The sequence below is a fragment of the Dermacoccus sp. MPR-E5 genome, from assembly GCF_058809565.1.
This window is the reverse complement of the sequence record NZ_JBXASS010000012.1, coordinates 1-57,671: the sequence shown is the minus strand read 5'-3', so window position 1 is coordinate 57,671 and position 57,671 is coordinate 1. Positions and strand designations below refer to the sequence as shown.

48 protein-coding genes and 2 pseudogenes (1 of these 50 running past the window's edge) are annotated in these 57,671 nt (G+C 67.0%); 31 read left to right on the top strand and 19 right to left on the bottom strand.

Annotation, left to right across the window (positions count from 1 at the left end):
• The 7 genes from AC1RS9_RS10565 to AC1RS9_RS10535 all read right to left on the bottom strand — a co-directional run.
• Positions 1-48: the start of a polysaccharide biosynthesis C-terminal domain-containing protein gene (locus AC1RS9_RS10565; RefSeq protein ID WP_492921381.1), read on the bottom strand. It extends 1,065 nt beyond the left edge of the window; the window shows 48 of its 1,113 coding nt (coding positions 1-48); its start codon is at positions 46-48; its stop codon lies beyond the left edge, outside the window.
• Complete coding sequence (locus AC1RS9_RS10560) at positions 45-1,070, bottom strand: polysaccharide biosynthesis protein (RefSeq protein ID WP_492921379.1); 1,026 nt, start codon at positions 1,068-1,070, stop codon at positions 45-47. The genes AC1RS9_RS10565 and AC1RS9_RS10560 overlap by 4 nt, the downstream gene beginning before the upstream one ends.
• Complete coding sequence (locus tag AC1RS9_RS10555; RefSeq protein ID WP_492921377.1) at positions 1,067-1,984, bottom strand: NAD-dependent epimerase/dehydratase family protein; 918 nt, start codon at positions 1,982-1,984, stop codon at positions 1,067-1,069. Before AC1RS9_RS10555 ends, AC1RS9_RS10560 begins: the two co-directional genes overlap by 4 nt.
• Positions 1,981-3,213, bottom strand: a complete 1,233-nt coding sequence (locus tag AC1RS9_RS10550) for a glycosyltransferase family 4 protein (RefSeq protein ID WP_492921455.1) — start codon at positions 3,211-3,213, stop codon at positions 1,981-1,983. The genes AC1RS9_RS10555 and AC1RS9_RS10550 overlap by 4 nt, the downstream gene beginning before the upstream one ends.
• An 8-nt stretch (positions 3,214-3,221) precedes the next feature.
• Complete coding sequence (locus AC1RS9_RS10545; protein ID WP_492921375.1) at positions 3,222-4,025, bottom strand: MraY family glycosyltransferase; 804 nt, start codon at positions 4,023-4,025, stop codon at positions 3,222-3,224.
• Positions 4,026-4,264: 239 nt separating this feature from the next.
• On the bottom strand, positions 4,265-6,181 hold the full coding sequence (locus tag AC1RS9_RS10540) for a polysaccharide biosynthesis protein (RefSeq protein WP_492921373.1): 1,917 nt from the start codon (positions 6,179-6,181) through the stop codon (positions 4,265-4,267).
• Between the two features lie 4 nt (positions 6,182-6,185).
• The gene (locus AC1RS9_RS10535) at positions 6,186-7,601 is read right to left on the bottom strand and encodes a tyrosine-protein kinase domain-containing protein (protein WP_492921371.1); all 1,416 of its coding nucleotides are present in this window, start codon (positions 7,599-7,601) and stop codon (positions 6,186-6,188) included.
• A 423-nt stretch (positions 7,602-8,024) separates the two neighbouring features.
• On the opposite strand from AC1RS9_RS10535, the gene AC1RS9_RS10530 reads away from it, so the two are divergent.
• The 10 genes from AC1RS9_RS10530 to AC1RS9_RS10485 all read left to right on the top strand — a co-directional run bounded on the left by AC1RS9_RS10530 (position 8,025) and on the right by AC1RS9_RS10485 (position 19,828).
• Positions 8,025-9,245 (top strand): NADP-dependent isocitrate dehydrogenase, encoded by a 1,221-nt coding sequence (locus tag AC1RS9_RS10530; RefSeq protein ID WP_492921369.1) that lies wholly within the window; start codon positions 8,025-8,027, stop codon positions 9,243-9,245.
• 130 nt (positions 9,246-9,375) lie between these two features.
• Entirely contained in the window at positions 9,376-10,431 is a 1,056-nt protein-coding gene (locus AC1RS9_RS10525) for an NAD-dependent epimerase/dehydratase family protein (protein ID WP_062257977.1), read from the top strand.
• Between the two features lie 78 nt (positions 10,432-10,509).
• Positions 10,510-11,397, top strand: a complete 888-nt coding sequence (locus tag AC1RS9_RS10520) for a nucleotidyltransferase family protein (protein WP_492921367.1) — start codon at positions 10,510-10,512, stop codon at positions 11,395-11,397.
• Positions 11,394-11,705 carry a PqqD family protein gene (locus AC1RS9_RS10515; protein ID WP_038569058.1) on the top strand — a complete coding sequence of 104 codons (312 nt, stop codon included), beginning with the start codon at positions 11,394-11,396 and terminating at the stop codon, positions 11,703-11,705. Before AC1RS9_RS10520 ends, AC1RS9_RS10515 begins: the two co-directional genes overlap by 4 nt.
• Positions 11,692-13,035, top strand: a complete 1,344-nt coding sequence (locus tag AC1RS9_RS10510) for an O-antigen ligase family protein (protein ID WP_492921365.1) — start codon at positions 11,692-11,694, stop codon at positions 13,033-13,035. The genes AC1RS9_RS10515 and AC1RS9_RS10510 overlap by 14 nt, the downstream gene beginning before the upstream one ends.
• A 2-nt stretch (positions 13,036-13,037) precedes the next feature.
• Positions 13,038-13,580, top strand: coding sequence for an acyltransferase (locus AC1RS9_RS10505; RefSeq protein WP_492921453.1), 543 nt, complete (start codon positions 13,038-13,040; stop codon positions 13,578-13,580).
• Entirely contained in the window at positions 13,577-14,593 is a 1,017-nt protein-coding gene (locus AC1RS9_RS10500; RefSeq protein ID WP_006944450.1) for a CgeB family protein, read from the top strand. Before AC1RS9_RS10505 ends, AC1RS9_RS10500 begins: the two co-directional genes overlap by 4 nt.
• Complete coding sequence (locus AC1RS9_RS10495) at positions 14,590-15,780, top strand: glycosyltransferase (RefSeq protein ID WP_492921363.1); 1,191 nt, start codon at positions 14,590-14,592, stop codon at positions 15,778-15,780. Before AC1RS9_RS10500 ends, AC1RS9_RS10495 begins: the two co-directional genes overlap by 4 nt.
• Positions 15,777-17,636 (top strand): ABC transporter ATP-binding protein, encoded by a 1,860-nt coding sequence (locus AC1RS9_RS10490; protein WP_449759023.1) that lies wholly within the window; start codon positions 15,777-15,779, stop codon positions 17,634-17,636. Before AC1RS9_RS10495 ends, AC1RS9_RS10490 begins: the two co-directional genes overlap by 4 nt.
• A 5-nt stretch (positions 17,637-17,641) precedes the next feature.
• Complete coding sequence (locus AC1RS9_RS10485) at positions 17,642-19,828, top strand: glycosyltransferase (protein WP_051806055.1); 2,187 nt, start codon at positions 17,642-17,644, stop codon at positions 19,826-19,828.
• Between the two features lie 83 nt (positions 19,829-19,911).
• Here the strand turns inward: AC1RS9_RS10485 and AC1RS9_RS10480 are convergent, their stop codons facing one another.
• The 8 genes and pseudogenes from AC1RS9_RS10480 to AC1RS9_RS10445 all read right to left on the bottom strand — a co-directional run bounded on the left by AC1RS9_RS10480 (position 19,912) and on the right by AC1RS9_RS10445 (position 28,323).
• The gene (locus AC1RS9_RS10480; protein WP_492921360.1) at positions 19,912-21,180 is read right to left on the bottom strand and encodes a glycosyltransferase; all 1,269 of its coding nucleotides are present in this window, start codon (positions 21,178-21,180) and stop codon (positions 19,912-19,914) included.
• Positions 21,173-22,102, bottom strand: coding sequence for a glycosyltransferase family 2 protein (locus AC1RS9_RS10475; protein WP_492921358.1), 930 nt, complete (start codon positions 22,100-22,102; stop codon positions 21,173-21,175). The genes AC1RS9_RS10480 and AC1RS9_RS10475 overlap by 8 nt, the downstream gene beginning before the upstream one ends.
• Complete coding sequence (locus tag AC1RS9_RS10470) at positions 22,099-22,797, bottom strand: glycosyltransferase (RefSeq protein ID WP_160126225.1); 699 nt, start codon at positions 22,795-22,797, stop codon at positions 22,099-22,101. Before AC1RS9_RS10470 ends, AC1RS9_RS10475 begins: the two co-directional genes overlap by 4 nt.
• Positions 22,798-22,830: 33 nt before the next feature.
• A pseudogene (locus tag AC1RS9_RS10465) lies at positions 22,831-23,142 on the bottom strand (glycosyltransferase); the annotation flags it as partial.
• Entirely contained in the window at positions 23,130-24,599 is a 1,470-nt protein-coding gene (locus tag AC1RS9_RS10460; protein WP_260853048.1) for a glycosyltransferase, read from the bottom strand. The gene AC1RS9_RS10460 and the pseudogene AC1RS9_RS10465, both read right to left, overlap by 13 nt.
• A 93-nt stretch (positions 24,600-24,692) precedes the next feature.
• A pseudogene (locus AC1RS9_RS10455) lies at positions 24,693-25,100 on the bottom strand (glycosyltransferase family 4 protein); the annotation flags it as partial.
• A gap of 53 nt (positions 25,101-25,153) precedes the next feature.
• Positions 25,154-27,439 (bottom strand): N-acetylneuraminate synthase family protein, encoded by a 2,286-nt coding sequence (locus AC1RS9_RS10450; protein WP_286697658.1) that lies wholly within the window; start codon positions 27,437-27,439, stop codon positions 25,154-25,156.
• 191 nt (positions 27,440-27,630) lie between these two features.
• Positions 27,631-28,323: an acylneuraminate cytidylyltransferase family protein gene (locus tag AC1RS9_RS10445; protein ID WP_492921356.1), complete on the bottom strand. Its 693-nt coding sequence runs from the start codon at positions 28,321-28,323 to the stop codon at positions 27,631-27,633.
• 112 nt (positions 28,324-28,435) lie between these two features.
• On the opposite strand from AC1RS9_RS10445, the gene AC1RS9_RS10440 reads away from it, so the two are divergent.
• Positions 28,436-29,386 carry a glycosyltransferase family 2 protein gene (locus AC1RS9_RS10440; RefSeq protein WP_144694774.1) on the top strand — a complete coding sequence of 317 codons (951 nt, stop codon included), beginning with the start codon at positions 28,436-28,438 and terminating at the stop codon, positions 29,384-29,386.
• Here AC1RS9_RS10440 and AC1RS9_RS10435 read toward each other — a convergent pair.
• The gene (locus tag AC1RS9_RS10435; protein WP_492921354.1) at positions 29,341-30,387 is read right to left on the bottom strand and encodes a hypothetical protein; all 1,047 of its coding nucleotides are present in this window, start codon (positions 30,385-30,387) and stop codon (positions 29,341-29,343) included. The two genes, AC1RS9_RS10440 and AC1RS9_RS10435, sit on opposite strands and share 46 nt — an antisense overlap.
• Before the next feature lie 90 nt (positions 30,388-30,477).
• Between AC1RS9_RS10435 and AC1RS9_RS10430 the strand changes: the two genes are divergently transcribed.
• Both AC1RS9_RS10430 and AC1RS9_RS10425 read left to right on the top strand, forming a co-directional pair.
• Positions 30,478-31,518, top strand: coding sequence for a hypothetical protein (locus tag AC1RS9_RS10430; RefSeq protein WP_492921352.1), 1,041 nt, complete (start codon positions 30,478-30,480; stop codon positions 31,516-31,518).
• Between the two features lie 2 nt (positions 31,519-31,520).
• Positions 31,521-32,708: a glycosyltransferase gene (locus AC1RS9_RS10425; RefSeq protein ID WP_376745340.1), complete on the top strand. Its 1,188-nt coding sequence runs from the start codon at positions 31,521-31,523 to the stop codon at positions 32,706-32,708.
• Positions 32,709-32,714: 6 nt separating this feature from the next.
• Here the strand turns inward: AC1RS9_RS10425 and AC1RS9_RS10420 are convergent, their stop codons facing one another.
• Both AC1RS9_RS10420 and AC1RS9_RS10415 read right to left on the bottom strand, forming a co-directional pair.
• Positions 32,715-34,391 (bottom strand): tyrosine-protein kinase domain-containing protein, encoded by a 1,677-nt coding sequence (locus tag AC1RS9_RS10420; protein WP_492921349.1) that lies wholly within the window; start codon positions 34,389-34,391, stop codon positions 32,715-32,717.
• 145 nt (positions 34,392-34,536) lie between these two features.
• Positions 34,537-35,340 carry a DeoR/GlpR family DNA-binding transcription regulator gene (locus AC1RS9_RS10415; protein WP_492921347.1) on the bottom strand — a complete coding sequence of 268 codons (804 nt, stop codon included), beginning with the start codon at positions 35,338-35,340 and terminating at the stop codon, positions 34,537-34,539.
• 245 nt (positions 35,341-35,585) lie between these two features.
• Between AC1RS9_RS10415 and trpS the strand changes: the two genes are divergently transcribed.
• The 7 genes from trpS (at position 35,586) to AC1RS9_RS10380 (ending at position 43,823) form a co-directional block, all read left to right on the top strand.
• Entirely contained in the window at positions 35,586-36,629 is a 1,044-nt protein-coding gene (gene trpS / locus AC1RS9_RS10410; RefSeq protein WP_286697651.1) for a tryptophan--tRNA ligase, read from the top strand.
• Positions 36,630-36,641: 12 nt separating this feature from the next.
• On the top strand, positions 36,642-37,178 hold the full coding sequence (locus AC1RS9_RS10405; RefSeq protein ID WP_259878002.1) for a 2'-5' RNA ligase family protein: 537 nt from the start codon (positions 36,642-36,644) through the stop codon (positions 37,176-37,178).
• Between the two features lie 124 nt (positions 37,179-37,302).
• Positions 37,303-38,016 carry a succinate dehydrogenase cytochrome b subunit gene (locus tag AC1RS9_RS10400; protein WP_492921344.1) on the top strand — a complete coding sequence of 238 codons (714 nt, stop codon included), beginning with the start codon at positions 37,303-37,305 and terminating at the stop codon, positions 38,014-38,016.
• 169 nt (positions 38,017-38,185) lie between these two features.
• The gene (locus AC1RS9_RS10395; protein WP_492921450.1) at positions 38,186-40,120 is read left to right on the top strand and encodes a fumarate reductase/succinate dehydrogenase flavoprotein subunit; all 1,935 of its coding nucleotides are present in this window, start codon (positions 38,186-38,188) and stop codon (positions 40,118-40,120) included.
• Positions 40,117-40,857 carry a succinate dehydrogenase/fumarate reductase iron-sulfur subunit gene (locus AC1RS9_RS10390; protein ID WP_038569034.1) on the top strand — a complete coding sequence of 247 codons (741 nt, stop codon included), beginning with the start codon at positions 40,117-40,119 and terminating at the stop codon, positions 40,855-40,857. Before AC1RS9_RS10395 ends, AC1RS9_RS10390 begins: the two co-directional genes overlap by 4 nt.
• Positions 40,858-41,224: 367 nt before the next feature.
• Positions 41,225-43,189, top strand: a complete 1,965-nt coding sequence (locus AC1RS9_RS10385; RefSeq protein ID WP_165584418.1) for a glycosyltransferase — start codon at positions 41,225-41,227, stop codon at positions 43,187-43,189.
• A 259-nt stretch (positions 43,190-43,448) separates the two neighbouring features.
• Entirely contained in the window at positions 43,449-43,823 is a 375-nt protein-coding gene (locus tag AC1RS9_RS10380) for a CatB-related O-acetyltransferase (RefSeq protein WP_286697315.1), read from the top strand.
• 37 nt (positions 43,824-43,860) lie between these two features.
• Here AC1RS9_RS10380 and AC1RS9_RS10375 read toward each other — a convergent pair whose 3' ends face one another.
• Positions 43,861-45,003, bottom strand: a complete 1,143-nt coding sequence (locus tag AC1RS9_RS10375; protein WP_040015139.1) for a glycosyltransferase family 4 protein — start codon at positions 45,001-45,003, stop codon at positions 43,861-43,863.
• 135 nt (positions 45,004-45,138) lie between these two features.
• On the opposite strand from AC1RS9_RS10375, the gene AC1RS9_RS10370 reads away from it, so the two are divergent.
• From AC1RS9_RS10370 to AC1RS9_RS10320, 11 genes are all read left to right on the top strand, one after another.
• Positions 45,139-46,251, top strand: a complete 1,113-nt coding sequence (locus tag AC1RS9_RS10370; protein ID WP_144694772.1) for a mannose-1-phosphate guanylyltransferase — start codon at positions 45,139-45,141, stop codon at positions 46,249-46,251.
• Between the two features lie 100 nt (positions 46,252-46,351).
• A complete protein-coding gene (locus AC1RS9_RS10365; RefSeq protein WP_144694771.1) occupies positions 46,352-47,464 on the top strand; it encodes a quinone-dependent dihydroorotate dehydrogenase in 1,113 nt (370 codons plus the stop codon).
• Between the two features lie 83 nt (positions 47,465-47,547).
• Positions 47,548-49,146 carry an acyl-CoA mutase large subunit family protein gene (locus AC1RS9_RS10360; RefSeq protein WP_354945433.1) on the top strand — a complete coding sequence of 533 codons (1,599 nt, stop codon included), beginning with the start codon at positions 47,548-47,550 and terminating at the stop codon, positions 49,144-49,146.
• 121 nt (positions 49,147-49,267) lie between these two features.
• Positions 49,268-49,822 (top strand): guanyl-specific ribonuclease, encoded by a 555-nt coding sequence (locus tag AC1RS9_RS10355; RefSeq protein WP_260853047.1) that lies wholly within the window; start codon positions 49,268-49,270, stop codon positions 49,820-49,822.
• Entirely contained in the window at positions 49,819-50,235 is a 417-nt protein-coding gene (locus AC1RS9_RS10350) for a barstar family protein (RefSeq protein WP_115297269.1), read from the top strand. The genes AC1RS9_RS10355 and AC1RS9_RS10350 overlap by 4 nt, the downstream gene beginning before the upstream one ends.
• Before the next feature lie 285 nt (positions 50,236-50,520).
• A complete protein-coding gene (locus AC1RS9_RS10345; RefSeq protein WP_038569024.1) occupies positions 50,521-51,564 on the top strand; it encodes a BMP family lipoprotein in 1,044 nt (347 codons plus the stop codon).
• A gap of 67 nt (positions 51,565-51,631) precedes the next feature.
• On the top strand, positions 51,632-53,302 hold the full coding sequence (locus tag AC1RS9_RS10340) for an ABC transporter ATP-binding protein (protein WP_115297268.1): 1,671 nt from the start codon (positions 51,632-51,634) through the stop codon (positions 53,300-53,302).
• The gene (locus tag AC1RS9_RS10335; protein ID WP_038569022.1) at positions 53,299-54,393 is read left to right on the top strand and encodes an ABC transporter permease; all 1,095 of its coding nucleotides are present in this window, start codon (positions 53,299-53,301) and stop codon (positions 54,391-54,393) included. The genes AC1RS9_RS10340 and AC1RS9_RS10335 overlap by 4 nt, the downstream gene beginning before the upstream one ends.
• The gene (locus AC1RS9_RS10330; protein WP_144694767.1) at positions 54,390-55,634 is read left to right on the top strand and encodes an ABC transporter permease; all 1,245 of its coding nucleotides are present in this window, start codon (positions 54,390-54,392) and stop codon (positions 55,632-55,634) included. The genes AC1RS9_RS10335 and AC1RS9_RS10330 overlap by 4 nt, the downstream gene beginning before the upstream one ends.
• Positions 55,631-56,239 (top strand): cytidine deaminase, encoded by a 609-nt coding sequence (locus AC1RS9_RS10325; protein ID WP_376783765.1) that lies wholly within the window; start codon positions 55,631-55,633, stop codon positions 56,237-56,239. The genes AC1RS9_RS10330 and AC1RS9_RS10325 overlap by 4 nt, the downstream gene beginning before the upstream one ends.
• Positions 56,236-57,549, top strand: coding sequence for a thymidine phosphorylase (locus AC1RS9_RS10320; RefSeq protein ID WP_144694765.1), 1,314 nt, complete (start codon positions 56,236-56,238; stop codon positions 57,547-57,549). The genes AC1RS9_RS10325 and AC1RS9_RS10320 overlap by 4 nt, the downstream gene beginning before the upstream one ends.
• Positions 57,550-57,671 lie beyond the last annotated feature (122 nt).

The following is a 57,671-nucleotide window of genomic DNA, read 5'->3' as shown; positions in this document are numbered from 1 at the left end:
CGTGTGCCAGCCGAGGAAACCATGTGCTCCGGTGATGACGATCTTCATGCGCGGGCCTCAACAATCTGCTGGATCTCGGGCAGGGTCATGAGCAGGTCGACGGCACCGTCGACGTCGAGCTGCTCGGTGTTGGCGGAGGTGTAGTCCGTCGCGTCCTTGAGTTCGGTCTCGCCCTCGGACGTGAACAGTTCGTACTCGAGCGAACGCGCGTCGAGCGGAACGCGGTAGTAGTCGCCCTGGTCGGTGGCCTTCACCATCTCCTCGCTCGACAGGAGCGTCTCGTGCATCTTCTCGCCGTGACGGGCCCCGATGACCTTGATCTGCGGGTCGTCGACGCCGAGGACCTTGGCCGTCGCCCGCGCGAGCGTCTCCACGGTGCATCCGGGGGCCTTGCGGACGAACAGGTCGCCGCGCTCGGCGTTCTCGAAGGCGTGCAGGACGAGCGAGACCGAGTCGTCGAGTGACATGAGGAAACGGGTCATGCTCGGCTCGGTGAGGGTGAGCGGCTTGCCGTCCATGATCTGCTTGACGAACAAGGGAATCACCGAGCCGCGGCTGTACATGACGTTGCCGTAGCGCGTCGTCGACACGACACTGGGGGAGTCGGGGTTGTTGCGAGCGAACGCCTGCGCACTCTTCTCCATGAGGGCCTTCGTCATGCCCATCGCATTGACGGGGTAGACGGCCTTGTCGGTCGACAGGCACACCACGGAGCGGACCCCGGCGCGGCTCGCGGCGCGCAGCACGTTGTTGCTGCCGTCGATGTTGGTGCGCACCGCCTGATCGGGAAAGAACTCACAGCTCGGAACCTGCTTGAGCGCAGCCGCGTGAAAGACGTAGTCAGCGCCGACGAAGGCGTCCTCCACGGAGTGCGCATCGCGGACGTCGCCGAGGAAGAGCTTGAGGCGCGCGTCGCTGAAACGCTTGCGCATCTCATCCTGCTTCGCTTCGTCGCGTGACAGGACGTGGACCTGCGTCACGTCCTGGGCGAGCAGGTGGCGCACCATCGTGGAACCGAACGAGCCGGTGCCGCCGGTGATGGCGATGGTCTTGCCGGCGAGGTCAGTCATGCGTGTTCTCCTTCGCGGACTGCGCGTCCGAGGGTCATCCAATGATCGAGGGGGGCGACAGGTCTCCAGCCCGCTGCAGTCAGCCACGAGGGTGATTGTGCCTGTCCGAACCAGAGCATCTCGACGCGCCGAGCCTGACCGGCCAGTCCCGGCCGCACCCGATCAGCGCGCTTGGCCGCCAAGACCAGCACCCGCGCGAGCGGGGTGGGCAGGCGACGGGGACGTCGCCCACCGAGAGCCTCGAGAAGGCCTGAAGTGGTCAGGCCTTCCGAGGGGTGGTGGACGATGGCCGGGGGCACCGTCTCGCACGTCGCGAGAAACGCGATGGCGTCGGCGACGTTCTCGAGTAGAGCCTGCGCCGTGGGGCGATTCCCGGCCCCCGCGACACTTGCAGCGGGTGAGGCCGCGAGCGAGACGAGTCGCCGGGTCACGCGGCGAGAGGGATGATGAACGCCCGGCGGGCGGTACACGACGGCCTCGAGCCCCTCGCCGCGCGCGGTGAGCACTTGCCGCTCACCGTCGGCCTTGCTGTGCGAATACGGCGAGAACGGGTGCGTAGCCTCTGACGAGTCGAGCAGGTCCGCGTTTCCTTGAACTGCCGCACTGCTCACGTGCACGAGTCTCGCGGTATTGCGACGCGACGCCCCCGCGACTGCCGCAGGCAACACACCGTTCGCCGCAGCCATGGCGGCGTCATCCCCCGTCGCCTCCGCGATTCCAGCAGCGTTCACGACGGCGTCGACTCCCGCGAATGACGGTGCCAGCTCGTCGGCGGCCCGTTGCTCCTCGGCATCCGAGGAGGCTGTCAGGCGCGGTGCGCGCACCGGCACGACCTCATGGCCACGCCGCGTCAATGCCTCGACAACAGCCGATCCGACGAAGCCGCTCGCACCGACGACGGCCACCCGGCTCATCGTGCCCCCTCTGCGACGGAGAGGAGCAGTTCGCTCAGCCGATCACCGATGACCTGCTCGCTGTAGTTGGCCAGGTAGTAGTCACGCGCCCGGCGGCCGAGCTCCGAGCGCTCCTCGGCAGAGCTGGAGGCCATGGCGCGCACAGCGTCCGCGAGTTCATCGGGGCTTTCGGGCGCGACCGCGATGCCGCCGGCGGCCTCGATGAGAGCTCCACCATCGCCGGCAACCGCGGCGATCGTCGGACGACCGCAGGCGAGATTGGCCTGCAGCTTGCTCGGCAGGGTCGCACGGTACAGCGGCACGTCCTTGAGCGTGACCAGCTGAACGTCTCCCAATGCGAGTACCTGCGCCATCCGTGAGAACGGCTGAGCACCCGAGAAGACGACATTGGTGAGGCCCTTGTCCTGGACGAGGTGGCGGAGGCGCCCCTCCGCCACGCCGGCGCCGACGAGCGCGAAGGTGATGTCGGAGTGATCACGCAGCAGTGCGGCCGCCTCGATCACGGTCTCGAGTGACTGCTGTTCACCGAGATTTCCCGCGTACATGGCGACGAAACCGCCCGAGGGGAGACCGAGCTCATCCCGCAGACCGGCGTCTACCGGGGCGGGGTGAAAACTTCGTTCCTCGGCCCAGTTGGGCACGAAGTCGATCTTGCCGCGCGGCACACCACGCTCGACGAGGAGGTCGGCCATGCCGGGCGATGTGACGGCGACCCGGGAAGCGAAGCGGTAGACCGTGTTGCAGGCTCGGTGCAGGGCCTTTTCCATCGTCCCGACACGGTCGGCGTCGTTCACGAATCCCGACGAGGTGACGGTGTCGGGCCACAAATCCTGGATCTGGACGAGGTACGGCTTCCGTTCCACGAGCCGTAGCAGCACACCGGCGGCGCCGACCGTCGCCGGTGTCGAGTAGACGAAGACGGCGTCGACATCGCGCAGGACCGCCAAGGCACCGATCGACCCTGTTGTGGCGAACGAGAGATAGTTCGCCATGCGATGGGCGGCACGATCGTCGTGGCTGGGATAGGCAGGGAAACGATGGACGGTGACGCCGTCCATGCATTCACGCTGGTACGGGCGGATGCGGTACCCGTCGAACACCTTCCCGGCGGGGTAGATGGGGTACCCCGTGACGACGTGAACGTCGTGCCCACGATCACGCAGGGCTCGCGCGATCGTGCCCGGCCCGGCAGCTGCACCGCCCTCCGGGTCATACCAGTGGCTGATCATTCCGATCTTCATGCGGTCTCCTTCGATCCACGGCCCGCGTCGGGACGCGGTCGAGCACTGCGCAGGGCGAAGGGAGCCGCGACGTATGCGCCCGCAGCGCCCGCCATGCCGGCCATTCCCGATGGGTTCCCCACACGCGCTGACGCTGCCGCCGTGATCGCAGCGAAGGCGTGCACGGCGCTGGCACGTGCGTGGGTCAATCCGACGCGGTCGACGAGGTGCTGGTAGGCGTGTTCACGATGGGCCTCCGTCAGCGGTTCTCCTGCGCGCGCCCGACGAATGATGGCTTGAGCAGCATCGGTCACGTAGGGCAACAGCGGAGCAGCCGTGGCCATGGCGGCACGCCAACGGGTTGCGGAGGCGCGGCCCTCGCCCCCGCGCGCAGCCGCGACGATCCCGGCCGTGAACAGTCCGCCGAACAGGTACGAGCCGGCGTCGCCGAGAAAAACCTGGGCGGTTGGCGCGTTCCAGGGGAGGAAACCCAGCCCGGAGCCTGCGGTGACCGCACCGAGTACCGCGAGGGTCACGTCCTTCTCGGCCTGCGCCACGAGGTAGGCGTTCACGCCCCAGACAGCAGCCGTCGAACCGGTGATGCCGTTGATGCCGTCCATGAAGTTGACGACATTGACGAGCCCGGGCATGGCCACGATGGCCGCAACAGCAACCAGCGGAGGGAGGTCGGCCGTGGCTGTGACGGCCCCGGCCAGTGCCTGAGCCGCAAGCCGGGGGAGAGGCGGCAGCCCACCGGTGTGGTCGTCGGCGTACCCGACCGCTGCCATCGCCAGCGGCGCTGCCACGAGGGCGGCGGGCAAACGGCGGCGCGCCGTCGGTTCCGTCAGCTCGACGGCTGCCACCCCGACCACTGCGCCGCACACGCAGGCGATGCCGCCACCACGTGGGATCGGCGTGGTGTGGCTCGAACGGTGGTTCGGAATGTCGAGCGTTCCTGCTCGCAGCATCACGCGGCGAACCAGAGGGGCTGCGGCGAAAGTCGTGAAAGCGGCGGCTGTTCCGGCTTTCAGCGCGACGCGCGCGACGGGGGAGGCGTGCATCAGATGTTCTCCCCACCATGGTGATCGGCGACGGAATCGGGGGAGAGGATCGGCCCCTCCGCGGTGATGTCGATGTCCTTGCTCGGGTCGTGATCGCGGTGGCCGCCGGAGTGCTCGACCATCCAGGCGAGCGCGTCGGCGTCCGTGTCGAAGTACTGCGCGCGCACGAGCTGCGGGTCGATCGCCGGCACGTTGACGTGCGAGACGAGCGGGTGCTCGGAGGTCTTGATCTCCTCGCCGGGCGTGAACAACTGCTCCGAGAGCTTCTCACCCGGGCGCAGCCCCGTGTACTGGATCTCGATGTCGTGTTTGCCCGCCATCTCGATGAGTGTGCGCGCCACGTCGACGATCTTCACCGGCTTGCCCATGGCGAGCACCATGACCTCGCCGTCCGTGCCGATCGCCGACGCCTGCAGCACGAGCTGACACGCCTCCGGGATGAGCATGAAGAACCGCTCGACGTCCGGGTGCGTCACCGTCACCGGCCCACCGCGCTCGATCTGCGCCGTGAACGCCGTGATGACCGACCCGCGCGAACCGAGCACGTTGCCGAACCGCACACTGACGTACGTGTCGTCAGCCGCGCTCGCGAACGACGCTGTCAGACGCTCCGCGAGACGCTTCGAATACCCGAGCACCGACGACGGCCACGCCGCCTTGTCGGTCGAGACGTTGACGAACGTCTCGACGCCGACGGCCTGCGCCGCCTCGAGCACGTTGAGGGTGCCGAGGACGTTCGTCTTCCACGCCTCGATCGGAAACTGCTCGAGCAACGTCAGGTGCTTGAGCGCCGCGGCGTGGAACACGACCTGCGGCTGCTCGCGCTCGAACACCGTCGCGAGCGACTGCGGGTCACGGATGTCGCACAGCGCGAGCGTGCCGTCGTCGAGCAGCGCCCGCCCCGTCATCGACATCTGCGCCGCATGCATCGCCGACTCGTCGCGATCGAGCAGCACGAGCTTTGCCGGGCCGTATTTGTCGAGCTGACGGCACAGCTCCGAACCGATCGAACCGCCCGCACCCGTGACGAGTACGCGCTTGCCCGCGATCGACTGACGAATCGCCGTCTGATCCAACTCGATCCGCTGACGCCCGAGCAGATCCTCGAGGTTCAGCTGACGCAGATCCGCGCCGCGTGGGGAGTGGAACATCTCGTTGAGCGGCGGCATGATCAGCACGTCGAGACCGGCCTGACGGGCGCGCTCGGTGACGTCACGCACGTCCTCGCCCTCCATCGTGGACGCCGCGATGATGAGCGCGCTCGAGTTCGTGCGCTCCGCCTCGCGTGCAATGGCCTCACGCGTGCCGGTGACGCGCAGACCGTCGACGTTCAAGCGGCGCTTGCCCGGGTCGTCGTCGAGCAGCGCGGCGGGCACGTACCGCGTGCCCTCCGAGGTGTCGCGGTGCAAACCGCGCACGAGCTGACGCCCGCTGTGGCCGGCGCCGAAGACGATGGCCTGCACGTCCTGCTCACGCGAGACGCGCCGGCCCCAGCGCCACGAGCGCACGAGGAAACGCAGCGTGAACATGCCGAGCAGCGCGAACATCGGCGCCGTGAACGGCATGCTCCGCGGCACGTGCGGCACCCCGAAGGCCAGACGCAGCACGGCGAGGACGAGCCCCATCGCCACCGTCGCACGGGCGATGTCGGCGGTCTCCTCGAACGAGCCGCGCACGTGCCCGATGCGATAGGGGCCGAGGACGAAACCGATGACGGCGTACAACCCGACCGCGAGCAACGCGAACATGGCGATCTCGACGGACGCCGAATCGGAGACGTCGAGGTCGAAGCGCAGCCACGCCGCGGCATAGGCGGCGCACAGGACGAGCACGAGGTCGGTCGCGAACCAGCCGTAGCGAACGGCGCGATCACGTTCCCTCAGAGGCAGTCGGGTTGATCCCCCCGGCGCAGACATCGCCTCAGTGGCCCTTTCGCGAGCGACGGCTCGTCAGGGTGCGGCCCTTGTCGTCGTCGTCGGCGGTGGAGGGGGAGTAGTCGTAGCGGTAGTCGTAGTAGTTGCCGCGCGGGCCCCGCTCGACACGGTTGAGCACGACACCGAGCACCTTCGCGTCGACGGCGTCGAGGTGGTCGAGCGCGTCGAGGAATTGGTCGCGCTTGACGATCCCGGCGCCCGCGATGACCAGGGTGCCGTCCGTGACGCGCGAGAGGACGGCGGCGTCGGTGACGGGCAGCAGCGGCGGCGCGTCGATGATGACGTAGTCGAAACGGCCGCGCAGATCCTCGAGCATCGCGCGCATCGGCTCACTGCCGAGCAGCTCGCTCGGGTTCGGCGGTGTCGCACCCGAGCCGAGCACCATGAGACGGCGCTCGCCGAAGCGCTGCACCACATCACGCACGGCGACACGGCCGATGAGAACGTCGGTGAGGCCGACGCCACCCTCGAGACCCATGTAGCTGAGCAGACGCGGACGACGCAGGTCACCCTCGATGAGGCAGACGCTCGCACCCGACTCGGCGAGCGCGAGAGCGAGGTTCGCCGCCGTCGTCGTCTTGCCCTCACCGGGCAGCGACGAGGTGACGGTGATGACGCGCGGATGCTTCGTCGCGTCGACGAATTGCAGGTTGGTGCGCAGCGAGCGGAACGCCTCCGCGCGCGTCGAGTGCGGGTCGTCGGCGACGATGAGCGGGTGGGCGCTCGCGTCCTTGTCGAACGGCACGGCGCCGAGGACGGTGACGTCGTCAGCGGCCTCGAGGACGTCGTCCTTCGTGCGCAGCTTCGTGTCGAGACGCTCACGCAGCAGCGCGAGAGAGGTGCCGGCGAGTAGGCCGAGCAGGCCGGCGAGGACGAGGTTCGTCGGCCAGCTGGGGCCGACCTTCGTGCTCTTCGTCGCCTGCTGCACGAGCGTCACCTTGACGGGGCTCGGCTTGTCCTTCGAGACGCTCTCGAGCTCGTCGACGGCCTTGGGGAACTGCTCGCCGAGCGCCTGCGCGATGGCGTGCGCGCGCTTCGGGCTCGTGTCGACGACGCTCGTGTCGATGATGACGGTGTCCGGCGCCGCCTTGGCCGTCACCTTGGGTTCGATCGCCGCCGCGCCGCCGGGCATCTTGACCTCGTCTGCGACGGGCTGGAGCACCTTCGGCGTCTTCATGAGCTGGGTGTAGCTCTTGACGCGATCCTGGGTGAACGTGTTGCCCTGCGCGAGTTGTGAACTGTCCGACGCGTCCGCAGTGGAGACGAAGAAGCGCACCGACGAGCTGTACGTCTTGTGCGTGAAGAGAGTGAGGAGCACGGCGAGGGAGAGTGCGATGAGCACGCAGCCGGCAATGATGCGCCAGCGCTTCATGATGGCGCGCATGTACGACTGAAGATCCACCCAGTGCCTCCTGTTGTGTTCGCGCACTGCGCGCGAGTGTCATGGAGACCTTACGGACTGGCTGTGACCCACACCAAAGTCTGTATCTAGGACAACTGACCTGATTCATTGACGTGGTCATGACGCGAATTCGACCTCACCCTTGAGTGTGTCTCGTCGCGAGTTGCATGGGGTTCCAAGGGTTTTCGCAGCGTCTGCCAAGCATTCGGCAATGTCGGGCGAGCGGGTGGGGGTGTGAGTGAGATGGGTTACCCGCAGGTATGGTGATAAAGGTCACATCGTGTCGCTGTTGTGCCTCGCCTCCCGGCAGGTGGGAGGCGCTGCGCGCGCCAGGATGACGTTGCGGGGAGCCGGTGGGATGGCGATAGCCTGAGGCCAGCGAACATTCGTCGCACCAACTGATCAAAGGAGCCAGCACAGGCCATGGAGAAGATCAAGGTCAAGAACCCCATCGTCGAGCTCGACGGTGACGAGATGACGCGCATCATCTGGCAGTTCATCAAGGACCGCCTGATCCACCCGTACCTCGACGTCGACCTCAAGTACTACGACCTCGGCATCGAGAACCGTGACGCGACGGACGACCAGGTCACCGTCGACGCGGCGAACGCGATCAAGGAGTACGGCGTCGGCGTCAAGTGCGCCACCATCACGCCCGACGAGGCGCGCGTCGAGGAGTTCGGCCTCAAGGAGATGTGGAAGAGCCCGAACGGCACGATCCGCAACATCCTCGGCGGCGTCATCTTCCGTGAGCCGATCATCATGAGCAACGTGCCGCGCCTCGTGCCGGGCTGGACGAAGCCGATCATCATCGGTCGCCACGCTCACGCCGACCAGTACAAGTCGCAGAACTTCAAGGTTCCCGGCGCCGGCAAGGTCGAGATCTCCTACACGCCTGCCGACGGCGGCGAGAAGGTCGTCTACGAGGTCGCCGAGTTCCCCGAGGACGGCGGCGTCGCGATGGGCATGTACAACTACAACAAGTCGATCAAGGACTTCGCTCGCGCGTCGTTCAACTACGGCCTCGAGCGCAACATGCCCGTCTACCTGTCCACGAAGAACACCATCCTCAAGGCGTACGACGGTGCGTTCAAGGACATCTTCCAGGACGTGTTCGACCGCGAGTTCAAGGACGAGTTCGACAAGCGCGGCCTCACCTACGAGCACCGCCTCATCGACGACATGGTCGCTGCGGCGCTCAAGTGGGAGGGCGGCTACGTCTGGGCCTGCAAGAACTACGACGGTGACGTGCAGTCCGACATCGTCGCGCAGGGCTTCGGCTCGCTCGGCCTCATGACGTCGGTCCTCATGACGCCGGACGGCAAGACCGTCGAGGCCGAGGCTGCGCACGGCACGGTGACGCGTCACTACCGTCAGCACCAGCAGGGCAAGGAGACGTCGACCAACCCGATCGCGTCGATCTTCGCCTGGACGCGCGGCATCGCCAAGCGCGGCGAGCTCGACGGCACGCCCGAGGTGACGAAGTTCGCCGAGACCCTCGAGCGCGTCTGCATCGAGACGGTCGAGGAGGGCAAGATGACGAAGGACCTCGCGCTGCTCATCAGCAAGGACCAGCCGTACCTCAACACGCAGGACTTCCTCGCCGCCATCGACGAGAACCTCAGCAAGGCCATGGCTGCCTGATCACGGCGGTCTCACCGGTGACGCCCTCCGTCGCGTGTTCAAGGACACGTGACGGGGGCGTCTTGTTCTGACGCCCGTCATGCCGGGGCGTTAGAGTGGCACGAAGCAACGGGTCACAACGAAGGGCGCCATGCGCATACTCATCACCGGCGGGGCCGGATTCATCGGTCAACATGTCGCCGTCATGCTGGCCTCGGAGCATGAACTGGTCGCCGTCGACAGTTTGAATGCCCAGGTGCACCAGCATGCAGAAGCTGCCGTGCAGCGCTTTCCGGGGCAAGTCGTCATCGCAGACGTCAGTCAGGCAAGCACGTGGGACGCATTGCCGGGGTTCGATGTCGTCGTTCATCTGGCTGCTGAAACCGGTACGGCACAATCCATGTACGAGGCCGAGCGCTACAGGGCTGTCAACGTGGAGGGGACGCGGCTCGCGGCTGCTGCGGCGGCTTCTTGGGGTGCCGCTCTGGTCGCACTGTCGTCCCGAGCTGTCTACGGCGAGGGACGGTACGAGTGTCGGCGCCACGGCACTCGGTTCGGTGGACGTTGCTGTCCCCAGGCCGAGGCCGCGCCGTCCCGGGAGGAGGACCCGCATCGCCCTGTCTCCGTCTACGGAGAAACCAAGTCCGAGGCGGAGGCCATCCTCGCGGAGTACGCCGCCGCGATTCCGGTCACTGTTCTACGACCGCAGAACGTGGTGGGCTTCGGACAGGCACTCCACAATCCCTACACGGGGGTTCTGGCGGCGTTCCTCGCGCGCCTCCGCGAGGGTCGACCGTTGTCGGTCTATGGCGATGGCTCTGCGACGAGGGATTTCGTGCACGTCGACGATGTTGCGCGTCTGATCACCTGGTGCATCGATCACCCGGGTCGACTCGGGAGCCTGCGGGTCCTCAACTGTGGCACCGGTGAGCGTACGTCGTTGACTGACCTGGCTCGGTTCGCTGCTGCTGCGGCCCCGGTCGCGAGTGCGCCGGTGGAGTATGTGGATGTCGGCCGGGCCGGGGACATCGAGCACGCCGTCGCCTCTCTGGAGGGTCTCCGGTGCGCAGGCGCGCCGTTGCCTCTGATGAGCAGTGAGCAGGCCGTGGCCGACTTCATCGGTCGATCGTGGGACATGCCGGGCGCCGATTCGGAGGCATGGGACGTCGCCCTGCGCGAGTTGCGGCAGAGAGGTCTGACGAGCTGAGTTCGCCGCGAGGGCAAGGCAAGTTGGCGCTACGCGCCTGTGTGTTGGAACGTGCAAGGCCAGGATAGGGGATGACGAATGGACACGATGACGGCAAACTGCGTCGAGGTCCCTCAGACAGTCCGTGTCCGGCTGCTGCATGCTTATGTACAGCTCATCGCTGACGAGGTCGGTTGCGACCTTCTCCACGTCAAAGGCCCAGCAGTGGATCTCCGCCTGCAGCGGGCGGCGCGGCACAGCGTTGACGTGGACGTCCTCGTTCGCCCCCAGCACGTGCTTGCCTTTGTCGAGGCGCTCCGGGCGCGAGGTTGGCGCGAGATCACAGGTTTCGACGAAGGCTCCGCTTTCGGTCACGCGATGAACCTCCGCCACGATCTCGGCCTTCTGGATGTACATCGCTGGTGGCCCGGGTTCGATGTCGAGCCCGCGACGGCCTTCGAAGCCATGTGGGGACAGCGCACGATCCGGACCCTCGCCGGAGTGGCCTGTGATGTGCCGTCGCTGAACGATCAGCGACTGGTGCTGCTTCTTCACTTCGCGCGTAGCGGCGGCCACCGGATCGAGGACCTCGAGGCTGCCTGGGGCGGGGCTGAGGAGGGGAGCCGCGCCGCAGTGGTACGGCGCGCCGACGAGATGGAGGCTCGGCTGGCGCTGGCTGCCGCCGTCGGTGGTCTCGAGGAATTCCGTGGGCTGCCTGCCTACGCGTTGTGGAAGTACTTCTCCAGCGGGCAAGGATCACGTCTGGACGAGTGGGGCGGGCGTTTCCGGGCGGCACGCGGGCCACTGGCGAAGGGGCGGGTCTTCCGTGCATTCTTCATGGTCAACAAGGGCCTCTTGAGCGACGAGCTGGGCCACCCTCCCACGCGCCGTGAATATGTGCACGCTTTCCGGCAGCGATTCGTCACGGCCCTCGGTGATGTGCTTCACCGGCTTGAAACGCGGCTGCGTACGAGGGCCGAGCGATGACTCGCCGTGAAGAAACCCAGGGCCGATGGGCCATCCCTGAGGACATCGCTGTGGAGACGGACCCCGATGATCGATCTGCGGTGTGGGTGCTCAGGGCGTCTCGAGGAGTCATCGTGCGGTTGCCGCAGGTAGGGTTGCTGGTCTGGCGGGCGTCCCCGCGGGTCTCCGACACGGAGGGGCTCGTGGCGCTCTTGGCTGCTGAGCACGGATGGCCGTCCGACGAGATCGCGCAGCCCGTGCAGAACTTCGTGATGTCCTTGGTCGATCACGGCCTGCTGGAGGAGAGGTCGGGCCATGAATCGAACTGAGGGGATGGCTCCCGAGTGGCAGCACCTGCTCGGCGCTGAGACCCGCCGAAGTGCGTCTGTGCCTGAATCCCGTAACGTCAAGGCCGCAACGGAAGGACCGCACGCCTCGACGCGCGTGGAAAAGGTCGGGCAGGCCGTCGCCGGCTTCTGGGGGCCGGTGGTTCTCCTGGACCTCGTCATGGGTTTCTCGCTGATGTTCGTCACCACCGCCCTGCCTGGGGGTCTTGTGGGCGGTCTTGCAACGGGTGTCGTGATGGTGGCCGTCAGTGCCTGCCGGCGAGCGAAGCTGACCGTACCGGGCGGTGGTCTCCTGGTCATCGCCTTCCTGGCACTCATGGCCTTCCTCGTCCTGGTTTCCGTCTTCCACGGCATGCCGTGGCAGCAGCGCCTCCTGAAGTTCTTCATTCTCTTCGCCGTGTGCGTTGTCATCGCAACCGGGCGGATCGACATTCGGTCGTTCATCATCGGAGCATGCATGAGCGCATGTGCCAACGTCCTTCTGTTCTATGCCGGGCTGACGGAGAATAATTACCCGCCATATCTGACCGGTTTCTATGGGGACAAGAACGTTGCAGGGATGTACTACGCGATATGGGGGATCCTCGGGCTTGCGGTTCTGTCCCCGCGTTGGCGCATACCGTGGTTCTTCCTCTCGACGTGGTTCGTCTTTCTCACCGGATCGCGAACCGCGCTCGGAGGTATCGTGCTGGCCGCCCTGTGGGTCCTGCTCCGCAACCGGATCGGTGTGGCCTATCGAATCGCCCTCGCGGCGATCGGGTATGCGGTTCTCGTCTTCTCGATCAACAACTATGCCTCCAGTTCCGCGTTCGGTGACCGAACAGGCACCGATTGGTACAGGGCGCAGATCGATCAGGCGATGGAAATCAAAGCATCCCTGACGCCGTGGACGGGCCTCGGTCTCAATCAGGGGTTCGTGGTGATCGGTGATCGACGGCAATGGTTCCATGATTCGTATCTGCAGGCTTTCGTCGAGGGCGGTCATGTTTTTCTCTGGTCAACCGTTCTGGCCTTCGTCCTCCTCGGCCTGGGATTGCTCGATCGACGACTGCATGTCTCATGGGAGATGCTCACAGCAGAGGCGACGGTCATCGTCGTGCTCGTCTGCGCGTGGAAACTGGGAGAGGTGTTCATGACGGTGGGTGCCTTCATCGTGCTCGGAATCTGCATCGCTTACCGTCTCGGCAAACCCGCCGCCGCGTCGAATCTTGCGTGGCGGGCCGCCGAGATGGCCCCGCCACGCGCATCCAGCGCGGCGCCGCTGCATCGCGGCGCTCCGGTCGGCGCCTCGCGATCGGAGGTCCAGGCGTGAAGATGACACGAACATTGATCGAGAAGACCCCAGGTGTTCGCTATCGGCGGGCCCAACTCCTGACCCCTTTGTATCGACGGGCCTTCGCGCACTTCGGGTCGGGCAGCGTGCTGGTTTCGCCTCTCATGATCCAGGGGACCGACAGGATCAGCGTCGCGGATCGGGTCATCATTCGAGACGGCGCTTGGCTGGCGGCGGAAGGCCCCGCGGGGCACCTTGCCATCGGTGCGGACACCTACATCGGCCATCGCGTACACCTGCACTCGAGCGACCCGGTGAGCATCGGTCGCGGTTGTGTCTTCGCGGACAACGTCATGGTGACGTCGACCGACCATGCCCGAGGAGGCTCACGGCATGAGGTCCGCGGCACCGGGCCCGTCCTCATCGAGGACGACGTCTTCATCGGCCAGAACGCCGTGGTGCTCGGAGGAGTAGCCATCGGCAGAGGGGCGACTGTTGCAGCCGGCGCCGTCGTCGTCAAGGATGTGGCGCCGGGCGCCGTCGTGGGCGGCGTTCCTGCGCGCGTGATGGGAGGTGAAGCGTGACGCGCTCGCGGTCACTGCTCATCATCTCTCCTTCATTCCACGGCTATTACGCAGCCATCGGGCGGGCGTTCGGTGAGTTGGGGTACGAGGTGCTCACCCATTGCTACGACGTCGCCGCGTCGCCCGCTGAGAAGCTCTGGAACAAGACCGCACACGAACTAGCCGGCAAACTTCGAGGTGACGGAGGGCATCTGTCCGGCGCCACGGTCTCGCGCCGCGCCATGGCCCGGGTTCGCGAAGTGTCTCCAGACTTCGTCCTCGTCATTCGCGGGGATGTTCTGACAGAAGAGTTCTGGGCCCTCGCCGCCGAGAACGACCGGCTCGTCGGAGTGTGGATGTATGACGAGATCCGCCGTACCAATTTTGACGCGGACCTCGTCGGGCGGTATGCCCAGTTGGCGACGTACAGCGCCCAGGACGCTGCAACGCTCCGGGCGGCTGGTCATCGTATCGCGCAGGTGCCTTTGGGTTTCGATGCATCGAGCGTCATCGACAACACAACTGCGGGCGCCGGGCTCGTGAGTTTCGTCGGTGCGCCCTTGCCCAAGAGAGAGCATGCGCTCGCGGCGCTTGTCTCTGCAGGTGTCCCCGTTCAGGCCTGGGGGCGGGGCTGGTCGGATCACGTGTTCGACCGCGCGCGCACGTGGCGTGTGCGCTCACTCGGCATCCCGGCCAGACGCGACGTGGCCGGCCCGTCCGCGCACGCCATCATGCGGAACGGCAGGGCCACCTTGAACATCCACGGGGATCAGGACGGCTTCACGATGAGAACGTTCGAGGCCGCCGGGGTGGGTGCGGTGCAGATCATTGATCGTGCCGACGTGGCGGATTTCTACGATCCAGGCGAAGAGATCCTCGTGTACGACGGCCACGAGGAGCTCGTGGACCTGTGCCGACACGCGGTGGCGCGTCCGCAGGACTTCATGATGCTGCGCGAGAGGGCACGTCGACGTACTCTCGCCCAACACACCTTCACGCACCGCGCGGACGCTCTATTGGAGGCGTGGTCGTGAGTGACAGGGGCCGAGCGGTCGTCCTCGCCCCGATGCTTGCCGCGCGCGGCGGCGCCGAGCGCGTAGCGCTCGTCGCAGCTGAAACGCTCAAGGCAGCCGGTTACGACACGGTGATCGTGGCTCCCGGCCAGGTTGATGACCTCGGGGCTTACGCCGGTTACTTCGGGATCGACCTCGACGGCGTTGCGTACGAGGAACTTCCCAGCGTCGGGAGGATGGGACGCTTCGAGGCGCTGCGAACGGTGATCGAAGAGTTAGTCTGGGCCCGCATCGTGCGCTCGATGCAGCCGGACGTCTTTCTCACGTGCATGTACGGCGCGACTCTGCCGGGACTCGCCGAGCGCAGTCTGTATTACATCCACTTCCCGCACCAGTTGACGACGCCCGGGCTCACGGGTCTTCGTGCACGTTACGTCTCCTGGACGCAGTACGCGCGCCGCCTGCAGAATCGGGGGAGCGACTTTCGAGCCACCTACACGTCATTCCTTGCCAACTCACGGTTCACCGCCTCTCACGCGCGACAGCGTTGGGGTGTCGACCCCTACGTCCTCTACCCGCCCTGTTGCGGCGTCGGGGCAGGACGGGTTTGGCGGCAGCCTTCGATCCTCGCAGTCGGAAGATTTCAGGACCGGCAGCCGGGTCACCCGTACAAGAACCAGGAAGCCCTCATCGTGGCCTTCCGCGCAATGGCGGACCTGCACGCAGAAGGCTGGCAATTGCATCTGGCTGGGAGTGTTGGTTCAGAGGCAGAGCTGGCCAGGCTGCGTGAGATGTCCGTTGGCCTGCCCGTCGCGTTTCATCCCAATGCCTCTCTTGAAGAACTGCACACGCTTTATCGCGAGTCGTCGGTGTACTGGCACGCACAGGGTTTCGGAGAGTCACACCTCATGGCACCGCAGTCACAGGAGCACTTCGGCATCACGACCGTGGAAGCCATGTCCGCGGGAGCTATCGCCATGGTGTACGACACCGCGGGCCCGGCAGAAGTCGTCGCAGACGTGCCAGGAACCGTGCGATGGACGAGCTTGGAGGAGTTGCGGCTGGCTACACGCAATATTGCCCGCGCCGATCCGACAGACATGGCCAGCTTGCGTCGAGCCGCGCAGCGGCGAGCAGCAGAATTCTCCGAGGCCGCGTTCGCGACACGCCTCCTGACCCTCATCGAAACCGGGAGTCCTCGTTCATGACTACTTCTGTTGAACCGGAGACCTCCTGGGTGCGCGAGTTGCGCTACCTAGTCTCCAGCTTTCCACGCGGCACCCGCGCACAGCTCGGCTTGTACGCTGCACTGCAGTTCGTGGTCTCATTGCTCGATCTCGCCGGCTTGGCAGTCGTCCTGCCCGTCATGCAGGTGCTTTCCGGGGCGAGCCTCGAGGCCGGATACCTCGGGGTCATCCATCGCCTTGCGGGCACGCCTGAGCGTGGCCCTTTCGCCGTGATGCTTTGCGTCGCCATGGTGCTGGCTTTCTTGACAAAGAGCATCTTTGCCCTCGCGGTCGCGCGCTGGTCCTTCGACTTGGTGGCCCGTCTCCAAGTCCTGACAGCGACCAGGCTGCTGCACAGCTACTTGAGCGACAGCTATCTCGTGCAACGACGACGGGATGTCGGCGCGGTCGTCCGTACGGTGGGTGCCGCGGTGCAGGCCGCCCACGCCAACGTTCTGGGAGGCGTGCTCGGGGTGTTCGGGCAGCTCCTGTCAATCAGTCTCATTGCCGGTTTCCTCTTCGCCGTGGCCCCTGGCACCACCCTGGGCGTCATCGTGTACTCCCTCGTGGCGGTCGCGCTGGTCCAGCGATTCTTGGCGCCGAGGAATCGAAGGGCGGGTATCGCTGCGCAAGAGGCCGCGGGGCAGATGAGCCATGCGTTGCTCGAAGCGATCTATGGGGCCCGCGAAGTGCGAATGCACAAGGCTGAGCAGCACTTTCTCGTGACGTACAGTGATGCGGCCACACGTAATGCCGCCGCGTCTCGGGACGCCAACTTCTATGCCCAGGCTCCCAAGTATGTCCTCGAATTCGTCACGATTCTCGGGATCGCGGTTCTGCTGTGTTCGAGCGCGCTGAGCGGCGGGGCGGACAACACAATGCCCACCATCACCCTCTTCGTCGCGGCCGCCGTGAAGTTGCTGCCGTCGTTGACAGCGCTCACCGCCACGCTGGGAAACATCCGATTCGGCATCGAGGGCCTCCATGTCACGACGAAAGCTTTGCGGGGACTGAGCGAAGCCCCCCGCAAGGGGGCCGCCCGAGCTGGACGAGCCCAGAAGGACCCGCACCTGGGCCACGCGGCGACTGCGATGGGATCCGGCGACCTCGTCGTCGACGACGTGCGGTTCCGTTACCCGGATGGGGTCGACGACGTGTTGCAGGGCGTGTCATTCGTGGTTCCCGAGGGATCGTCACTTGCTGTTTGCGGCTTGTCCGGCTCGGGCAAGACAACCCTCATCGACATCGTCCTCGGGCTGATAGAACCTAATACTGGGCGTGTGTCGTTCGATGGGCTCGACATCGTCGCCGATCACGCGCAGTGGCTCGACAGGGTCGCTTACGTTCCGCAGGACGTCTACCTGCTGGCCGCCACCTTGTGGGAGAACGTCGCGTTCGGGGCCGATGAGCAGTCTGTCGACCGAACCGCTGTTGAAGCGGCCCTTCGCCTGGCGCAACTCGGCGAGCTTCTTGATTCCCTGCCCGGGGGTATGGACGCCATCGTCGGGTTCCAAGGAACCCAATTGTCGGGTGGGCAGAAGCAGCGCGTCGGTATCGCGCGGGCACTGTATCGGCGCCCGCAGGTCCTCGTTCTCGACGAGGCCACGTCGGCTCTGGACAACGAGACAGAGGACAAGATCAGCGCAGTCATTCGTGGCCTACACGGAAGCATCACGGTGATTCTCGTGGCCCACCGGCTTTCGACCGTCAAGCATGCCGATTGTGTGATCTACCTGGAGGATGGCCGCGTAGTCGGGTCCGGCACCTTTGCGAAACTACAAACCCAGAGCCCCGCGTTCGCACGCTTGGTGCGTCTCGGTCGACTCGAGGAGGGATGAAGCGAATGGCTGACAACCTCGGAGTCACGGTCGTCGTCGTGTGCTATAATCACGAGCGGTTCGTAGAAGAATTGCTCGATTCGATCCTCGTCCAGACGCGTGCGCCGGAGCGCGTGCTCATCATCGACGATGCATCCGGCGACAGTTCTGTGGCGCGGATTGTATCCTGGCTCTCCCGCCATCCAGAGGCCGGATATGAGCTTGTCGTGCACCCTCAGAACATCGGGTTGTGCCGTGGTCTGAATGAAGCGCTGGAGACGATCACCACACCGTTCTACACGTACGTCTCGGCAGATGATCGGATGATTCCTGAACGGTTGGAGTCGCTCATAGATCGCTGGGTGGGGGATGGGCACCGTGCCGTTGCTGTCTATTCGAACGCCCGGCGGATCGACGAGGAAGGCCAGGTGCTGCAGCCGGACTACCGCACGCTGCACGAGTGGCCCTCGGGCCCAGGGGCACTCGAAGGCAACATCCACACGCGTCTGCTGCATCAGTGCTGGTTACCCGCAGCCTCGGTCCTGGTAGCGACCGAGGCCGTTCGGACCGTAGGGGGATACGACGAGCGATGGTTCTTCGAGGACTATGACCTGTGGCTACGTCTTGCGGCTCATGGGCGCATCATCTGTGTCGATGAACCGCTCGTGGATTTCCGTGAGGTATCGACGTCGCTCGGGACCACTCGTTTCCGAGACGATGACGCGGGGTTTCTCGCCGCTCGCGTCGGGATACTGCTCAAACAGGTGGGGGTCTCGGATGAGGGGGATGCCTATATTCGGACCGCCATGCCGCCCCTGGCCATCCGGCTGTGGCGAACAGGGGAATACCGTGACCTGGTTGTCGAGGCGCTGCGCGCTGCCACGCAAGAGCGTCCTGCGCTTGGCCTAGGCGTTCGTCTCGCTCTCGCCCGCGTAGGAGTAACGCGTGAGCCAGGGGCGGTTCGCGCCTTGGCCTGTTTGGTCCGTGAGACCCGAGACAGGTGCCGGCGACTCGTCCAGACCCCGCTCTCTGCCGTGATCTCACGAGGTCATGCACCCGCTATGCAGCGCCGTGTCGCGGCCGCTCACGGCGTGCGACGGGTGGCTGTGCTGGCGATCGGAGATCCTCGTGACCCAGGATTGTGGTCGGGCACGCCCAGCAACCTCGTGCAGGGGCTTGAAGAGGCCGGCGTCGATGTGATCACCGTGGACTGCTCCCCGGTCGGCTGGCGCTTCGTCAGACGGGCGGTACAGCTGGCCTGGGGGGTTCCTGGACTCGCGAAGCGGGGGAGGCGAACAGCCATGCGGCGTGCCCTGGCCGGATCCACGCAGTCGATGACGCATCTGCGGCTCGTCAGCTGGACGGCGGCGCGGCGTCTACGGACCGTAGGCCCAGTCGACGGCGTCCTGCAGATGGGCACCGGTTACAGCGTCCGACACCCCCGCACGGCCTCCTACGAAGACATGACCATTCCACAGGCGCTCCAGTGGCCGTCCCGTTTCTGGGGGACCGTTCCCCAGCGCACGACAGTCGCGCGCAGCCGTCATCAGGTTGAATCGTACGCGGCGAATCATGCCGCACTGTTCTCGACGGGGTGGGCGGCCGATTCTGCAGTGAACGACTGTCATTGCCCTTCCGAGAAGGCTCGCGCGGTGGGTATCAGCGCCAATTTCGAGGTCGAGCCGTCGCACCACAAACAATGGTCTCCCCCGAGATTCCTCTTTCCGGCCAGGGAGTGGATCGGAAAGGGAGGTCCTCAGGTGGCGAAGGCTTTCTCGGACGTCCGTCGAGAGTTTCCCGAGGCAGAGTTGCACCTGGTAGGTCAGCATCCGCAGGTCGAGTTTCCGGGGGTGATCTGCCACGGCTGGAAGGACCTTCGGGATCCAGGCGACCGCGCCGACATGGAGGACTTGTGGCGCCGCGCCACCTGTTGTATCGCACTGGCTGACTGTGAACCAGCAGGCATCATCTTCGTCGAAGCCATGCAGGCAGGGGTTCCCAGCATCGGCCCTGCCGTGGGAGGGCCCGGATGGCTTCTGGGAGACACGGGCATCACGGTTGACCGTGACGACCATGCGGCGCTGGTGGCCGCGATGAAGACAGCAGCAGACCCCGAATCGGCTCGTGAGCGGAGTGGTGCGGCCAGGCATAGGGCGAGTGAATTCACACGCGCGGCTGTTGCTCGTCGGATCATGGCAGCGATCGATGAATGACCTCCCGGGGTGGGAAATTTGCTTGTCGACGACGCTGTGAGGCTGACGCCCATCAAGGACCGGAAACTGTGACACCGCCCCGCTCAGGCTTCGCGGCGGGGCGAGGGAACTCCGGGGGACGCGCACGGGTGCGTTGATTCGGGACGGGCCTGCGCCGTGGAGGACTCTTCAGAGGGGGCTGGTGGGTCCATGGGAAATAGGGTGTCGAATAGTGCGAGCCAGCGTGCTGCGATGGTCGACGCATCGTACGACCGGGAGCGAGTCAGCGCGCGGTCAGCCCGGCGAGCCCGTTCTTCATCGTTGGTCATGGCGGCTCTGAGCGCCTCGACGTAGGCAGTTTCGTCGCTGGCAGGAACGAGGTACCCAGCCCCGTCCTCCAGCTGCGACCGCACACCCTCAGAGCAATCGAACGCGATCGAAGGGATCCCTGAGCACGCCGCCTCCAAGATCGTCATGCCGAAGCCTTCGAGGCTTGACGTCAGGAGATTCAACGACGCGTCTGACAGCGCGGTGGCTGAATCGTCGACGACACCGGCCAACTGGATCCGCGTATGCATGCCAGAGTGCTCGATCTCGTCGGCAACCTGGGGGCGCTCGACCCCGTCGCCGTAGATGGCCAACGACCACCCATCCGCCTCGGGCACGGTGATCGCCGCGGCGAAGAGACGCACCATGAGAGGGATCTGCTTTTCGTGCGACAAGCGTGCCAATGCCACCGCTCTCTTCGCCAGTTGCGTGGTGAGAGTGCGGCCCTCTGGTGCCGGGTTAGGGATTGCGACGCACGGCACGTCGAGCAGCGAGCCGAAGGAGGCTGCGTCCTCATCGGAGAGCGCGACGAAGGCATCACAGTCAGCGAAGTGTTTCGGAAGAGCCTCCCGGAGCCATGGCTCGTCGTCGAGACTTGCGAACGACGAATGGTGCTGCCCGACGAACAGTGGGCCGGTCGGGGATCGCTCAAAACCGGACTCGTCGACCATCATCTTGCCGAGGACGTGGGTGTAGATGACGACGCTGTTGGCGGGCAACGTGGCCATGGTGCGTCGCAGAGCAGAGAGTCGGCGCCACCGGTCCCATCGCTTGAACAGGGCAAGAGGGGCAGCGCGCAAGGGGCCGTATGAGATGGAGACGGGGTATCGATGCAAGTCCTCACGCTCCAGAACGGTGACGACGTCGTCTGCACCCGTCGGCGATGCGCCCTCCTGGTTCTTGGAACCCGGGTAGATCGATACGACGTCGACCGTGATCCCGCGCTGTCGGAATGCAGTCATGAGGTTCTCCACGACAGTGGCTCCGCCACTGGTGTCGGGAAACCGCGGGACGACGAAACGGATGTGTGAGACCGATTCAGACATGGTGGCTTGTCTCTTCCCCGGAGACGAACCCGGCCCGGGCCGCACTCTCGACGATGAGCGCGATCGCCTTGCGAGCGGCCGGTCGCGGCAGCAGGGGGAGCATTCGATCGATGGTCGAGGCCAGATGTTCGGTGCGGTCGTACGTGAGCATGCGTCCTAGGCCCGACACGGCCGTGTTCCACACGGTCGCGGGGGACGAGTGGGGCGAGGATGAGGAGCCTCGACCGTGGATGTGTTCGAATCGTCGGCGGCCCTGCCCCGACCGAAAAGCTCGGCGCGCCCGTGCCGTCGTCGTCACGGCAGCCATGTGGTGTCGCACTTCCGCTCCGGGTACGAGGAGCAGCGGTATCCCGTGGCGGCGGAGGCGATATCCGAGGTCGAGGTCCTCCCAGCCGTACCCCACATAGCGTGGATCGAATCCGCCCACTTCTTCGAAGATCTCCCACCGGACGGATGTATTTCCTCCCCAGAGCCGCCAACGATCCTCTGGTGCGGTCCCGTATGCATCCTGTCGGCCCCGCTCGTCAGCGACAGTACCGTAGGCGCGCATGTAGGCATTGTTCGGTGCGATGTTCAGTGGTAAGCCGATCACCCCGCACACACCCCGCCGATGAGGTTCGACATGAGCCGCGATATGGGTTGGGGAGGGTTCGAAATCATCATCCGCCCGGATCAGGACGTCGCCGTCAGCGGCGGCAAAACCCGCGTTCAGTGCTGCTACACGGCCCCTGTTCTCTGGAAAGACGAGGACCTGCACCGGGAGATGCGAGTAGCGCTCGACCACCGATGCTGAGCCGTCGATGTCACCATCGAGCACGATGACGGCCTCCCACGACTCGTAAGTCTGTCGGCTCAGTGCATCGAGGAGCCGAGGTAGGCGCTCTGCTCCTCCGCGGGACGGAACGATGACAGATGCTTTCATGATTTGCCGTCGCCTTTCCTGAGGATGTCAATCAGCAATTGGTGCAGACGCTCCCGGCCCCCTTCCGGTGAATACTTCACGTGCCACCTCTGTTGAGCGCGGTCCACGACGTCCTCAGTGGGTTCACTCAGAGCGTCTTCGATGACGGCGGCGAGAGAGCCGGCATCGTCGCGTGCTGCGACAAACGGATAGCCCGGCCCCGCAACCTCCGGCAGCGCCCCGGCATCGCTCACGACGAACGGGCAGCGCGCGGCCATGGCTTCGGCCACGACAAGTCCGAAGGGCTCGTCCCACACCGAGGGGAAGACGGCCAGATCAACAGACTCGAAGAACTCGGCGCGCTCCATCCACCCCTTTCGGACCGCAGTCGCGCCCAGCGCAGCGATAGCCGCGTCAACGCGCGTGGCGTCGGCCTCGCTCACGAACCGTGATTCGCCGGCGAGCAGGAGCGTCGGGTTGCGATGACCCTCGCGAAGCGTCGCGACTGCCCTGCAAAGGATCGGTACGCCTTTGTCGCTCGAGAGGCGCCCGAGGTATCCAATGACCGGGGACTTCAGATCTCGGCGGACCGAACTGTCCCTGGTGCTGGGCGGCTCATCCACCCAGTTCTCCAACACCCGGGTGCGGGGAATTCTGCGGCCCATGAACTCGGAGGGGACCAGGGTCACCATGGAGCCGACTCGTGCGATCGTCATCAGGACACGTTGGACTCCGTGGGGCTCCTGGTGAAGATGAACGATGCGGCGTCTGTGACCGGCCGTGGCCACGGCGGGCCGCAGCCCGTTGCACCACAGGATGCCCGTGCGCTCACGGGCATCCCACCGTCGGAGACCGCGCATGTACCCGGCTGTCGAGTCCCCGGGGAGGGCGACGGTGCTGAACCCCAGAGCAGCGGCTTCACGGGCGACCTCACAAGGCTGCTCCGGCGCGATGATTGTGACCTCATGACCCAGGCTCCGGGCCGCCTGCGCGATCGCCAAGAGCATGACCTCCCCGCCGCCGACCGCACCTTGGTTGGCGCAGAGATTCAGATGGAGCACGGTTCCTCCGGCGGCCGATACCAGGGAGCGCGCACGGCGATCTGCCCGGCCAGATTGCCGGTGATCCAGCCTGTTCGGCCTGCGAGGGCAAAACGCTCTTCCGCGCTGAGCCCAGGCGCCCTGGCCCAGGCCAGCGGCAGCTTCGCCGTCTCCGTGACCGCCCACAGGAACGACATACCGCGCACCGGGCGGCCCAGCAGCTGACTGCGGCGCCACAGACCCACTTGGGCGCGGCTGTAGCGATACCCCTGCGTCATCGCGTCGGAGGTGCCGGCGCGGAGCCGGTAATGAACCGTGGCGTAGGGGTCCACGACGATCGTGCGGCCCGATTCCAACAACCGCCAGGAGAAGTCGACGTCTTCACTGCCGCCCAGCATGGCTTCGTTCATGCCGCCAAGCTCGAGGTACGTGCTCCGGCGGATCCCGATGTTGGAGCCGAAGACGAACACCTCGTAGCCCAGATAGGAGAACGGGCCCTGCTCGTACGGATGCGGCACCTGGTCGAGCCCATCAGCGACCGCCTTGGCACGGCACACGAACTCCGAATTGATGACGTCGAGACGCATCATGCCGGTGGCGAGGACGTCGGTCTGAGACACCACCCGATGCAGCGTCGCCACCCACCGCTCGCCCACGACGTCGTCCGCATCGGACATCGCGATGACGTCACCGCGCGCGGCCTTCACCCCCACGTTGCGAGCGTGGCACTGGCCCTGAACGTCATTGGCCGACACCACGCGGATGTCGAGCGCGCCGCGGTAGCGTTCCACGATCCGCGCCAGCCTCGCAGAGCCTTCGTTGTCGGCGACGACGACCTCGAAGGGCGGCGCGTCCACCTGCGCGACGAGGGCGTCGAGCTGCTCGCCGAGCGTGGCGTGATTCTTGTAGTACGCGGTGACGACGCTCACCGCCGGCTTGGCAGCGCGCACCGGCGTGGCCAGCTCACGGCCGAGATCAGCGGGGGCGAGTCCTAGTTCTGCATACACGTCGAGGACGGCGTCGACCATCTCGCTCACGGTCGGGATGTCATCGGGTAGGTGCGGGCGCTTCGACACGTCGAGACCCTGCTCGATCACAGCATCCGCCATGGCCGACTCGTCGCTCAAGGGTGCGAGGCATCGAGGTGGCAGGATCTCTGGGTTGCCCCCGATGTCGCTGGCCACCACACCGAGACCGGAGTTCACCGCGTCAAGCAGCGTGTACGAGAGATTGTCGGCCCTCGACGGCTGGACGAGAACGTCGTGCGACGCGAGCGCTTCGCGAGCATCGACGAACCCAGCGAAATTGGTTGCGTCGTCGACTCCGAGCTCACGCGCCACAGCGCGTAGTCGATCGGCCTCAGGACCCATGCCCGCGATCGTCAGTGTGGCCCCCGGCTGCTGGGCGCGAACCTGACGGAAGATGCGCAGCGTTGCATCGATGTTCTTCTCGGCATCGAGTCGGGCCAGGGAGAGCAACCGCAACCCGGGGGAGCGAGGAGGCGCCGTCGTCCGATCCACACCGTTCTTGATGACGGTGATCGGCGCGCTCGGACGCCAGTACCTCTCCATGTCGCGCTTCGTGGATTCACTGACGGCGATGAGCCGCGCGGCGCGACGCGTCCGGGCGTGGTGCGCGGACTGCCGTGACCACGCCTTCGCCTTGCTCGAGTGGAAGACTCTCGGGTCTTCGGGGATGTGATGTTCGGTGGAGACGAGGGTGACAGGAAGACCGACAGCCGCCATCGTGGCGAGGAAGTCCGCTTTCGCGAGGTGCGAGTGCACGATGTGCGGGTCCATCCGCCTGATGATTCCGCGCAGATCCGCCACAGCCCTGTGGGCGGGTTGGTCGACATCGAGGGTGAGAATGGGGACGTCGAGGCCACGGAGCTCATCCAGCAGGGGGCCTTCGGGCGCCGCGACGACGAGTCGCCATCCGGGCAGACCGTGGCGCGCGACATCCAGGATGTGTCGCGCCACGCCTGCAAGATTGGAGACGGGGGAGACCCACAGGGCGACAGGGGCAGGGGTGTTCACAGCCAGGCCTCCAACCGATCCAGGGCGGTCCAGAAGCCCTCGCCATTGTTGACGTGGCCCTGCCAGATCTCCGGGATGAACGGGACGCCGGGGGCGAGACGGTCCAACTGCGCTGCCGTGGCGGGCCAGTCGATCTCGCCGTCGCCGATCTGCGGGCCCTCGCCGTCGACACCCTCGGCGTCGACGACGTGCAGGTGATCGCTGAGCGGCGCGAGCTTCTCGACGTACTCGCTGAACGGCTTCTTCGTGAAGTTCGCCGCGAGCTTCGAGTGCGACAGGTCGAACGTCAGGCGGCGGCCGAACTGCTCGCAGAACCACACCGTGTCGTCGACGTCCATGAACAGGTTGTGGTGCTGCTGGCCGCCCATGAGCCACGGGTACGGCGGCAGGGTCTGCGCGGTCAGGCGCACGTCGGTGTCGTCGACGCGTTCGAGAGCCTTTGCGATGCGCTCGTACTTGACGGTGCGCTGTGCGGGCGTGTCGAAGGCGTCCATCGTGAAGCCGCCCATCGTGCAGATGACGATCGGGGGTTCGCCGTTGCCGTCGAACCAGCGACCGAGATCGCGCGTGATCTCGACGACCTTCTGCACCTCGTGGATCGAACGCTCCCACGTCGCCTCGTCGTCGCTCGCGAGGTTGATGATGAAGTCACCGGCGTACAGGTCGGGGCAGTGGACGGTGTGGAACATGCCGTCGAACTTCTTGCTGCCGAACGCTGCGTCGATCTGCTCCATCGACATCTCCACGTCCTTGTAGGACAGGTGGAACTCGAGGAAGTCGGGGTTGGTCAGCGTCTCGCCGGCGCCGAGCAGCTTGCGCGCGTCGTGGTAGCGCACCGGCAGACCCCACGGGCGGTTGAACTCGTACGCGCGCCCGTGCGCCACGGCGTCCGTCAGGTCGGTGGCGTAGAAGAAATCGCCCGACTCGATGGTGCGACGCATCGTGCGCCCGACGAGCGCCCCGAGCCGGTTCGGCTGCAGCCCCCGGCCCGGCGACTTGATCGCCACGTCCGCGCGCGTCAGCTTCTCGCCGACCGCGATGTCACGCGTCGCGACGAGCGATTTCGCGAGGTTGGCGCGGTTCATCAACTCGCCGGTGGAGACGGCGCGCGACTCGCCGTTGCCGAGCGCCGACTCGACCTCGCGGATCTTCGTCACCATCTCGGCGAACTCCTCGGGCAGCAGCGAGACCTGGTGGTCGTTGCCCTCGAGGGTCTTGTCGATCGTGAAGTGCTTCTCGACGACGTGCGCCCCACGCGCCACCGCGGCGATCGGCACGTGATGGCCGCGTTCGTGCCCCGAGTAGCCGACCGGGCACTGACCGATCTCGGCGAGCCGATCCATGTACCGAAGATTGATGTCCTTGAACGGCGCCGGATACGTCGACTGCACCTGCAGCAGCACGAACTCGGCGCCCGCCTGCCGCATCACCTCGACACTCGCGACGATCTCGTCCTCCGTCGACATGCCCGTCGAGACGAGCATCGGCAGGTGCTCGGCCGCGCAGGCGCGCAGGAGGTCGTGGTTCGTCATGTCGGCGCTCGCGATCTTGAGCGCGGGCACCCCGTAGTCGGCGAGGACCCTGAGCGACGCTTCGTCCCACGGCGTGCAGAACGCGTCGATGTCGACGCTCTTGCAGTAGTCGAGGATCTCGATCATCTGCTCGTTCGTGAAGGAGTACTTGGCGAGCAGGTTCATCGTGTACTGCGCGCCGAGATCCTCGCCGGCGCTGGAGGCGAAGTCGCCCTGACGGTACAGGCCCGTCAGATCGCGCAGCTGGAACTTGACGGCGTCCGCACCGGACTTCTTGGCGAGGTCGACGAGCTGCTTCGCGAGCTCCATGTCCCCCTGGTGGTTGTTGCCGATCTCGGCGATGACGAGGCAGCGGTTGCCCTCACCGATCGCGTGGCGCCCAATGCGGATCTCGCTGCCGAGCGCGTTGCGCGCAACCGCACGCACGTGGCCGTGCTCGTCGACGAGTGGGATGACGCGCACGCCGTCGCGGAACGCCTGCGAGATCGTCTGCGTCTCGGTGCCGTGCGCGAGTTTCACCGGCGACGTGTGAGCCGCAGCCATGACGGTGGCGTTCAGGTCGGCGCTCGGGTGCGCCGTCACCCACCGGCGGAAATCGCCGTCGGACAGTGCGCCCTGCAGGATGCCGTGTGCGTCGACGCAGAAGACGATGCCGGTCTTGTTGTCACTGATCTTGTTGAGCGCTGCGAGGATCGTGTCGTCGCTGAACACCACGTAGGGAGCGATCTCCCGGGCGATGGTCGTCGTCATGAAGCTCCTGTGCTCGTTCGGCACCGCGGCCGCTGTGGCGGGCCGTGACAAGAAGATCCGCGGACCCCCGCGCGGATCTGGGCGGACCGTGGCGGCCAGCTCGATGTCTCCCATCATAACCGTGCCGCCTTCGCCCGCCGGGCGTCGCGGGGGTGATCGTCACCGTTCGCGCCCTCAAACGTTGCGCGCTGTCACGTGTCGCGCGAGCTCATCCGTCGCCAGAGGCTCTCGGCCAGCGTGAAGTCGTGCTCCGCGTCGATGTCGATGCCCTCGAGCGGATCCATGACGAACAACTCGATCGAGCCGCCGAGACGATTGTGGTGCCGCTCGTAGATCTCCGTGCGCGTCAGGTAGAGCGATCCCGTCTCGCGATAGCGCAGCTGCTCTGGCCTCAGGTCCTGGCGGCGTGGTCGCGCGTCGACCGGATACAACGCCTCGACGTGCGGCACACGCCGCCACATGAAGATCTCGGCGGGCACGACCCCGACCATCGAGTCGGCACCCGTCACGGCGAACTCGTCGAGACAGCGTGCCAGCGTGCCCGGCAGGCGCAGGGGTGAGGTGGCCTGCAGGAACATCACCTGATCCGGTCGAGCCGCCTCGGCGGTGATCACCTCAATGGCATGCTCGATGACGGGTTCCGACGCCGTCGCGTCGCCCGCCAGCTCCGCGGGGCGTTCGATGACCTGCGCGCCGGCACCGCGGGCCACATCGGCGATCTCTTCGTCCTCGGTCGAGACGTACGGCGTAAGCCCCCGGGTCGCGAGCACCTGTTCGATCGACCACACGATGAGAGGTTTTCCCTCGAGCAGCTTCAGGTTCTTGCGGGGGATGCCCTTCGACCCGCCGCGTGCGGGGATGATGGCCGGAGTGGGGTTCGCCATGACCCCCAGCCTAGGCGAGAGCACAGCCCGCGCGTCGTGCCTGGCTATCCTGGACCGTCGGCCGACGCCGCAGGGCGTCCGAGGCGGGGCGTACTGAGCGGGGTGGGGTCTGATGACGGCGCAGGTCAGTGTGGTGATCGCGTGCTACGACGCGAACGACACGCTGGGGCTTCAGCTCGAGGCCCTCGCCCATCAAGAAGGAGCGCCGGCCTTCGAGGTGCTCGTCGTGGACAACAATTCGCCCGAAGCTCCCGATGCGGTGGTGAGCGGCTGGTCGGACGTGCTCGACATCCGTGTGGTGCACGCGAGCGAACATCAGGGTGTGGCCTACGCCCGCAACGTCGGAGTGAGTCGCTCGGCCGCCCACCGCATCATCTTCTGTGATGCGGACGACTGCGCGGGGCCCCGATTCGTCCAGGCCGCCGCGAGTGCGCTGGAGGCGGCGCCCTTCGTCACCGGGGGAGTGCACACCGTGAACGGGAGATCATTCGCCTCGGGCCGCCCAGCCGTGTGGAAAGAGCTGTCGCGCCTCAGCGCGACGCCCGCACCGCGGGACGTCGTCCGTGACGCCTACCCGGTCTTCATGGGGGGAGCCTCCGCCGTCGAACGCGCGGCGTTCATGGAGGTCGGCGGCTTCGACCAGGGGTATGTGCCGGGCGCGGAGGACAACGATCTCGGGCTGCGTGTTCTGGCCCAGGGTTTCACGCTCCTGCGGGTGCCGGACATGACCTTGGCGGAGCGGCCCCGCGCCAACGCCACCGGGGCCTTCCGACGCTCCTTCGACGGGGGGCGGATGCACATGCGGCTGTGCGCAGGACACGACCTGTGGTCGGTCTCTCCTCACCTGCACGACCCCGAGTGGTGGAGAGATCTCCTGCGGTTGCCCGGAGCACTCGTCACGACCGCGATCCGCGACCGCTCCGCGTCCGGACGCCGGGGGCTCGCGAGCCGCGCCGGGCTTCGTCTCGGCCAGTTCGTCGGTTTCGTCGAGTACCGAATCGTCGGCCGTCCCGTCGGTCAGGACCGAGGACTCGGGCTGTCGGACGCGCCGACGAGCCAGTAGATCTCCTCGGTCGGAAGCTCGTTCGGGTCCAGCAGGCGACCGTCTGTGTCGAGGACGGGGAGCTGAGAGACATAGCACGCCAGGCGCTCGTGCTTGCGGAACACGTCGACGGGCATCACCACCCGGTCCGCCTCGAAGCCGCGGCCGTGTCGCAGCCGCGCCATCTCGTCATCACCACGGGCATGCCAGAGATAGGGGAAGTCCTCGTAGAACGCGATGCGTACCCCGGGATGGCGGACTGCGACGTCGAGCGCGAGATCACGCAGGACGACATGGTCGGGGTTGGCGGCCAGCCCGCCATCCATCGCCTTCGCCCGCCGGTGGAGATACTCCGCGTGCAGGACGCGTTGCACACCGCTGCGCAGGATCCGCCTCCCGCCGGCGCCCAGGCGGGCGACCGCATGGGAGGCGCCCGCGACGGCGGCGGGTTGCGCGTCGCGGGGCGGGGGATTGACGCCGGTCGAGTCGCCCAGGTCCTCGTGGACGCCCTCATGCGACGCTGTGGCAAGGGGCCTCTTTCCCTTGAGCCCGTTCAGCAGGCGGCGACCACGTTCGAGCGTGCTCGTCCATGGGGCGGGCGGCATGTGGCGGCCGGCGCACACCGGCGCGACGACGAGGCCGTGCGGATGCTGATCCATCCACGCCTGCAGGGCCCCCTCGATGTCGACGAGCTCCAGGCGACGCTGTTCGCGGGAGGCGTAGGCGCCTTCGAGGTACCCGAGCCGCCGGTTGCTCGCAGTGACGCCGGCGAATGCGGCGTCATCCTCGATCCGGCGCGCACGCACAGTCGCGTCCGAATCCGCGAACCCACAACTCAGGTCCCACGACGTCGTCTGTGGCGGCCGCGGCGCACCCGTGAAGACCGTCCACACCTCGCACGGGTGATCGAGCACCACCGACGAGGCGCTGAGCATGGCATCGTCCATGTGCGGCGACAGGACCAGCACGTCGCGTTCCGCGATCAGGGCGGCCAAGGATTCAGGGACGGACGAATCGTTCACGTCGCCATCCTCTCGCATCGCCCGCGCACGCCATGGGGGTGCAGTACGCCAGAATGGCCCTGATCCGTTCGGACGACGAGGTGGAGCAGGATGACGAAGACCGTGATGGGTCTGATGCCCGACCTGGCCGCATGGCAGCAGTGGGCTGATCGCCGGCGGCGGGGTGTCGAGACGGTCCGTCGAGCCAAGGGCCGGTTCCGGCCGGTGGCGGAGCCTCGTGCCTGCCTGTGGCTGCCGCGCAGCGCCGCCACCACCCTCGTCGTCATCGACAAGGCGACGCCGAGCTGCCGGGCGGCGATCCTCGAGCCGCTGCGCCACCTGGATCTCGCTCGAACGGCGGTGCTCGCCCCACGCGACCTCGACATCGATCCGCTCGAGGGCCTCGGCGGCGCGTGGGAATCGCGGCCCTATGACGGACCCGCCGATCTGCCGGCCACGATCGGCTCCGTGCTCACACTCGGGGCCTACCTCCACTGGAGCAAGGGTGCCGTGCGCTGGGCGGAAGCACGCGACGTCACCGTGCATCTCGTCCAGCACGGTCTACTCACCCCCTGGTCGCCACCTGCACCGGCCGGAGCGCATGTGCTCGCCTGGTGCGACAGTGACGCCGAATACTGGACGCGCGGACGCCCCGACGTCACGGCCCAGGTCGTCGGATCTCAGATGTTGTGGGCAGCCTCCCACGAAGGTCGGCCACGGATGACGACAGATCGACCCGTCATGCTCGGGCAGCTGCACGGAACGGAGCTGACGCGGCGTGAGACGCTGACGACCTATCTCCACGCGTGCGCCCAGGGCGAGATGCTCTACCGACCGCACCCGAACGAGAAGGACGCCGTCTCGCGAACCCTTCACGCAGTCATGCGGCGGCGAGGCGTCGAGTTCGCGTCGACCAGCACCGCCTTGACCGAGCTCACGCAGCCCGTCGTCTCCATCTTCTCGACAGGCACACTCGAAGCCGCGATGCGGGGCTTGCCCGCCTGGGTCACGGCCACCGATCCACCCCCATGGGTGCGCGACTTCTGGCGCCGATACGGCCTCGCCGAGTGGGGCGGCGAACCGACCCCGCCCTGGCCCACGCTCGACGAAGAACCCGCCGCCACGCTTGCGCGCGTGATCCGAGGAGCCTGACGATGACCGACGCGCCACCGAACGATGCCGTGCCCCAGGAGTCCGCGGCCGGCCCGGGCCCCGCCCAGCCGCATCAGTTGGCGACCCAGGCGAGCCACCCCCGCGTCGCCATCGCACATGACTACCTCACGCAACGAGGAGGGGCCGAACGCGTGGTCCTGGCCATGAGCCGCGCTTTCCCCGACGCGCCGATCCACACGACGCTCTACAACCCGTCGACCACGTTCCCCGAGTTCGTCGACAAGAACATCGTCGTCTCCCCCCTCAACCGAATCGGGGTGCTGCGCCGACACCACCGGCTCGCTCTGCCCCTGCTCCCATGGGCCTCGAACCGCATGACGATCGACGCCGACGTGGTCCTGGCATCGTCGAGCGGGTGGGCTCACGGATTTCCCACGACGGGCCACAAGATCGTCTACTGTCACTCGCCCGCCCGATGGCTCTACGCCGCAGACGAGTATCTCGGCGCGGGCGGCCGCCGCAGCGTCAAGGGCGCGGCTCTCGAGGTGCTCAAGCGACCGTTGCTGGCGTGGGACGTGAAGGCTGCCGCCACGGCGGACGCCTACGTCGCCAACGCCAACGTCATCGCCACACGGATCAAGCGAGCGTACGGCTACGACGTCGCCGTCCTCCCGCCGCCGTTCGGTGTGGACGAGACAGGTCGTCGAGCCCCCATCGCCGCCGTTGCGCACTGGGGTCAGACACCGTACTTCCTCGTGGTGTCACGCCTCATGCCGTACAAGAACGTCGACGCCGTCATCGAAGCGATGCGTGGGCGCTCCGAGCGCTTGCTCGTGGTAGGCGCAGGGCCGATGGCTGAGCCTCTGCGGGCGAGCCGCCCCGACAACGTCGAGATCGTCTCCGACATCAGCGACGACGAGCTGCGCTGGGCCTACGCCCATGCTGCAGCCCTCGTCGCGGCGTCCTACGAGGACTTCGGCCTCACACCTCTCGAGGGCAATGCCTTCGGCAAACCCGTCGTCGCGTTGCGCGCCGGGGGGTACCTCGACACCGTCGTAGAGGGAGTCAACGGCGTGTTCATCGAACGGCCCGCTCCCGCCGACATCAACCGAGGAATGGACGCCGTGCGCTCCCAGCCGTGGGACCCGGACGCCATTCGTGCCCATGCCGAAGCGTTCGGCGAGCACAACTTCATCCGGAGGTTGACGGAGCTGGTCGAAGAGCGCTGAGCCGGCTCAGGCGTCGTCGTTCGCGCGGAACCGACGAGCACGGCGGCTCGGAGGCGCACCGTCGGAGTCTGACGTCGCAGGTGTGGCCTGGCGGGGGGCGCGCTCAACGTTCGCAGAGGCGCTCGGCGCCTGCGACGACTCTCCCCGCATCGGGTCGTGCCTCGTCGTGTCGAGAGGGACCCCGGCGTTGCCTCGGTCCACCTGGGGGCCCGCTGCGGGCGTCGATTCGGGTGCGTGAAGAGTGATGTCGGCGAGCTCGTGCGCCGGGGTCAGTGCGGACGCCTCGTCCGACTCGTCCGTGTGTCCGTATCCGTACCCGTAGCCGTATCCATAACCGGCTGTGGCGTAGTTGCCGGCGCCGTAGCCGTAGACCGTGGAACCCATGGATCGCGGCGGGGTCATGTTCAGGATCGAGCCGAAGTAGTGGGCTCCCACCTGATCCAGGATCTTGGTGCACAGAGCGATCTGCTCCTTGTGCGTGGTGCCGTGGTGGTAGACGACGGCCGCACCGCTGGCCGCCACCGACAGCAGACCGGCGTCCGTGACCGGGAGCAGTGGTGGCGCGTCGAGCACCACGAAGTACTCCTCCTCCAGGGCATCAATGACGGCACTCATCCGGCGCGAGCCCAGAAGTTCTGAGGGGTTCGGCGGGATGCGTCCGGACGTGATGATCGACAAGTTCTTGTGGTCGCCGGGCTGGATCGCCTGACGTAGCGAGGCCTGGCCCGTCAACACCTCCGTGAGACCCACGGCGTTGTCCACGTCGAATGTCTCGTGGATCACGGGGCGGCGGAGGTCGGTGTCCACGAGGACGACGTGCTGGCCGGCGGCAGCCAGCACGCGCGCCAGGTTGGACGCGACCGTGGACTTTCCCTCGCTCTGGACGGCCGAGGTGATCACGAGGGATCGGGGTGGCTGCTCGGCCGAGACATACCGCAGATTCGTCCGCAGCATTCGGAAGGCCTCAGACGTGCTGCCGAGCGCCCCCAGGCCTCCCCGACTCTTGGTCTGCAGGTTCTTGGCCTTCGGAATGACTCCCAGGGTGCCCACGCCGGTGACCTTCTCCAGGTCGCTGGTGTGACGAATGCGCGAGTCGAGCTGCTTGCGCAGCACGACCAGGACCGTCCCCGCGACCAGGCCCAGAAAGGCGCCGATGAGAAGGTTGACGGGCCACTTGGGTGACGTCTGCGACGCCGGCAGGCTCGCTCGTGAGAGGGGATAAGCGTCGTACACCGTCGACTTGGCGCCATTGAGGGTCTCGATGTGCTTGATCTCCTGCGAGAGAGCCGCGGGTGCCAGGTTGGCTGCTTGCTGCGCCTTGGCGGCTGAACTCGAGGATGCGGTCAGCGACAGATTCGAGGTGCCCTCAGATCCAGCGCCTGCGAGCACGAAGTCACCAGGCGAGAGGGCCCCCTTGGACAGGGCGACGACGCGGTCGGCGACACCCGATCCTGAGGCCAGCTGGGCGTACGCACCGGAACGCTGGTTGGCCAGTTGCTGGTTGACCATGGCGGCACTCGCATCATTGGAGGCGCCGGCCATGATCTGGGCCGTCGAGGTGGCCTGATACTCGACTGGCCTGGTCAGGGTGTAGCCAGCGGCTACGACGATGCCGAGCAACATGCTGAGCAGCAGCAGTTTGAGGTTCGTCCGAATGATACGAACCAGGTCCAGAATGGTCACGGGTGCTCCTGTCGTCGCCCACGTTGTGCCCCCGTGGCGACGTATCACTGGTGAGAAGGGTCGGGATCAGTCTAGGACGGCCGTCTGAATGCGGGTGCTTCGAGGCCCGGTTGCGTGTCTCACGTCTGCGCTCGAGGGGTGGGGGTCATCCGTCGGCCTGATCGCCTGGGGTGTCATCACGCTTGGCCACGATGAGCTGGCCGACCTTGTCCTTCACGAGTCGGCGCGCCTCGACGTCGAGCTGAGCGTCGGTGACGAGCACATCGACGCGTTCGAGCGGCGCGATGGTCGACAACCCGACGACGCCCCACTTCGTGTGGTCGGCGACGACGATGACCTTGCGAGCGGCAGCGATGAGAAGACGGTTCGTCTCGGCCTCGAGCAGGTTCGGCGTCGTGAGGCCCGCGTCGAGGTCGATGCCGTGGATCCCGAGGATGAGCGTGTCGACGTGGACGTCGGCCAGCATGCGGTTCGCGACCGGTCCGGCGAGGGCATCGGACGGCGTGCGGACGCCGCCGGTCAGCACGATGTTCTGATCCTCACGCACCGGGTCGTAGAGCAGTTCTGCGACGCGGGGGGAGTTGGTCACGACGGTGAGTCGCTTGACCGGCCGCAACTCTACGGCGACCGCGTACGCGGTCGTGCCGGCGCTCACGGCGATGGTCTGGCCGTGGCCGATGAGGCTGGCGGCCGTGCGTGCGATCTCGGACTTCTGCACGGGGTTCATCGTCGACTTGACCGAGAAACCCGGTTCGTCGATCGGATGGTCGCCGACGGCCGTCGCGCCACCGTGCACCTTGAGGACGAGCCCCTTGCCGGCGAGGAACTCGATGTCGCGACGAATCGTCATGTCGGAGACTCCGAGACGTTCGACGAGGTCGCTGACGCGCACCCCGCCGTCGTCCTCGATGCCGCGCAGGATCGCTTCCTGACGCTGTCGTGCGAGCATCCACCCTCCCGATGGTCCGGGGCGCAGCGCGCCCCGCTCGTGCTCGACCGCGGCTCGGAGCGTTCGGTCGATTCAACAGAAACCAACATAGACGCAAGTGCGAACCTGTGCGTCGATGCCCGCCCCTCAGGCGGGCGTGAGCCCGCGCCGCAGCCGGCCGGCGTCACCCCTCGAGCCGCCGCGGTGGAGGGTACGTCGACGATCCGAACGCGCGCGGACGCGCCGGCGGTGTCAGAATGGGGCACATGTCCGACAACACCTCACCCCTCGTGGCGGGCCAGACCCGCCCGCACATCCTGTCCGGAATGCAGCCGACATCCGACTCGCTGCATCTCGGCAACTATCTCGGTGCGCAGATCAACTGGGTGAGGATGCAGGAAGGTTTCACCCCCTTCTTCTGCGTCGTCGACCTGCACGCGCTGACGGTGAATCCGGACCCGGCGCAGCTGCGGGAACGTTCGTACGCGACGGCGGCGCAATACCTCGCCGGTGGTGTCGATCCGCAGCGCTCGGCCGTCTTCGTGCAGAGCCATGTGCGCGAGCACGCCGAGCTGGCCTGGATCCTCAACTGCATCACCGGGTTCGGCGAGGCGGGGCGCATGACGCAGTTCAAGGACAAGGCCGGCAAACGCGGCAACGACAACACGAGCGTCGGGCTGTTCACCTACCCGATCCTCATGGCCGCGGACATCCTGCTCTATGACGCGCAGTACGTGCCGGTGGGGGAGGACCAGCGTCAGCACCTCGAGCTGACCCGCAACCTCGCGCAGCGCTTCAACTCCCGTTTCGGCGAGACGTTCGTCGTGCCCGAGCCGTACATCCCGGAGGGCACTGCGAAGGTGATGTCGCTGCAGGATCCGACGAAGAAGATGAGCAAGTCGGACGAGAACGCGAACGCCTCGATCAACATGCTCGACGAGACGAAGAAGAACACGAAGAAGATCAAGTCGGCCGTCACCGACCTCGACAACCTCGTCGCGTTCGACGTCGAGAACAAGCCGGGCATCGCGAACCTGCTGCGCATCCACGCGGCGATCTCCGGCGAGTCGATCGAGACCCTCGTCGAACGCTTCGCCGGCGAGAACCGGTACGGCGCGCTCAAGACGGAGGTGGCCGAGGTGGTCGCCTCCGTCCAGGGCCCCTTCCGCGAGCGCTACCTCGAGTTCATGGCCGATCGGGGCGAACTCGATCGCATCCTCGCCGACGGTGCGGCCCGCGCGCGCGAGATCGCCGCGCCGACGCTCGCCCGCGCCTACGACGCCGTCGGCCTGGTGCCGGCGACGCGCTGAGCAGGACGCATCGTGCGCACCGTCGGCGTCAGCATCGCCGTCCCCGAGCCGTACTTCTCGCAGCTGCGCGAGATGCGTCGCGCCGCGGGCGATCCGCAGGCTGACGCGGTGCCGCCGCACGTCACGCTCATGCCGCCGACGGAGGTGGCGGAGGGCTTGATCCCCGAGTTCACCGCTCACCTGCGCGACGTGGCGCGCGACTTCGCCCCCTTCGACATGATCCTGCGCGGCACCGGCACGTTCCGGCCCACCTCCCCGGTCGTCTTCGTGCAGCTCGCGCAGGGCGTCGACTCGTGCGAGCAGCTCGAATCGGCGGTGCGCAGCGGACCCATCGGCCGCGACCTCGAGTTCCGCTACCACCCTCACGTGACGATCGCCCACCACGTCGACGACGGCGCCTTGACGCATGCGTTCGAGGTGAACAAGCACTACGAGGCGGCGTTCACGGTGAGCGAGTTCCACCTCTACTTCCAGGAGGATGACGGCGTGTGGTCGCCCGTCGAGTCGTTCACGCTGCAGGGCCGCGGCTCGGGCGCCGGAGTGTCCTGAACGCGCCTCGAGCGTGAGGCATCTCGCAGCCGGTGGTTAGGTCCTCCTAAGGTCTGTGTGATATGTCACGATTTGCGCACGTTGGGAACACCCGGCCTCCGAGGCGTCGCCCGGACGGCGTAAAGTGCCCTGCGTGGCAACGAATACTCTCCCCGCGAAGCGGACTGGCAAGGCTGGGAGCACCCTCTTCCTGAAGACGCTGATGGCGGGCTCAGGACTCTTCTTTGTGCTCTTCGTTCTTGGGCATATGTACGGAAACCTCAAGCTCCTGTGGGGCGAAGAGACGTTCAACACGTACGCCCATCACCTGCGCACGATCGGCGAGCCCATGCTCCCGCATCGTGGGCTTCTCGACATCATCGAGGTTCTCCTCGTCCTCGCGCTGATCGCGCACGTCTACTCGGCGGTCAAGCTCTGGCAGCGCGCAGGCACGGCGCGCACGCAGCGCTATGCCGTGAAGAAGACGCAGCTCGGCTTCGGTGGGCACGCCGACAAGGCGATGCGTTGGGGCGGGCTGTTCCTGCTCCTGTTCGTCATCTTCCACCTCATCCAGTTCACCCTGCCCAAGGTGAACTTCAACGGTGACGACACGAACAACCCGTACTGGCTCGTCCACGACAGCTTCCGCCTGTGGTGGGTCGCCCTCATCTACATCGCGGCGATGATCGCCCTCGGCATGCACCTCATGCACGGCATCTGGAGCGCGGCGCAGACCCTCGGGTGGACCGGTTCGCCGGCGGCACGCAAGAAGGCCAAGCTCGTGGCGCACCTGACGGCCGCCGTCGTCGTCGTCGGCTTCCTCATCCCGCCGCTCGCCGTCCTCTTCCACCTCATCTGACAGGAGACAAGACACCATGAGTACTCCCATGGGTGAAACGGCGCAGAGCGGCTCCGGCGACACGCCGACCGCGACCCAGGAGAAGGGCGGGCGCAACGACGCCCACGCCTTCTTCACCGAGGGCGCGCCGATCAAGGACACCAAGGCTCCCGACGTCGACATCGCGCAGATGTGGACGCAGCACAAGTTCGACGACAAGCTCGTCAACCCCTCGAACCGTCGCAAGCTCGAGGTCATCATCGTCGGCACCGGTCTCGCCGGCGCCTCGGCCGCCGCGACGATGGGTGAGGCCGGGTACAACGTCAAGACGTTCTTCTACCAGGACTCGGCCCGTCGCGCGCACTCGATCGCCGCGCAGGGCGGTATCAACGCCGCGAAGAACTACAACGACGACGGTGACTCCACGTACCGCCTCTTCTACGACACGGTCAAGGGCGGCGACTACCGCAGCCGCGAGACCAACGTCTACCGCCTCGCCGAGGTCAGCACGAACATCATCGACCAGTGCGTCGCCCAGGGTGTTCCGTTCGCGCGTGAGTACGGCGGCTACCTCGACAACCGTTCGTTCGGTGGTGTGCAGGTCGCGCGTACGTTCTACGCGGCGGGTCAGACGGGCCAGCAGCTGCTCATCGGCGCCTTCCAGGCCATGGAGCGTCAGGTCGCGAAGGGCACCGTCAAGGAGTACAAGCGCCACGAGATGCTCGAGGTGATCATCAAGGACGGTCGTGCGCGCGGCATCATCACGCGTGACATGGTCACCGGCGCGATCGACACTCACCTCGCCGACGTCGTCGTCCTCGCGACGGGTGGCTACGGCAACGTGTTCTTCCTGTCGACGAACGCGATGGGCTGCAACGTCACCGCGACGTGGCGTGCGCACAAGAAGGGTGCCTACTTCGGCAACCCGTGCTACACGCAGATCCACCCGACCTGCATCCCCGTCTCCGGGGACCACCAGTCGAAGCTGACGCTGATGTCGGAGTCGCTGCGCAACGACGGCCGCATCTGGGTGCCGAAGAACGCAGCCGACTGCGACAAGGACCCGCGCGACATCCCCGAGGAGGCGCGCGACTACTACCTCGAGCGCATCTACCCGGCGTTCGGAAACCTCGTGCCGCGTGACATCGCGTCGCGTCAGGCGAAGAACATGTGTGACGAGGGCCGCGGCGTCGGCCCGCTCGTCGACGAGGTCGACGAGCACGGCAACAAGCGCCAGATGCGTCGCGGTGTCTACCTCGACTTCACCGCCGCCATGGAGCGCATGGGTGAGGCGGCCGTCAAGGAGAAGTACGGCAACCTGTTCGACATGTACGCCCGCATCACCGGTGAGGACCCGTACAAGACGCCGATGCGCATCTACCCGGCTGTGCACTACACGATGGGTGGCCTGTGGGTCGACTACGACCTCGAGACCTCCATCACCGGTCTGTACTGCACGGGCGAGGCGAACTTCTCGGACCACGGTGCGAACCGTCTGGGCGCCAGCTCGCTCATGCAGTGCCTCGCGGACGGCTACTTCGTCCTGCCGAACACGATCCGCAACTACCTCGCCGAGGGTCCGTTCGAGAAGGTCGACGAGAACGACCCGGCCGTCGTCGAGGCGCGTCGCTCGGTCGAGGAGCGCATCAACAAGTTCCTCTCCATCAACGGCACCCGCACGGTCGACAGCTTCCACAAGGAGCTCGGCCGCATCATGTGGGAGTACTGCGGCATGGAGCGCTCAGAGGCCGGCCTGACGAAGGCCATCGGTCTCATCCGCGAGCTCAAGAAGGAGTTCTGGAGCAACGTCAAGGTGCTCGGCGCTGCCGACACCCTCAACCAGTCGCTCGAGAAGGCCGGTCGTGTGGCCGACTTCATCGAGCTGGGCGAGCTCATGTGCATCGACGCGCTGCACCGCCGCGAATCGTGTGGTGGTCACTTCCGCGCCGAGAGCCAGACCGAGGACGGTGAGGCGCTGCGTCACGACGACGAGTTCGCGTACGTCGCTGCCTGGGAGTACGGCGAGGACGGGCTCGCGTCCGAGGATGCCGCCAACACGCCGGTCCTGCACAAGGAGGACCTCGTCTACAAGTTCATCGAACTGAAGCAGCGGAGTTACAAGTGAATCTCACACTCAAGATCTGGCGTCAGGACAACGCGGCCGCCGCTGGGCGTTTCGAGACCTACCCGGTCAAGGACATCAGTGAGGACATGTCGTTCCTCGAGATGCTCGACGTGCTCAACGAGCAGCTCCAGGCTGACGGTATCGAGCCGATCGCGTTCGACTCCGACTGCCGCGAGGGCATCTGTGGCATGTGCGGGCTCATGATCTCGGGCATGGCACATGGCCCCGAGGTCACGACGACGTGCCAGTTGCACATGCGCTCGTTCACGGACGGGGACGAGATCACCGTCGAGCCGTGGCGCGCCGACGCGTTCCCGGTCGTGCGTGACCTCGTCGTCGACCGCAGCGCGTTCGACCGCATCATCCAGTCCGGCGGTTACATCTCCGTCAACACGGGTGCTGCACCGGAGGCTCACAGCCAGCTCGTGCCGAAGCCTCAGGCAGACCGCGCGTTCGAGACGGCGAAGTGCATCGGCTGCGGCGCGTGCGTGGCCGCGTGCCCGAACGCCTCCGGCATGCTCTTCCTGGGCGCGAAGATCACGCACCTCGGTGAGCTGCCGCAGGGCCAGCCGGAGCGCGACGCCCGCGTCGTGTCCATGGTCAACACGCATGACCACGAAGGTTTCGGCGGTTGCACCAACATCGGTGAATGCGCCGCGGCCTGCCCGAAGGAGATCCCGCTCGACGTCATCAGCCAGCTGAACGCCGACTTCCGGACAGCCAGGTCGCGTCACTGACGATCGCCATCTAGATGCCCGAGGAGGGCCCCACTTCGTGCTGGGCGCGGAGCGGGGCCCTCCTGCGTGAAACCAGTGCCTCAGCCTGAGGAATCTGCCGCAATCGCCTGAGGCGTCCACGGGATTCGTGCACCAGTCCATGTGCGCCTGGGGGCATCATGGGCATCGGCTGAGTCAACGTGACGATCATGCCCGGCGAGATCGAGCTCGTCCCTCCTCAATCTGGACCAGAACCACAATCGACCCCACGCCAATCCCCGGCGCCCGCCTCCCGGCGTCGATCGGCTTACTGCAGCCCGTCGGCGGACCCGTATTGCGTGAGGCAATCTCCGATTTCTCCAGCCCCTCGGGGAAGGTGCAGACTTTCGTGGGGCTGGCTTCCCGGCGGCTGGCGAGCGTCATGGGACACACGCCGACCGAGCCGAGCTTCACCCGTTGCCGAACGGCCCGTGAGCTGCACGGTTATGCTCTGCGGGTGACGTCTTCTCCAGCGGCGCGACCCTCCATCAGTGTTCTCACCATCACTTACAACGGAGCCCGCTACCTGCCCACGCTGATGGCCTCCCTCGCGCGACAGGATGCCGATTTCCCTTGGGAGTACGTGGTGGTGGACAACGGTTCGACTGATGGCACCTGGGACGTCGTGAGCGAGCTGGCGCGAACCCTCCCTGCGCCGGTGCGCATGATCGACGGTGGTGCGAAGCCAGGCAACATTCCGTACGTGCGCAACCTTGCGGCTGCATCGGCGCGAGCTGACCACCTCGTGTACTGCGATCAGGACGACATCGTCGAACCGGGCTGGTTGGCGGCGGCGGAGGACGGCTTGCGTCAGCACGAAGCTCTCATGGGCCTCATCCACGACATGACGCCTGTTGATGCTCCCCCCCGCGTCATGAATCCGAGCGTGTACACGGACATGCCCATCGTCGAGTCCTGCAACTTCGCTGTGCGCCGCGCGACGCTCGAGGCTGCAGGCGGATTCGACGAAGATCTAGCAGGGTACGGAATGGATGACTCCGAACTCGCGCTGCGTCTCAGAAAAAAAGGTCATGCAATTGTCGGGTGGCCGTCGATGAGAATTCAAGCCAGACAGACTGTCGGCACGATGAACCGTATACGCAAGGTGTTCAGTTCGGCCCGGACTGAGATGGTCGTCTGGCAGAAGCACGCGGACGTCTACGGTGATCGCAGGAACCGACGCTATCTTTGCAAAGAGACGCGCACGAATCTTCGTACCGGGTGGTTAGCTGTTCGCGGTGGTAGTGGTGTCTCCAAGGACCGGGGTGCTCGGGCGGTCGTCACTTCGGCAGGTCACTTGTATGAGCGCGTTCGGCCCCGAGCGGCTCGCTCGTCCGTCGTCGAGCCTCCCTGCCAGCCCAAAACCAGCGAAAGTTTCGACCACATCGTCATCACGCAATTCTCCGCGGTGTTCGCCCCTGACGCCGAACCCGCATCACAGGAGTGGTGCTGGTACCGGTTGGCGATCTTCCGCAAGCTCCTGTGCCCCAGCATGCGCAGCCAAAGCGGGGCCGCGCCCTTCACGTGGCTCGTGTATTTCGATGAGCGGTGTTCATCGGGGTTCCGTGCCGCCGTGGATGAACTTGCCGCTGGGCTCTTCGTTCCCATCTGGACACATGACGTCTACTGGGACCGCGTCGTGCGCGATGTGGAGAAGCTGAGTACTCGTGAATACCTCATCACGACGCGGGTGGATAGTGACGACGCACTCTCTCGCGGCTTCATCCGAAGCGTGCAGGAAGAGTTTGCCCGCCAGGACCTGCTGTTCGTCACCTTCCCGCGCGGTTTACAACTCGATGACAAGGGCCGGGTGTACTCCTACGACGAACCGTCGGGCCCATTCATGAGCCTCATCGAACGGCGCGGGTCCGAACCGCCGCGCGTCGTGCTCAGCCACGCACACTTCAATCATGGCCTGGTGCGCCGGCATGGCCCGATACGGGAAGTCATCACCGGTGGCCGCCCGATGTGGCTCCAATACATCCACGGGACGAACGTTGCAAATGCCGTCCGGGGGGTAAGGGTGCCAGCCGCGACGCTGTCTCGTTGGTTCGACGTGGAGATGCATGCGAGACCGGACGCCTCATGGCTCATCTTCGCAACGGATCTCGTACGGTCGCACGCGGCGCGCGTGCGGTTCTGGGGCGGGACGCCGTACTACGCTGTGGAGTACGTCGACGCGTTGTTCGATCGTATCCGCGGGACCCATGTCAAGAAGCCTGCGGGGGCGTCCGTCCACGGTCCGCCGTTGCTGAGCGCGCTCGTCAGAAGCCGTAAAGGCGTGAGCATGCTTGTACGACGAGGGGGTAGCTGAAGATGGTCTCGTCCATCAGGCGTCTTGCTCTGCAGACAGGTCCCGGAACCAAACTGCGCCAGCGTTATCGCAGTCTGCGTGCTGTGCAGGTCTTGGGGAATACCGCCCGGGAGCATCCTGAGTACGCGATAGGGCCCATGCCTACGGCAAGATTCGGGTTTTCCATGACGCGGAGCAGCACACGCTCACGATCGGCGACTAATGTTCGCTGGGAGAAGGTTCTGTCTATTGGGTAGGTGGTGGTCACCGCCCGGACTGGGTGATCACATACCCGTTCAACACCCTTGACGCGAGATTCTCAGGAATCCATGGCCATCCGTTGAGCCGTGGGAACGTCGAGGTCGGCAGTGATGTCTGGGTGGGTTTCGAGGCGTTGATCATGTCGGGTGTGACCATCGGCCACGGTGCGGTCGTTGGTGCTCGATCCGTCGTGACGAGGGACATCGAGCCCTATACCATCGTGGCTGGTTCGCGAGCGCGGGTGGTACGTAAGCGCTTCGACGATCGGACGTTAGCGCGTCTACGCGACATCGCTTGGTGGGAGTGGGATGAGGCGGAGGTGTTCGCCGCAGCACCTTTCCTGCAGAATGCTGACATATCGGCCCGTATCGAAGGTGTCGATTCGGGCTCGTAGGGTCCTTCTTCTGCAAGACGGCTGTCTGGCTCGGCTGTTACGCCGCGCGGGAGACCGAGCGGGCCCGGGACCCGGCGATGACGCTCGCGTAGTAGTCGAGCAGACGCTGCGTCATGCCGTTCCAGGAGCGGCCGGCCATCTTGCGCGCGCCCGAGGCGCCCATGCGCTCGCGCATCGCCTCGTCGCTCACGAGCGTCCCGATGCTCTGCCGCAGCGAGCCGGACGCGTCCGGGTTGAACAGCAGACCGGTGACGCCCGGCTTGACGATGTCGAGCGGGCCCCCGGCTGCGGGCGCGACGACGGGCAACCGCGACGCCATCGCCTCTTGCAGCGTCTGTCCGAAGGTCTCCTTCGTGCCCGTGTGGCAGAAGATGTCGAAGCTCGCGTAGCTGTGGGCGAGTGTCGCGCCCTCCTGACGGCCGAGGAAGTGCGCGCGCGGCAGCAGTGCGGCGATCTCATCCCGAGAAGGGCCCTCACCGACCAGCGCGATGCTGATGCCCGGCAGGTCGGCGATCTCGGCGAGGCGGTGCAATTCCTTCTCCGGCGCGAGACGCCCGACGTACCCGACAATCACCTCGCCGTTCGGCGCGAGGCGTGAGCGCAGCTGCGCGACCTGCGGCGAGCGGCGCAGCTCGGGCGAGTAGGTGGCGGTGTCGACGCCGCGCCCCCACAGCGCGACACGCGGCACGCCGTGCGCGGCGAGCTCGGTGATCGCCGCGCTGCTCGGAGCGAGCGTCAAGTCGGCGAGGGAGTGAAGGTGACGCACCCAGGTCCACGACGCGCGATGTGCAAGGGGGCCGACGGGCCCACCGTGCTGCGCGACGTAACTGGGCATGTCGGTCTGGTAGATGGCAACCGTCGGGATACCGAGGTTGCGCGCGGCAGCCAACCCTCGCGCGCCGAGGCCGAAGGGTGAGGCGGCATGAACGACGTCCGGAGCGAAATCGCGCAGGATCTGTTCGAGTCTCCGGGTCGGCAGCCCGACACGGAACGCGCGAAGAGTGACGGTCGGCACCGTCGTCACACGGAAGCCGAGGTACTGCGTCGGGGCGGGGGAGGGACAGATGACGAGAACGTCGTGCCCTCCGGCAGCCGCGAGACAGTCGAGCACCCGGCACACGCTCGTGGTGACGCCGTTGAGCGTCGGCAGGAACGATTCGGTGACGATCGCAATTCGCACGTGCTCAGCACACCCCGCGACGGTGACGCGTGCGCACCCGCGCGATGGCGTCACGCTGAGCGTCAGGTGAACAGCACGTGGCCCCACGCGAATGCACGCCTCGACCCGCCACGCCTGCCCGGGTGAACTACGGTAATGGTCATGTCAGACGTGGAGTCGAGCCCGATCGAGGGCTTCTGGGGTGTGATTCCCGCGGGTGGATCGGGAACACGGTTGTGGCCGCTGTCGCGCGCGAACTCGCCGAAGTTCCTGCACGATCTCACCGGGTCGGGGCGCTCGCTGCTGCAGGGGACGGTCGACCGGCTGCAGCCGCTGTGCGGCTCCAACCTCCTCATCGTCACGGGCGCCTCGCACGCCGAGGCCGTGCGTGAGCAGCTGCCCGAGCTCGGCCCGAACGACCTGCTCGTCGAACCCAGCCCGCGCGAGTCGATGCCCGCCATCGGCCTCGCCGCCGCGATCCTCGAGAAGCGGGATCCCGACGCAGTCCTCGGCTCGTTCGCAGCCGACCAGGTCGTCGGCGACACGTCGGTGTTCGAGGACACCGTGCGTCAGGCCGTCGAAGTCGCGCGCGAGGGCTACCTCGTCACCGTCGCCATCCGCCCGACGTACCCATCGACCGGCTTCGGCTACATCCGCGCCGGCAACAACCTCGGCATCAACGGTGCGCCGGACGCGACGATCGTCAAGGCCTTCGTCGAGAAGCCCGACGGCCCGACGGCGCAGGCCTACGTCGCGACCGGCGAATACGCCTGGAACGCCGGCATGTTCGTCGTGCGCGCCGCGACGCTCATGGAGATGATCGAGCACTACCAGCCGCGCCTGGCCGAGTACCTGCGCATCATCGCTGACAACCCGTTCCGCCTCTCGGAGCTGTGGCCGCGCCTGACGAAGATCGCCATCGACAACGCCATCGCCGAACCGGCGGCGGTCGACGGGCGCGTCGCGACGGTACCCGGCTCGTTCACCTGGGACGACGTCGGTGACTTCGCCTCGCTCGCGTCGCTGCTCGTCGAATCGGCCGACGCGCCGGGCGTCAAGGTGCTCGGGGAGAGCGAACTCGTCGTCATGCAGGACGCGACGGGCGTCGTCGCGCCGCGCTCGGGGCGCACCGTCGTCGCCATGGGTATCGAGGGCGTCGTCGTCGTCGACACCGTCGACGCGGTGCTCGTCACGACGCGTGAGCGTGCCCAGGACGTCAAGAAGATCGTCGAGCAGCTCAAACTGAGCGGTCGCGAAGACCTCACCTGAGGATCTCGGACAGAAGGCTGTCGCGTGCGTGCGCCTCGGTTGGGTTCGCGCATCCGAACCCCCGCGCGGTGGGCGGGCTCGCATCGGCGACAATGACCGCATGAACTTCGATCTCGACGCCGTCCGGCGCGCCGCGCTCACCCACGGGTACGAGAAGGCGCTGCGCCCCGCGCTGTTCCGCATCGGCGGGGGAGACGCCGAAGCGGCGCACCACGCGACGATCACGGCGATGGCGCAGCTCGGCGCCCTGCCCGGCAACGGCCTCGCCGTCGACGCCCTCGGCGCGGCCCTGGGCGCCCCATCGAGCCCCGTGACGCTGGCGGGAATACGGTTTCCCGGCCGCGTCGGCCTCGCCGCGGGCGTCGACAAGGACGGCGTCGCCGTCACGTCCTGGCAGGCGCTCGGCTTCGGGTACGTCGAGGTCGGCACCGTCACGGCGCACCCCCAGCCCGGCAATCCGACGCCGCGGCTGTTCCGCCTCAAGGCGAGCGAGGGCATCATCAACCGGATGGGGTTCAACAACGCCGGCTCCGAGGCGCTCGCCGACACCCTGAGCGCCGCGCGCGCGACCGGCACGCTCAAGATCCCCATCGGCGTCAGCCTCGGCAAGACGAAGACGACGGCCGTCGAGGAGGCAGTCGGCGACTACCTCACGTCGCTCGGACGCCTCTCCGGTCTCGCCGACTACTTCGCCGTCAACGTCTCCAGCCCCAACACGCCCGGGCTGCGTTCGCTGCAGGACAAGGCCCCGCTGCTCGAACTGCTGCAGGCCATCACGACGCGCGAGGCGCACCTGGCGCAACAGCGCGGCGCGCGCCCAACGCCGGTGTTCGTCAAGATCGCGCCCGATCTCACCGAGGACGCGCTCGAGGACGTCCTCGACGTCGCCCACGGTGCCGGGGTGGCCGGTCTCATCGCGACGAACACCACGCTGACGCGCGACGGCATCGCGCGCGCCGATCAGCCGCTGGCCGCCGAGGCAGGCGGGCTCTCGGGTGCCCCGTTGACCCGCCGGGCGCGCGCCGTCGTCGCGTTCCTGTCGGTGCGCACCCAGCTGCCGATCATCGGCGTCGGCGGCGTCATGACCGCCGACGACGGCCTCGCACTCGTCGATGCGGGTGCGGACCTCGTCCAGGTGTACTCCGGTTTCATCTACCGCGGCCCGGCGCTCGTGCGCGATCTCAACGCGGCGCTGCGAGCGCGTCACGCCTGAGAGCGTCCTGCGCCGGCGGACGGGGCACGTGACCTGGGTGACCCGCCCGCCCTTTCGGACGTGACGCGGGTTACAGTGCCCTCATGAGTGGCGCAGACGACCGCAAGCAGACGACCGAGTCGGGCCTCGGGCTCAAGCCGGTGTACTCGGCCAACGACCTGGCGGGCTTCGATCCCGCGACGCGGCTGGGGGAGCCGGGTTCGTACCCGTTCACGCGCGGCGTGTACCCGTCGATGTACACGGGGCGCCCGTGGACGATGCGCCAGTACGCCGGGTTCGGCACGGCGCGTGAGAGCAACCAGCGCTACCACGAGCTCGTCGCCAACGGCACGGGCGGGTTGTCCGTCGCGTTCGACCTGCCGACGCAGATGGGCTACGACTCCGACGCGGCTCTCGCGCACGGTGAGGTCGGCAAGGTCGGCGTCGCCATCGACTCCCTCGACGACATGCTCGTCCTGTTCGACGGGCTGCCGCTCGACGAGGTCTCGACGTCGATGACGATCAACGCGCCCGCCTCGAGCCTGCTGCTCATGTACCAGCTCGCTGCCGAGCGCCAGGGCATCCCGGGTTCGAAGCTGACGGGCACGATCCAGAACGACGTCCTCAAGGAGTACATCGCCCGCGGCACGTACATCTACCCGCCCGCCGAGTCGCTGCGCCTCATCTCGAACATCTTCGAGTACTGCCACACCGAGATACCCCGCTGGAACACGATCTCCATCTCCGGCTACCACATGGCCGAGGCCGGGGCGACGCCCGCGCAGGAGATCGCCTTCACCCTCGCCAACGCCAAGGAGTACGTGCGGGCGGCGCTCGCCGCGGGCCTCGACGTCGACGACTTCGCGCCGCGACTGTCGTTCTTCTTCGTCGCGCGCACGACGCTGCTCGAGGAGGTGGCGAAGTTCCGTGCCGCTCGCCGTCTGTGGGCGCGCATCATGCGGGACGAGTTCGGCGCGAAGAACCCGAAGTCGCAGATGCTGCGCTTCCACACCCAGACCGCCGGCGTACAGCTGACGGCCCAGCAGCCCGAGGTCAACCTCGTGCGCGTCGCGCTTCAGGGCCTCGGCGCCGTCCTCGGTGGCACGCAGAGCCTGCACACGAACAGCTACGACGAGGCCATCGCGCTGCCGACGGCCAAGGCCGCCCGCCTCGCGCTGCGCACCCAGCAGATCCTCGCGTTCGAGACGGACGTGACGAAGACCGTCGACCCGTTCGCGGGTTCCTACGTCGTCGAGTCGATGACGGACGACCTCGAAGAGGAGGCGATGACGCTCATCCAGGCCGTCGAGGACAAGGGCGGGGCGGTGCGCGCCATCGAAGAGGGCTTCCAGAAGAACGAGATCGAGAAGAGCGCCTACGACGTCGCGCTGCAGATCGACTCGGGGGAGCGGGTCGTCGTCGGCGTGAACAAGTACACGCTCGACGAGGAAGAGCCGTACGAACCGCTGCGCGTCGACCCCGCGATCGAGGCCGAGCAGTGCGAACGCCTCGCGAAGCTGCGCGCCGACCGCGACCAGGGCGCCGTCGACGCCGCCCTGGAGAAGCTGCAGGCCGCCGCCTCCGGAACCGACAACGTGCTGTGGCCCATGCGAGAGGCCCACGCCGTCGGCGCCACCGGCGGTGAGGTGAGCGACGCCCTGCGCGCGGTGTGGGGCAAGTACACGCCGCGCGACGCGTTCTGAGGCATCGCTCGGGCCGGCCGAGGTGAACGAGCGGCGGCAGTGCGCGGCCGGGCGACAATGAGCACGCTCGAGAAATCGTCGATACCTCCGGCCCGGGCTCGGGCCCCCGAACGAGAAGGACGTGGTGGCCCTGAGCTCCCGCAAGTCACCCCTGGCCGGCATGGGGATCGGGCGCAAGATCGCGACGATCGCGCTCGCCGTCCTCGCCGTCATCGCGCTACTCGCTGTCCTCACCGGGCGCGGGGGAGGAGGCGGCTCGAGCAGCTCTCCGTCGTCGAAGTTCTCGCCCGTGACCTACTCGGACGGCCCGTCGTCGTCCGGTGAGAGGTCGGGCGGTGCGAAGTCGGGTGGGGCGGGCCGGGCATCGTCGAGTGCCCCCACATCGGGTGACGGCGACGCCGCCGATGTGGTGCCCGTCGCGCAGCTGCCCGCGCAGGCGCGGGCAACGCTGAAGCTCATCGACGCAGGGGGGCCGTTCCCGTACTCGCGTGACGGCATCGTCTTCGCCAACCGTGAGGGCCGCCTGCCCAAGCATCCGCGCGGCTGGTACCACGAGTACACCGTCGAGACGCCGGGAGAATCCGACCGCGGCGCTCGCAGGTTGATCCAAGGCAAGGACGGCACCATCTATTACACGGGCGACCACTACGAGAGCTTCCGGAGGGTGCAGAGATGACGGCTGCGACGGTGCGTGGGCTGATCGAGGCGGGCCAGGGCGGCTGGGTGCCGCGGGGGCTGACAGGCCCGACGTCCGACGAGTTGCGCTCGCTGTGCAAGGACGCGGGGTGGGGCTTCGTCGAGGTGCGCCTCGCCGGGGTGGCGGACAAGCCCGACCTCATGCGCACTCTCGCGCGCCAGCTCGAGCTGCCCGCTTATTTCGGCGGAAACTGGGACGCCCTCGAGGAATGCCTCGGCGACGTCGTCGCGCGCGAGGACGGCATGGTCCTGCGGCTCAAGGGCCTCGGCGCGCTACCCGCGGGCCTGAGCGACCCGCTCGTCGACATCGTCGACGACCTCGTCGAAGATCATGACGGCGCGGGCCGCACGAGCCCGCTCGTCGTCGTCGCCGACCCGCCGTTGCCGCGCTGAGCGGCGCGGCGGGCCCCGGTGAGAACCCACCGCCGGAGGCGGAGCGTGTGCTGTATCTCATCGAGTCGCGGTGGCGCCCAATAACGGTTCGGTCACCTCGGATCGTTGTCGCTTCAACCCGGTGCGCGACCCCGGTAGGCTGAACCGGTCCGGTGGCGTGACGTGCGCCACCTCTGCCAAGACGAAGCCTGTCGTGAGCACGCATCGCGTGCCTGGACGTCGCTCGCCCGCCCCGGGTGCTGACGCACGATGCGGCCTTCGTTCCGATAGACCCAAGGAGTCCCCGTGAAGCGGGTTGTTTCCATCGCTGCCGCCGTCGCCATGACGGCCGGTCTCGCCGCCTGTGGTTCGAACGACAAGTCCTCCGGTTCGTCCTCCGGGGGCACCGACCAGTTCAAGGCCGCCATCGCCTTCGACGTGGGTGGCCGTGGTGACCATTCCTTCAACGACGCCTCCTACCAGGGCCTCGAGGACGCGAAGAAGAAGATCTCGAACCTGTCGATCACGACGGCCGAGGCCTCCGAGTCGGACAACGACCAGGCGCGTGTCAACCGCCTCACGCAGCTCGCCTCCTCGGGCAACAAGGCGATCGTCGCCGTCGGCTTCGTCTACGCGAACGCCGTCGGCCAGGTCGCCAAGAAGTTCCCGAACGTCAAGTTCGCGATCATCGACGACGCGACGCCCGCGTCGGCCGGCTCGAACGTCGAGCAGATCACCTTCAAGGAGAACGAGTCCTCCTACCTCGCCGGTGCCGCGGCCGCCAAGACGAGCAAGACGGGCCACATCGGCTTCGTCGGCGCGCTCAAGGTGCCGCTCATCCAGAAGTTCGAGGCCGGCTACATCGCGGGCGCGAAGAAGGTCAACCCGAACATCAAGGTCGACTCGAAGTACCTCGCCTCCGACGGCAAGGGCTTCAACGACACCCCCGGCGGCAAGGCCGCTGCCGACGCCATGTTCCAGTCCGGCGCCGACATCGTCTTCGCCGCGGCCGGCAAGTCGGGCGACGGCGTCATCTCCTCGGCGCACTCCAAGGGCAAGTGGGCCATCGGCGTCGACTCCGACCAGGCCCTGACGGCTGACAAGTCCGTCGCCGGCTCCGTCCTGACGTCCGCGACGAAGCGCTGCGCGGGCACGGTCGAGGACTTCGTCAACTCGGTCAAGGACGACTCGTTCAAGGGCGGCAACAAGGTCTACGGCCTCAAGGAGGACGGCGTCTCGCTCTCCACGACGGGCAACCACCTGTCCGCCGACACGCTCAAGACCGTCGATGACCTGAAGAAGCAGGTCGTCGACGGCAAGATCACGGTTCCCACGACTCCGTCCAACTGAGTCGCCACCCGGTGAAGGTCCGGCAAGCGGGTGTTCTGCTTGCCGGGCCTTCACGGTTCGAGCAGGAGTGTGCGTCATCGACACCACCGATCCCACGACGACGTCGGCCGCGGCGCCCGACGTCAGCGCGCCCCCGCAGGGGCCCCTCGCCGTCGACCTGCAAGGCATCACGAAGCGATTCCCCGGCGTCGTCGCGAACTCCGACCTGTACCTGCAGGTCGAGCGCGGCACGATCCACGCCATCGTGGGGGAGAACGGTGCCGGCAAGTCGACGCTCATGAAGATCCTCTACGGCGTGCAGAAGCCCGACGAGGGCACGATCCGCATCAACGGTGACGAGGTCTCGTTCTCGTCGCCGAAGGACGCGATCAAGGCCGGCGTCGGCATGGTGTTCCAGCACTTCATGCTCGCGGACAACCTCACCGTCCTCGAGAACGTCGTCCTCGGCGCCGAGAAGCTGCACGGCATCGGGGCGAAGGCGCGCGCGGAGATCACGCGCATCTCGCGGGCCTACGGGCTCGGCGTCCACCCCGACGTGCTCGTCGCCGACCTCGGCGTCGGCGCCCGTCAGCGCGTCGAGATCCTCAAGGTGCTCTACCGCGGGGCGAAGATCCTCATCCTCGACGAGCCGACGGCCGTGCTCGTGCCGCAGGAGGTCGACGAACTGTTCGCGAACCTCGCCGAGATGAAGGCCGAAGGCCTCACGGTGCTGTTCATCTCGCACAAGCTCGACGAGGTGCGCGGCGTCGCCGACGACATCACCGTCATCCGCCGCGGCACGACGATCGACCGCGTCAAGAGCGCGTCGGTGACGAGCAAGCAGCTCGCCGAACTCATGGTCGGCTCGCAGCTGCCCACCCCCGAGACGCAGGAATCGACCGTCACCGACCGCGTCGTCATGCGCCTCGACGGGCTGACGCTCGCCGACCGCGCCGGCGGCCCGGCGCTGCTGTCGAACATCGACCTCGTCATCCGCGCCGGCGAGGTCGTCGGCATCGCCGGTGTCGAGGGCAACGGCCAGGCCGAACTCGTCGAGACGATCCTCGGCATGCGCCGTGCCGACAGCGGCCACGTCGTCATCGGCGACGACGACGTCACGACCTGGCCGACGAAGCAGATCCGCGACAGCGGGGTCGGCTACATCCCCGAGGACCGTCACCGTCACGCGCTGCTGCTCGGTTCGCCGCTGTGGGAGAACCGCATGCTCGGCCACCAGCGACAGGCCCCCGCGAGCAAGGGCTGGCGCCTCACGCCCGGCGCGGCGAAGGAGGACACGCAGCGCATCGTCAGCGAGTACGACGTGCGCACGCCGAGCATCGACGTGACCGCCGGGTCGCTGTCGGGCGGCAACCAGCAGAAGCTCATCTTCGGGCGCGAGATGTCGCACGCACCGCGCGTCCTCGTCGCCGCGCACCCGACGCGCGGTGTCGACGTCGGCGCGCAGGCCGCGATCTGGGATCACATCAAGGACGCACGCCGCGAAGGTCTTGCCGTGCTGCTCATCTCCGCCGACCTCGACGAACTGATCGGCCTGTCCGACACGATCCGAGTCATCCTGCGAGGGCGGCTGTCGGGCGAGTTCGACCCCCATCACGTGACCGCCGAACAGCTCGGCGCCGCGATGACGGGTGCCGGTTCGGACGCGAGCGACTCGAGCGCACGCATTCCCACGACCTCGAAGACCGAGAACACGACCGGCGCCACCGCCGCCGGCACGAGCGAGGACACCGTCCGATGAACTCCACCCTCCGCCGCGTCGGCGTCGCGCTCGCCGCGCCGCTGCTCGCCATCGCCATCGCCGTGGTGCTGACGTCGATCGTCCTGCTCGCGCTCGGAAACTCCGTCGGGCCGGTGTGGCAGGTGTTCCTGTCCTCGCCGATGCCGGGCGTCACCGAGGCGATCATCAACGACACCGCCGTGCTGTACCTGTCGGGCGTCGCCGTCGCCATCGGCTTCCGGATGAACCTGTTCAACATCGGCGTCGACGGCCAGTACCGCGTCGCCGCGTTCGCCGCCGCGCTCTTCGCGGCGCAGGGCTGGCTCCCGGGCTTCCTCAACGTCATCTTCGCGCTGCTGCTCGCGATGCTCGTCGGCGCGGTCTGGGCCGGGATCATCGCCGTGCTCAAGGTGACGCGCGGCGTGTCCGAGGTCATCAGCTCGATCATGCTCAACTCGATCGCGACGGGTGTTGTCGCGTGGCTGCTCAACAAGGTCGCCGATCGCACGCCCGGATCGAACGCCACGGTGACGAAGAGCATCCCCGACAGCTCGCACGTGCCGGCGCTCGCGAACCTGTCCGGTGGGCCGATCTACGGCCTCGGCATCCTCGCCGTCATCGTCGGCCTGGTCTACTGGTTCGTCATCAACCGCACGCGCTTCGGCTTCGACCTGCGCGCGACGGGCACGTCGGAATCCGCGGCCGTCGCGAGCGGTGTCAACGTCAAGCGCATGACGATCTCCGCGATGCTGATGTCGGGCGCCGTCGCCGGTCTCGTCGGCATGCCGCAGCTGTTCGGCCAGGACTACAACTACGGCTCCAACAGCCAGAGCGGTCTCGGCTTCGCGGGCATCGCCGTCGCACTCATCGGACGCAACAACCCGATCGGCATCGCGTTCGGTGCGCTGCTGTGGGCCTACCTCAACGGCCAGTCCGACGCGCTGCAGATCAACGCCGGCGTCAACGCCTCCCTCGTCAACATCATCCAGGGCGTCATGGTGCTCGCCGTCGTCATCGCGTACGAACTCGTGCGCCGCTGGGACAAGAGCATCGAACAGCGCCACGTCGCCGCGGAACTGGCCGCCGGAAACACCGCAGGAGCGAGCGCATGAGCACCGTCGCAACCCGACCCACGGCAGGGATCACCCGCCGTCTCGGTCGCAAGGCCCTGCTGCCGCTCGGCCTGCTCGGCATCCTCGTCGCGCTGTCCGTGCTGCGTGTCGCGACGGGCGTCAACGACATTGACTCGGCCAACGCGATCTCCGCGGCCGTCGTCGCCGCCGTCCCGCTCGCGCTGGCGGGCCTCGGTGGTCTGTGGTCCGAGCGCGCGGGCGTCGTCAACATCGGGCTCGAGGGCATGATGATCATGGGCTCCTGGTCGGCGGCATACGCGGCCTACCACTGGGGCGCGTGGGCGGGCGTCATCGCAGCGATCGCCGGCGGCATGCTGTTCGGCGTGCTGCACGCCATCGCGACGGTGTTCTTCGGCGTCGACCAGATCGTCTCCGGTGTCGCGATCAACCTGCTCGGCGCGGGCCTGACGAAGTTCCTCGCCGAACGCTTCTTCTCGAGCCTGCCCGGCGGCGGTGCGACGCAGAGCCCCAGCCTGCCGGACATCGGCACGTTCACCGTGCCCGGTTCGTCAGCGCTGTCGGATCTCGAGGGCAAGCATTGGTTCCTCGTCTCCGACCTCGCCGGCATCCTCGGCGGCCTGTTGACGAACGTGTCGTGGCTGACGCTCATCACCGTCCTGCTCATCGCGGCGACAGCGTACGTGCTGTGGCGCACGCCGTTCGGTCTGCGTCTGCGCAGCTGCGGTGAGGCGCCGCAGGCCGCCGAGACGCTCGGCGTCAACGTCTACCTCTACAAGACGATCGCGGTGCTCGTCTCCGGCGCCCTCGCCGGCCTCGGCGGCGGCTTCCTCGCGATGGTCGCCTCCGACGGCTTCCAGCAGGGCCAGACCGGCGGGCGCGGGTACATCGGTCTCGCCGCGATGATCTTCGGCAACTGGATGCCGCTCGGCACCGCCCTCGGCGCGCTGCTGTTCGGCTACACGCAGGCGCTGCAGCTGCGCGGCGGCGACCAGGTGCATGCGCTGCTGCTGCTCGTCGGCGCGGGCGTCATCGTCGGCGCGATCTGGATGGCGGTGCGTCGTCGCGTGCTGCCGGCGGTGATCCTGGCGGTGACGGCGGTGCTCGTGCTGAGCTGGTACTTCGGTTCGAACACGATCGACCCGAACCTCACGAGCACGGCGCCATACGTCGTCACCCTGCTCGTCATGGCGTTCGCCAGCCAGCACCTTCGCATGCCGGCGGCCGACGGTGACGTCTACCGCAAGGGTGAAGCCGGGTGAGCGAGCACTCACGCGTGACGGCCTCGGCTGCGCAGACACCCGACTGGGCGCACCTGCGCTCCGAGGCCATCGCCGCGTCGCGGCGCGCCTACGTGCCCTACAGCCGGTTCCCGGTCGGCGTCGCCGCGCTCACGACCTCGGGTCGCGTGCTCACCGGCTGCAACGTCGAGAACGCCGCCTATGGCGTCGCGCTGTGCGCCGAGTGCGGGCTTGTGTCGTCACTGTTGAACACGTCTGACCGAGACGGTCTCGGCGGGGGTGTGAACGCTGGTGTGGCTGACAACGCGATGGCCGGCGCAGACTGTTCCGACGCCGGCCTGTCTGACGGCGGGGCGGGCCCGGTCGTCGATGCGACTGCGGCGCGCGAGCGGCTCGTCGCGCTGTCGTGCGTCGACGGCAACGGCACCCCGATCACGCCGTGTGGACGCTGCCGACAGGTGCTCGCCGAGCACGCCGTGGCGCCGTCCGTCGATTCACCTGGCCTGCTCATCGACATGGACGGGCGCGACCCGCTGCCGTTCGTCGAGCTCCTTCCGCACGCGTTCGGCGTCACCAACCTCGACGCCGTCGCCACCTCCGCCGCCCAGCTGAAAGGCGAATCATGACCTCCGCTGCCTCCACCCACGAGGCGTTCGACGCCGTCGACCTCATCCGCACGAAGCGCGACCGCGGCACGTTGAGCCGCGACGAGATCGACTGGATCATCGACGCCTACACACGCGGCGCCGTCGCGGACGAGCAGATGTCGGCGATGGCCATGGCGATCCTGCTCAACGGCATGACGCGGGACGAGATCGCATGCTGGACCGCAGCGATGATCGCGAGCGGTGAGCGGATGGACTTCTCGTCCCTGCGCGTGCCCACGGCCGACAAGCACTCGACCGGGGGAGTGGGCGACAAGATCACGCTGCCGCTCGCGCCGCTCGTCGCGGTGTTCGACGTCGCCGTGCCGCAGCTGTCGGGCCGCGGGCTCGGTCACACCGGCGGCACGCTCGACAAGATGGAGGCCATCGCCGGGTGGCGTGCAGGGCTGACGAACGCCGAGATGATGCGTCAGCTCGACGAGGTCGGCGCCGTCATCTGCGCCGCCGGTGACGGGCTGGCACCCGCCGACAAGAAGCTGTACGCGCTGCGTGACGTGACGGGCACCGTCGAGGCCATCCCGCTCATCGCCAGCTCGATCATGAGCAAGAAGATCGCCGAGGGCACGGGCGCGCTCGTGCTCGACGTCAAGGTCGGCTCGGGTGCGTTCATGAAGACGCAGGACGACGCCCGCGAACTGGCGCGCACGATGGTCGACCTCGGCAACGACGCCGGCGTCGACACGGTCGCGCTGCTGACCGACATGTCGACGCCGCTCGGGCTGACGGCCGGCAACGCTCTCGAGGTGCGCGAATCGGTCGAGGTGCTCGCCGGGGGCGGCCCGAAGGACGTCGTCGACCTCACGGTGGCACTCGCCGTCGAGATGCTCGCCGGCGCCGGTCGGCCCCAGGACGAAGCGGCCGTGCGCGCAGCGCTGCGCGACGGGCGTGCGATGGACGCGTGGCGCCGCATGGTCGCCGCGCAGGGCGGCGACCCCGACGCCGAACTGCCCGTGGCGAAGGAGTCGCACGTCATCACCGCACCGAGCGACGGCGTGCTGACGCGCCTCGACGCACTCGCCGTCGGCGTCTCGGCGTGGCGACTCGGCGCGGGCCGTGCGCGCAAGGAGGACCCGGTGCAGGCCGGCGCGGGCATCGAACTGCACGCCAAGCCCGGCGACACCGTCAGCGCCGGCACGCCGCTCATGACGCTGCACACCGACACGCCGGAGCGTTTCGAGCGCGCCGTGGCCGCCCTCGACGGCAGCTACGACATCAGCGCCGACGCCGGGTCATCCACGCCGCGTGACATCGTCATCGACCGCATCGCCTGACCCCGCCCCACCTGCAATTTTCGTCCACATCCGCGATTCCTGCCCACCTGATTGGAGTCACGTGGGGTTGAGTTGGGTGATTTCGGGTGTTGTGGCGGCGATGGGGCGCCGGCCTCGGTAGC

Bases quoted from the DNA above. Each gene is read 5' to 3' on its own strand.
- AC1RS9_RS10560 (WP_492921379.1), bottom strand. From the start codon at position 1,070: ATGACTGACCTCGCCGGCAAGACCATCGCCATCACCGGCGGCACCGGC.
- AC1RS9_RS10555 (WP_492921377.1), bottom strand. From the start codon at position 1,984: ATGAGCCGGGTGGCCGTCGTCGGTGCGAGCGGCTTCGTCGGATCGGCT.
- AC1RS9_RS10550 (WP_492921455.1), bottom strand. From the start codon at position 3,213: ATGATCAGCCACTGGTATGACCCGGAGGGCGGTGCAGCTGCCGGGCCG.
- AC1RS9_RS10540 (WP_492921373.1), bottom strand. From the start codon at position 6,181: ATGTCTGCGCCGGGGGGATCAACCCGACTGCCTCTGAGGGAACGTGAT.
- AC1RS9_RS10530 (WP_492921369.1), top strand. From the start codon at position 8,025: ATGGAGAAGATCAAGGTCAAGAACCCCATCGTCGAGCTCGACGGTGAC.
- AC1RS9_RS10525 (WP_062257977.1), top strand. From the start codon at position 9,376: ATGCGCATACTCATCACCGGCGGGGCCGGATTCATCGGTCAACATGTC.
- AC1RS9_RS10520 (WP_492921367.1), top strand. From the start codon at position 10,510: ATGGACACGATGACGGCAAACTGCGTCGAGGTCCCTCAGACAGTCCGT.
- AC1RS9_RS10515 (WP_038569058.1), top strand. From the start codon at position 11,394: ATGACTCGCCGTGAAGAAACCCAGGGCCGATGGGCCATCCCTGAGGAC.
- AC1RS9_RS10510 (WP_492921365.1), top strand. From the start codon at position 11,692: ATGAATCGAACTGAGGGGATGGCTCCCGAGTGGCAGCACCTGCTCGGC.
- AC1RS9_RS10505 (WP_492921453.1), top strand. From the start codon at position 13,038: ATGACACGAACATTGATCGAGAAGACCCCAGGTGTTCGCTATCGGCGG.
- AC1RS9_RS10490 (WP_449759023.1), top strand. From the start codon at position 15,777: ATGACTACTTCTGTTGAACCGGAGACCTCCTGGGTGCGCGAGTTGCGC.
- AC1RS9_RS10485 (WP_051806055.1), top strand. From the start codon at position 17,642: ATGGCTGACAACCTCGGAGTCACGGTCGTCGTCGTGTGCTATAATCAC.
- AC1RS9_RS10480 (WP_492921360.1), bottom strand. From the start codon at position 21,180: ATGTCTGAATCGGTCTCACACATCCGTTTCGTCGTCCCGCGGTTTCCC.
- AC1RS9_RS10475 (WP_492921358.1), bottom strand. From the start codon at position 22,102: ATGAAAGCATCTGTCATCGTTCCGTCCCGCGGAGGAGCAGAGCGCCTA.
- AC1RS9_RS10470 (WP_160126225.1), bottom strand. From the start codon at position 22,797: ATGACGATCGCACGAGTCGGCTCCATGGTGACCCTGGTCCCCTCCGAG.
- AC1RS9_RS10450 (WP_286697658.1), bottom strand. From the start codon at position 27,439: ATGACGACGACCATCGCCCGGGAGATCGCTCCCTACGTGGTGTTCAGC.
- AC1RS9_RS10445 (WP_492921356.1), bottom strand. From the start codon at position 28,323: ATGGCGAACCCCACTCCGGCCATCATCCCCGCACGCGGCGGGTCGAAG.
- AC1RS9_RS10440 (WP_144694774.1), top strand. From the start codon at position 28,436: ATGACGGCGCAGGTCAGTGTGGTGATCGCGTGCTACGACGCGAACGAC.
- AC1RS9_RS10430 (WP_492921352.1), top strand. From the start codon at position 30,478: ATGACGAAGACCGTGATGGGTCTGATGCCCGACCTGGCCGCATGGCAG.
- AC1RS9_RS10425 (WP_376745340.1), top strand. From the start codon at position 31,521: ATGACCGACGCGCCACCGAACGATGCCGTGCCCCAGGAGTCCGCGGCC.
- AC1RS9_RS10415 (WP_492921347.1), bottom strand. From the start codon at position 35,340: ATGCTCGCACGACAGCGTCAGGAAGCGATCCTGCGCGGCATCGAGGAC.
- trpS (WP_286697651.1), top strand. From the start codon at position 35,586: ATGTCCGACAACACCTCACCCCTCGTGGCGGGCCAGACCCGCCCGCAC.
- AC1RS9_RS10395 (WP_492921450.1), top strand. From the start codon at position 38,186: ATGTGGACGCAGCACAAGTTCGACGACAAGCTCGTCAACCCCTCGAAC.
- AC1RS9_RS10370 (WP_144694772.1), top strand. From the start codon at position 45,139: ATGGTCATGTCAGACGTGGAGTCGAGCCCGATCGAGGGCTTCTGGGGT.
- AC1RS9_RS10365 (WP_144694771.1), top strand. From the start codon at position 46,352: ATGAACTTCGATCTCGACGCCGTCCGGCGCGCCGCGCTCACCCACGGG.
- AC1RS9_RS10360 (WP_354945433.1), top strand. From the start codon at position 47,548: ATGAGTGGCGCAGACGACCGCAAGCAGACGACCGAGTCGGGCCTCGGG.
- AC1RS9_RS10350 (WP_115297269.1), top strand. From the start codon at position 49,819: ATGACGGCTGCGACGGTGCGTGGGCTGATCGAGGCGGGCCAGGGCGGC.
- AC1RS9_RS10335 (WP_038569022.1), top strand. From the start codon at position 53,299: ATGAACTCCACCCTCCGCCGCGTCGGCGTCGCGCTCGCCGCGCCGCTG.
- AC1RS9_RS10330 (WP_144694767.1), top strand. From the start codon at position 54,390: ATGAGCACCGTCGCAACCCGACCCACGGCAGGGATCACCCGCCGTCTC.
- AC1RS9_RS10320 (WP_144694765.1), top strand. From the start codon at position 56,236: ATGACCTCCGCTGCCTCCACCCACGAGGCGTTCGACGCCGTCGACCTC.